Raw genomic sequence first — 57671 nt, 5'->3', positions numbered from 1 at the left:
CCCTGCCGCCCCTCCCGTCCCGCCCCCGCCGGCAGACCTGCAAGCGCGGTCGGTGGTCCCCGGATTGTGGGTGATTGACGAGACGCCAGCCCACGGCGGCTCGATCACGATCCTGGCCGGCCCCGAGGGCCTTCTGCTGGTCGATACCGGGGTCGAAAGCTGGGCACCGGCCGTTGCCGCGACTGTCAGCCGCCTTGGGCCCGGGCCGGTGCGCTACGTCATCAACACCCATGCCCATGTCGACGAGATCGCGGGCAACGGCTTCTTCGCCGGGAAGGGGGCGACGATCGTCGGGCAGGACGGGGTGCGCGAGTTCATGCTCACTCCGCGAGCCCCGCCCGCCGGGGCGGATGGACGAACGGCGCGGCAGGCGCGGGCTTTTCCGCGCGAAGCAGCGCCGACGATTACCTTTGACCGGGAGATGGGCCTTACCTTCGGCGGGCAGGAACTACGCCTGATCGCCGTGCCGCGCGCCCATACGGCGAGCGATATCCTGATCCGCTTTCCCGCACTTGACGTGATCGTGGTGGGCGACGTGCTGCGGGCCGGGGAGTTTCCAAGCATCAACCGGGCCGATGGCGGAACGCTGGACGGGATGCTGGCCGGGCTCGACCGGATTCTGGCGCTCGCCGGGCCGAATACATGGCTCATCACCAGCCACGGGCAAGTGGTGCACCGCGACGCCGCCGAGGCGCAGCGCCGCCTGCTGATCACCGCGCGCGACCATGCCGCCGCCATGATCGGACAGGGCAAGTCCCTCGATGAGGTGCAGGCTGCCGATATTACCCAAGGCCTTGGCGCCGAAGCGCTGCCCGGCCACGTTTCCGCGCAGCAATTCGTGCGCGATCTCTACAACGAACTGAAGGCGCGCGGCTGATCAGCGCCCATTGCGGAGGATACAATGGCCCTGAACGCGCGCGCATTGCTGGTTGCGGCCGGCGCACTGGCGATGAGCGCCGGTTGCACCGCGGCCGTGCCCGGCCCTAAGGTTCAGGGCATGACAGCAGCGAAGCCCGCCCCGCCCCCGAGCCGCGAGATCGTCAGCCAGCTCGCCCCATCGGGCAAGCTGCGCGCGGCGATCAATTTCGGCAATGTCGTGCTGGCCCGGGAAGGCGGACCGCGCGGGGCCACCGGCCCCTCGGTCGACATTGCCGGCGAAGTGGCGCGGCGACTGGGGGTGCCGCTCGAATTCGTGATCTACCGTGCCGCGGGCGACGTGGTCAGCCGGCTGGAACAGGACAAGTGGGACATTGGCTTCATGGCGGTTGACCCGCAGCGGGCCGATCAGATCACCTTCACCGCGCCCTATGTCTATATCGAGGGCACCTATCTGGTGCGCGCGGACGCACCGTTCCGATCGGTGGCCGATCTTGACCGCTCCGGGATCAGGATCGCGGTCGGCAAGGGCGCGGCCTATGACCTGTACCTGTCACGCGCGCTCAAGAATGCGGCACTGGTCCGCGCCTCGACTTCCAATGAGGCCATCGCCCTGTTCGAGCGCGATCCGGCTATCGATACGGTGGCGGGCGTGCGGCAAGCCCTTGAGGAGCAAACCGGCAGGACGCAGGGCTACCGGGTCCTGCCCGACGCCTTCACCCGGATCGAGCAGGCCGTGGCCATTCCGCGCGGGCGCGAGGCCGCCCTGGCCTGGGTGGCGCAGGTCATCGAGGAATTGAAGACGGACGGCTTTGTGCGCAAGGCGCTGGACAATGCCGGGCAGCAGGCCGCCCGTGTTGCCGATCCAGCGGTGCGGTAAGACTGGGTGAGCGCGACGAGCTTCGGCGCGACGACTTCGACAGGCTCAGGCTGAGCGGGCGCTGCGTGACGGATCAGTTACGTCAAACAATGCCCGCAGCACTGGGATCAGGCTCGTTCCGGACTGGGTGCCGAACCTTCCGGCGTCTCTGCGCCAGTATCGATGTCCGACAGTTCCCGTTCCCGCGTATCGTCGAGCGCGAGGCTGGCCACGACGACGAGGGCATAGGCGCAGGCCGCGCCAATGCTGATCGCCGCGGTCAGGCTCATCTGCGCCGCCGCGACGCCGACCAGCATCGGGAACAGCGCACCGACCCCGCGCCCGGCATTGTAGCAGAACCCCTGCCCCGTGGCGCGCAGCCGGGTGGGATAGAGTTCCGACAAGAGCGGGGCCACGCCGGCATTCATGCCGGACTGGGCAAAGCCCAACGGGAAGCCCAGCAAAAGGATCGCAATCGAGCTGGAACCGAACAGCAGATAGGAAGCAACGCTGCCCGTGCCGAGCAGGGCGAAGAGCCGCAGCGCATTCTTGCGCCCGAACCGGTCGGATGCCCCGCCGCCGACCATGTAGCCGACGAAGCTGCCGAGGATATTGACCAGCAGGAACAGGCCGGTGTTTGAATAGGACAGCCCGCGCTCGCTCTGGAGGAAGGCGGGGAGCCAGGTCAGGACCGTGTAGTTGCCGCCGAGCACGCCGAGGCAGATCAGCCAGGCGGTCAGGGTGCGCAAGGCCAGCCGTCCCTCGAATATCTCCGCAAAGCGGGGCGCCGCGCCCGCCGGGGCCTGCTTGCGGGCGGCGGTGTACATGTCCGGCTCATGCACGTGGCGCCGCACGAAGAGGATGAGCAGGGCCGGTAGGACGCCGAGGAAGAACATCACCCGCCAGGCCGTTTCCGCCGGTACGAAGTTGAAAATGATCGCGAAGAGGATCGCCGCCGCACCGTAGCCGACCGACCATCCACTCGATACGGCGGCGATGGTCTGCCCGCGATGCTTGGGCGCAATCAGTTCGGCGATCAGCACGGCGCCGGCCGCCCATTCTCCGCCGAAGCCCAGCCCTTGCAGGGTGCGTGCCGCCAGCAGTTGCCCATAGTTCTGGGCAAAGCCACTGAGGAAAGTAAAGGCGGAAAACCACAGGATGCTGATCTGGAGCACCCGGACACGGCCGATCCGGTCAGCCAGGTTGCCCGCGATCGCACCGCCCACCGACGAGGCCAGCAGGGCGACCGTGCCGAGCGTGCCCGCCTCGGCCTTGGTCAGCCCCCAGACGGCCATGATCGTGGGCAGCAGCAGGGCGTAGATCTGAACGTCCATCGCGTCGAGCGCCCAGCCGCCGAAGCAGGCCCAGAAAGCCTTGCGCTGCTTGCCGTCGAGAACCTTGTACCATTCCACGCGCAGTCCCTTTCGCCGCGAGGGTTCACCGGTCCGACATTTCGGTCAGGTCGCGGTCAGCCCGATCTCGCCCGTTTATCTTCGTGCCGCGCATGGCGGATCATGCCGATCAAGGAGCCGGACGGCGGGGCATGCCCCGCCGTCCGTGCAGGGTGATTCAGGCGACGGTGATCACGCCGACGTTGCCGCGAATTTCCATCGGAGTGCCCCGGCGGGCGTTGACCGCCTTGAGCTTCTGAAGGATCGCCTGGCCGTTGGCGCCGGTGGCAAGGCGCGGATCACCAGCGACATATTCGGCCTGGCCGACGCCGACGGTGCGATACTTGCGCGGCGGGTTGAACGAATAGTCCCATCCGCATTCCACCGGGTAGAACAGCACTTCCTTGAGCTTCGAATTCCCGTCGAGCGCGTCGGTGTCGTAGTTGAGCTGGTAGAGCGCCGACCAGCCCCATTCCGGCCCGCCGCCGGGGTGGAGGTTGTCGCTCGCCATGTTGTACGTCGGCAGCATGTCCATGTCGAAGCCGTAGGATTCGTACTGGTCCGCCGGCACGCGCTGCATGAAGTTGCTCTGCACGAACATCGAGCCCATGCCGTAGACGATCGGCTTGCCCTTGTAGATCTCCACCCCGAGGAAGGTGTGCCAGCCGTGGCCGAAATAGACGTCGGCACCGGCGTCGATCGAGGCGCGGGCGAAGTCGACCACGAAGTCGCTCGGGTCTTGCGAGCGGGTGCCTTCCGAGGTCGAGTTGTGGTGCGCGACGATGACGTATTCGGCGATGCGGCGGGCCTCGGTGACCGAGGCGAGGTTGCCCTTGAGGTCGGCCGGATGACTCGAGCTGTGAATGGCGAACTTGTCGCCCTCACGGTAGGTCGAGCCGGAGAAGCCGTTGGAGCCGGAAACGGCGCCGGGGGTCATCGAGAAGTCGGGCTTCGCCGCGGCGGCCGCGTTCATGATGCCCAGTTTCTGGGCGGCATCCTTCATCTGCCCGGCCACGTCCCGGGGCACTTCATAGGTGGTCAGGACGCGCAGCGGATTGACGCCGGGGCGGCCGGGAATGGCGCCCTTGGGGCGGCCGGCCCATTCATAGGGCGAGTTGCCCGAGGCGACCGAGACCATGGCCATGCGGCCCTTGGCGTTCTGCCAATAGCCCGGCGCGCGGGCGACCTCGAGGTTCTTGCCGGTGCCGGCGTGCGCGATGCCGGCGGCCTGACAGTGGCGGATGGTCGAGGCGATGCCCGCCGTGCCCCAGTCGAAGCTGTGGTTCATGCCGAGCGACATGGCGTCGATCCCGGCCCAGGCGAAATCCTTGGCCGTATCGCCGTCGGTGATCAGGTAGCCCGAGGCACCGGCCGAGCCGCGCGCGGCCCATTCCAGCTCGTCATCATCGCCGAGGTTGGTCTCGAGGTGGCAGTAGCCGATGTCAGCATCGCGCAGAAGCTTGACCAGGGCGAGGAAGTTGGGGTCGCCCTCGTTGCCGAAGCGGCGGCCGACCATCGCCTCGCCCATCGCTGCCACGCTGAAGCCGGGCTTGGCCCCGCCCTTGACCGGCCTGGGCTGCGCCATGGCCGTGCGGGGCAGCAGGCTGGCCGCCGCGGCGACGGCGCCCACCGTGGTCGCCCCCTTGCCGAGCAGCGAGCGGCGATCGAGCTTGGGCGCGTTTCTTCCTTCGGAATTATCCGTCATCTCATCCCATCCTTTTGCTTGCAGGTTTCAGGACCTCCCCCCGAGGGGAGGCCCAATTCAGGTCACATCTTGAACCGGACGCCGACGACGAAACGGCGGCCGAGAAGATCGTAGAGCGCGGGGTTGGAGGCCTCGACCCAGGAGCGGACTGCCGTCGTGGTCGGAGGGGGGGCCTGGTTGAACACGTTGGTCACGTTGAAATAGACCTCCGCGTCGCCCGCCCAGGTGTTGCCGATCTTCGCACTGAGGTTGAGATCGGTGTACCAGACGTTGGGCACGCTGTTGGAGCTGATGGTCACGCCTTCGGTCTGGCTGCCATCGGCGACGCCGCCCTGGATGAAGCGTTCCTGCAGGAAAACGGAGAACGGCCCGTTGCTGTAGTTGGCGGACAGGTTGCCGCGCAGGCGCGGGTAGGAGCAGTTTAGGCCGTGGCTGCCGACCTCGTTGCGCCCGCCGCCAAGGCAGCCGCCCGGATCTCGCACGTCGAGCAGCAGCGTGCCGGTGGCGCGCAGGCGCAGGTCGCCGCTGCCAAGCCGCGTGCGATAGAGCAGTTCGGCATCGATGCCCGAATTGCGGGCGGAGCCAAAGTTGAGCATCGGCACGGTCACGAACACCGGATCGTCGGCCCGAAGGCCATCCAGGATCGCCGGGGTGACCGTCGTGTTATTGAAGACGATCAGGTTGCAGTAGGACATCACGCCGGCATGGCACTGGTCGATGACCTGCTGCGACCCGGGGGTATCGATCGACCCCTTCACGCTGATGCGGTAGTAGTCGACCGAGAGCTGCAGGCCCGGCACGAAGGGCGGCGAGATGATCGCGCCGACGGTCAGGGTCTTGGCGCGTTCGGTCTCCAGTTTGGGGTTGCCGACAGTGATCGCCTGCCCGCCGAGCTTGTACTGGGTCGGCGCGGTCGAATAGGGCGCGACCGAGTTCAGCGTGGTCACCTGAGCGCTGTTGAACAGCTCGAGGATGTTGGGCGCGCGGCTGTCCTGCGAATAGGTGGCGCGCAGGCGGAATGCGGAGCTGACGGTCCAGTTGAGGCCCAGCTTCCAGGTCGGCTCCCAGCCGCTGGTGCTGTAGTGGGTGTAGCGCCCGGCCACGGTGGCGGCGAGGGATTCGAACAGCGGCTTGTCCGCGATCAGCGGGATGCCGAGTTCGCCGTAGAACTCGTAAACCTTGACCTCGCCCGAAAGCGGGCTCGGGTTGTAGAACGCGTAGGAGCCGTAGCGCCCCTGCAGCGAGGCCGGGAAGCCGCGAATGCCGGTGCCGTCGATGAAGTCGTCAGACAGCGCATCGACCGTGCGCTTGGCGGTGAGCTTGCGGGCCGCGCCGCCGAATGCGGCCGAGATGTTTCCGGCCGGCAGGCCGAAGCCGAGCGAGCCGCGCACGTTGGCCTCGCCCGAGGTCTGGTTGAGGTCGATGTCGGCCGTGTTCCAGGCCATGATCCAATCTGTCGCCGCCTTGTTGGCCACGTTGTTGCCGAACAGGTTGATCGGTACGCAGCCCGGATAGAGGCCCGGATTGGTCAGGGTGACACGGCAGACGATATTGCCGGTCGACGGATCGATCACGGCATCGGCCGCGGCATATTTGCGGTTCTCGATCGAATTGAGGATGTCGAGATCCTGGTGGGCGTGCTGGTAGGCCGCCATGGCATCGTATGACCAGTCGCCGCCCAGGTTGCCCTTGATGCCCAGCGCGCCGCGCACGACCATGGTGTTGCCGCGCACGTCGGTCGTCGGCCAGTCGAGGCCGTACCGCGCGAGGCGGAAGGTCTGGGTCCCGGTCGCGCCGGCGAGTACGGATGACACGCTCGACGGCAGATAGGCGTTACCCTCGTAGATGGTGAAGGCAGTCGCCCCGTTCACGCGGGAGGGCTGCGCACCGGTATAGGTCTTGCTGTTGGAATAGAGCCCTTCGACCCACAGGGTATGGTCGGCAGCAAGGTCAAGTTCGGCATGGCCGAAGAACGCGTATCGCTCCTCGTCAGGCGTGATACCGTTGGTCGCGATCGGGCCGTTGCCGCCCGACATGAAGGCCGAGCCGACATTGGTGCCGTACTGGAATGGCTGGAGGATGCCGTTTCCGACAAACTCCTTGCCGACCAGTGCGCGGCAGGCATCGCCGGCCGTACCGGCCGGACAACTGCCCACGCTGGTGATCAGGCCGCCGTAGGAAGCGTTCGAGACACGCACGTCGGGCGCCATGATCGTCGCCACGCCGCCGGCGACGGGATTGGGGTAGCCGGCGGTGGGATGATCCATCCAGCCGCGGCCGTTCAGGCCATAGGGAATGCCCTTGGACTTGAAGTAGTCGGCACTGCCGACAATCCGCACCCTGTCGCCCAGCCCGGCGCCGAAGGCGGCGGAGAGGCTGGTGTTGGGATTGTCCCCGTAAGTGGTCACGCCCTTGGAGGCATTGAGCTTGAGGCCCTTGAACCGGGTGTCGAGCACGAAGTTGACGACGCCGGCCACGGCGTCGGAGCCGTAGGATGCCGATGCACCGCCGGTCACGACATCGACCTTCTGGATCAGCTCCTTGGGAATGATGTTGACGTCGACCGAGCCGACGACGTTGGTCGGCCCGAGGCGCGAGCCGTTGAACAGGACCAGCGTTCGCGCCGTGCCCATGCCCCGCAGGTTGAGGTTACTCTGCCCGTTGGTTTGCGAATTGCCCGAACCGCGACCGCTGCTCGACGACACCTGGGTGCCGCTCAGCGCCGGCAATTGCTGCAGCGATTCCGCAACGGTGGTCGGCGCGGTCTTCACCAGGTCTTCAGCGGCGATGGCCGTTACCGGCGTGGGCGTGCTGAAGCCGGTCTGGAGACGGCTGCCGGTGACCACGATGGCCTCGTCGCGCGCTTCCTCGGCGCTATCGTCCGCGGCAGGCGCAGTCTGGGCTGCGGCAGTGCCGGACAGGGCCAGCGCCATGACGCAGGCAATTGCGGAAACCCCACCCATGAATGCATCTTTCATGTCATTCGCTCCCATTTCATTTTTTGTCTCGAACGCTTGCTTGTTGCCGTCCGAATACATCAGGATGACCGGCTATCCCTCCACATGGTCAAAGACATGACCCCAAGATCGAAATCGCCGATACTTTCGGAATAACCAGAACGCGCGCCTCCGCCCCGCGCACCGGCACGGCGCGCAGCACCCAGGCGCCACCGAGCACCTGACGCAGGCCAGCCTCCGGAACCGCCGCTCAGCGCGAACCGGATTGAACTGACACAACAAATATGCGGACTGTCATCGCACTGCGATACCCAAGCTCATCCGCCCCCTTTCACGCCCCGGTCGTCGCCGGTGACTGTGGGGCCATCTTAGCCGGACTTGCGGCAAATTCGCCTATACTTACGTCTAGCGCTGCGGCATTCCCTTGCCTCACCCCTCAAATCGCGCATTCTGCACGATAGGGAGAGCACAGATGAAACGGGTTTTGCTCGTTGATGACCACCCGTTGTTCCGGCAGGCGCTGGCCGCAACGGTGCAACGGATCAACAAGGACATCACGGTCGAACAATATGGTTCACTGGCCAGCGTCCGGGTAGCACTGGAAGAACACCCCGCGCCGGACCTGATCCTGCTCGACCTCAATCTTGCCGACTGCTCGGGCATGGTCGGGCTTCCCGCGCTCAAGGGCGCCTTCCCGGACATCCCGATCGCCATCGTCTCGGCCAACGACGATCCGGAGATGATCAACAACGCGATCATCTGCGGTGCGGCAGGCTATATCTCGAAGGCCGTGGCCGTGACCGAACTGTCGGCCGCGATCGAGTGCCTGCTAGAGGGCGAGGAATGGTTCGAGCAGGATGTGGCGCCGGGCGGACTGGAAACCCTGACCCCGACCCAGATGCGGATCCTCGACGCCGTCCAGCGCGGGCTGATGTACAAGCAGATCGCCTTCGAGGTGGGCATCTGCGAGGCCACGGTGAAGTATCACCTCGCCAATATCTTCAAGCGTCTTGGGGTAAAGTCCCGCGCTCAGTTGCTGGCGCTGTCCTGCAGGACCTGAACCCCGCGCCGGCCTGCGAAATCAACCAGCATGGTCTGCAGGGCCATCGGCGATAGCGGCTTTTCCATGATCCGCACGCCTTCGCGCAGCAGGGCTTCCTCGGGCAGGCTGCCGGCCGTGGCGGTGATCAGGATCCGCGCGCTGCACCGGGCCGCCATGCGGCGCAGCAATTCGAGCCCGTCCATCCCGTCACCCAGCAGGTAGTCGGCGATCACCACGTCCCATTGTTCCGCCAACTGGAGGGCCCGTTCCGCGCTGGGCGCCGTGGTCACCGCCCCGCCCCAGCGCGTGACGAGGGCCGCCGTTCCGGCAAGAACCTCGCGCTCGTCATCGACGCACAGGACCCGCAGGCCCTTGAGGTCGGCCGGCACGATCCGGGTGCGCACGCGGCGTTCGGGGCTGTCGGTTATCGGCACGGACACGGCGAAGGTGCTGCCCTTGTCCGGCATCGAGCGGACGGAGACCTTGTGCCCAAGCACTTCGGCAATGCGCGCGACGATCGAGAGGCCGAGCCCGGTGCCGTCGGCCATGCGCTGGCCCTCGTTGAGCCGTTCGAATTCGCGGAAGGCGCGCTCCATCGCCTCGGGCGCCATGCCCACGCCGGAATCGCGAATCTCGATCCGCACGTTTTCCCCGGCACGGCGCGCCATCAGCACCACCCGGCCCGTCTCAGTATAGCGGATCGCATTGGCGATCAGGTTCTGCAGCATGGAGCGCAGCAAGTCGCGGTCTGTGATGCAGCGCAGGCGGGTCGGCAGGCAGATCAGTTCGAGGCCGGCGGCATCGGCCTGGCCGCGGAATTCGTCCGCGATCGCCTCGAGGAAGGAGCCGAGATCGACCGGGGCCACCTTGGGCTTTGCCGCCCCCATTTCGAGCTTGGACAGGTTGAGCAGGGCGCGCATCAGCCGGTGCGCGCCCTCGATCGCGATGTCGGCGCGCTGGAGCAGCGGGGTCAGGCTGCCTTCGGGGCCGGATTCCGCCAGGGCCGTGCCGATGAACAGCCGCGCGGCGTGAAGCGGCTGGACGAGATCGTGGCTGGCGGCGGCAACGAAGCGGCGCTGGGCATGGGAGGCCTGTTCGGCCAGGACATTGGCCTTGAGCAGCTGGTCGTTGAGCGCGATCAACTCCTGCGTGCGATCACGCACCGAGCGCTCCAGTTCTTCATTGCTGCGCGAAAGAACCATGGCCGCGCGGCGCATGTCGGTCACGTCGGTGAAGGTCATCAGGTAGCCGTGGCCGGCGATGCGGGTGCCGAACAGGCGGTAGATCCGGCCATCGCCGAGCGGGATTTCCGCCTGCAGGGGCGTGCCCTCGGCGATGTGGTCCATCCGCTCGCGCAGCAGGGCGCGTACCGGGGAATTGCCGCCCTTCACGCCGCGGTCGGTCAGCAGGTGCTGCAACGACTGGCCGACGTGGACTTCCTCCAGCGAAAGATCGACGAGATTGAGGTAATTGCTGTTCCAGGCGACCAGCCGCAGCTCGTTGTCGACCACGCCGACCCCTTCCTCGAGCGATTCGAGGGTGCGCAGCAAGAGTTCCCGGCTGAATATGATGGCCAAGCCCGCCTCGTCGAGCAGGCGGCCAATCGATGCGGCGTCCTGCCGGTCCGCAGCGAGAGTCAGCGCAATCACGTTGCGGGCCGACGGGGCTCCGATCACCCCAGCAAGGATCCGTTCGGCGGTCAGGACCAGCGTGGGCGTGACCAGCGAATCGTCGCCGAGCCCGCCGATGTGCATACTGACCTCGAATTCCAGCAGGGCCCGGCGCGCCTCCTCGTCTCCCAGCAACTGGGTGAGCAGGCGGCGCATGTCTCCCACAGTGGCATGGGTGAGCGAGGAGAGGTGAACCGGGCTCTCGCGCGAATGGCCGACGAAGCCTTCGGCCTGGATGGAATCGATCAGGCGGGGCCGGGCGTGCAGCGACACCACGACGAAGACGAGCGCGTTGATGACAAGGCTGGCAAGCGCGGAAAACGAAAAGGTCAGCTCCCGGTGGTGCGGCCAGATCGTGTCGATCAGCGGAAGGTGCAGGAGCGGCCCCGACGAGGCGATCAGCACCCAGGCGAACAGGCCCGCCAGGATCCCGGCGATCGCCCCGAGTTCGTTGGCCCGGCGCCAGTAGAGCCCGGCAAGCAGGGCGGGCGCGAGCTGCGCGCTGAGCGTCAGGGCAATGATCGCGAGATTGAAGGGATGCAGCGGCGTACCGAGCCGGAGATAGACCAGCCATGCCGCGAGGCCGAATGCCACCATCGAAGCGCGGCGAATGCGCGTGACGTCCTGGCTGGCATTGCGCCGGTCGCGCGTCTGGCTCCAGAACCGGGTCATGATCGGCAGGATCAGCTCGTTGGAGATCATCGAGGAAATGGCCGTCAGCTCGACAATGACCATGCCCGCGCCCGCCGAGACGCCGCCGAGCACGATGATCACCGTCGCCAGCAACCACCCGTGCATATAGGGAATGGCCAGGACCTGCATCCGCGCATCGACGCCCGGCATCGCCAGTCCACCGCGAATGGCCTCGGAAATCAGGTAGATACACAGTATCCAGACCACGAAATAGACCGGGTAGATCCAGAGACTGCGAATGTCCTCCAGCCGTTCGACCATGACGAAGCTGAGGTGGAACTGGCGCGGGAGGGTGAAGGTCGCCGTGATGCAGAGCAGGGTAAAGACGATGAAGGTGAAGTCGAAGCGCTGGGAGGTAATCAGCGGGTCGAGGCTCATGGTCTCGGCGAAATTGGCAAAGCCCAGCAACCAGATCAGCGTCGCGGCGGCGGTGACCAACCCGACCAGCTTGATGATCGAATCGATGGCGATCATGTGAACAAAGCCGCGGTTGTACTCGGTCAGGTTCGGCTTGCGGGCACCCACCAGGATCGCCATCGCCACCAGCGCGGCCATCATCACGAAAGAGGCGGAAGCCCCCCAGCGCGGACTGCCCGAAAAGTAGACGATGACCTCGGTCAGGAGCTTCAGCTGGAGAGCAAGGTACAGCAAGGCGCTGGCGATCGAGACCAGCGTAGCGAGCACGCCGACGGCAAGGCTCTTGCCATAGCGCACGGCCAGGAAATCGGACAGCGAGCCGGTGTTTTCCTGCTTCACCCGGCGCGCGATGCGGTACCACACCGGCAGCCCGATGGTGGAGGCCACGACCGGCCCGATCGCATTGGCGATGCCCGACCAGTTGCCAAGCGTGGCGTTGCCGATGCCGGCAAAATAGGTCCAGGCAGTGCCGAAAGTCGCCAGTGACAGGCCATAGGCGGCCGAGCGGATGCCCGGCCCCGGGCGATGGCGATTGGCCCACCACGCAACCAGCGACAGGCCCACGAAATAGACCGCGATCCCGAGCAGAACGGTAAGCCCCACGTCCATCGGCTTACCATGCGTTCCAATCGCGCCTTTCTCAAGTCAAACAAGCGCGGTCTCCCGGCCCTTTGGCCGCCGAAAAATCGCTGCGCCGCACGACCTCCACCGTGACACCCGCCCAGCAGGGCCCGTGCGCCGACATTCAGATATCGTGAACGTGAGGGTCAGAAAATACCGCTTTTGCAAGACAGACGTGAGTGGCAGCTTGTAGTATCGACAAGAAGATCAGGGCGGCAAAACGCGTTGATCAATGGCCGTTCCGGAAAAAATCCGGCCAAGTGAGAGAAGCGGACAATTCGGATCATTCGTCGCGGAAAGTGATTGGTCCCTGACGGCAATGACCAGAGGATACCCGGCACGGAAAGGAGCAAGCGCTCGCCCGCGCCGCGCAAGGACGAATTGGGAGCAGGTATGAGAACCAAGTTGTTCGCGGCGCTGCTCGTCAGCGCGAGCACTGCCGCAATCCAGCCCGCCACGGCCCAGGACGCGAAGGCGGCTTCGGACATCCTCGTCACCGGCTCGCGCGTCATCATCAACAGCGAAGCGAGGATGCGATGAGGAAAGTGGGACTGGCTCTGCTGATGGCGGGCCTCGCTGGCGGGGTCCAGGCTGCCGGGCCGCCGGCCCTGCCCGTGGTCAAGCCAGTCCTCGCCTGCCAACGGCTGGCGTCGGCAAGGCTCGGCCGGGGCGAGCTGACCGACGTGACCCTCGACACGGCTGCCGTGATCGCCAGCGCGCAGGGGCCGTTCTGCAAGGTGACCGGCGGGATCGGCCCCGGCACGGTGAAGTTCGAGGTCTGGCTGCCGATCGAGCGCTGGACCCAGCGCTTTGCCCAGGCCGCCCAGAACGTGCTGACCATCCCGCGCGCCGGTGCCAATCGTCCGGCGCTGAACGGCGAACTGGCCCTGGCCATCAACGACAAGGGGGGGCCCGGCATATCGCGCGGCACCTTGTGGACCAGCGAAAACCAGCAGAAACGGATCGACTGGGCCTACCGGGCGAACCACATCACCTCGCTCGCAGCCAAGGCCCTGATCAAGGCGTTTTACGGACAGACGCAGCGGTTTGCCTATTTCCTTGGCTGTTCGATGGGTGGGCGCGAGGCGCTGGCCGAGGTCCAACGCTATCCGCAGGACTTCGACGGGGTCGTTGCCGGGGCGCCGGTGGTGGTCGATAGCGTCCACAATGCGTTCTATCCCGGATGGGAATGGGCGGCCAACCGGCGAATGGACGGCTCGATCATCCTCACTGCGGACCGCCTCCCGATCCTCCATGCCGCGGCGATCCGGCACTGCGCGGCGCGCTCCGGCCTGATCGACGGGATGTTGCAGCACGCCGCAGCCTGCACCTTCGATCCGGCATGGGTGACCTGCGCCAAGGGGCAGACCGATCGCACCACCTGCCTGACGTCCGAGGAAGCGCGGGTCGCGCAGAAGCTGTACACCGGCCCGACCGACCGTGAGGGGCGCCTGCTCGATGCCGGCGGGTTCCCGCTCGGCTCGGAACTGTCGTGGCGCCTGAGCACGCCGGCCGGGCCAGCCAACGAGGCGACCGATCCCGGCAATGCGCTTGTGCGCCTGCTTGCGCCGACCGATCGGGCCCAAGATCAGGCCATGATGAGCCGGACCTTTGCCTTCGACAATGCCTGGTTCCGCCGCACCGCCGCGATGGCGCCGCTCTGGAACACGGCCAATACCAACCTGCGCCCATTCCAGCGCGGCGGCGGCAAGCTGATCCTGTGGATCGGGGGATCGGACCAGACAGTCCAGCCCGCCAGTACGATCGCCTATTACCGGGGCATCCAGCAGACCATGGGCGCGGCGGCGACCGACCGTTTCGCGCGGTTCTTCCTGCTGCCCGGGGTCAATCACTGCGGCGGCGGCGAAGGACCCAACCAGATCGACGTCGTTAGCGCGATCATGAACTGGACCGAGCAGGGCAAGGCTCCGGCCATGCTGGTGGCGGACAAGGTTGAAAGGCGGCGTTCGGACCCGGCCCTGCCCTATTCCGAGGCGGCAGCTCCGGCGCTCTACAGCCGCCCGATCTATCCCTGGCCGCAGGTGGCGCGATATGGCGGAAAGGGAGACCCCCGCAGCGCCGCCAGCTACCGCCAGGCACCGCCGACAGGACCGACGGGGCAGCCCCTCCCCCCTGAGATGGCGCAGTTCTTCGGACCCGACAACCAGCGCTGGTACGAGGTAATCGATAGCCGGCTCCAGCCGGTGGCGCGCCGAGTAGACCGATGACACCGCTGCTCCGCCTTGCGGCCATGCCGCTGATGATCGCGCTCGCCGCTCCCGCGGTCCATGCAGCCGCGCCCTCTGAAATGGCCGCACTGGCCAAGGCCGAGGACGCCTATGCGCGGGCCGTGAGTGGCGGCGATCTTGCGGCGCTTGCCCAGACCCTGTCGGACGACCTCGTCTATGTTCACGCCTCCGGGCAGGTGCAGGACAAGTCCCAATACCTGCAAGGGACGGCCGACGCGGGGTTTCCGGTGCGCTCGGCGCGGGTGATCGAGCGGAACGTGGAAATTGCTGGCCGGATCGGGGTCATCGTGGGCATAATCGGCTACGACGTCGGCAAGGGAGAGAACCCGGCGCGCTACCTGGCCGTCTATCGCAAGGAGCACGGCAGGTGGCTGCTGCTGCGGTGGCAGAATACCCGGCTGGCACAGGCTGGGCGATGAGGCAGCATTGCCGACCGGGGCGCGAATCGAGGATCGGCAATGCTGGATGAGTTCAGGACCTTCGTTGCCATCGCCCGGTGGGGGACATTTGCCCTCGCCGCCGAACGAGTGGGGCTGAGCCCGGCAGCGGTGAGCGGACACATCAAACGGCTTGAGGATCATCTCCGGATGCCGCTGTTCGACCGGACGGGCCGCTCGGCCACGGTCAACGCCGCGGGGGCACGGCTCCTGCCCCGAGTCCAGGCAATCCTCGATTCGGTCGACAACCTGCTGGAACCGGATGCCGATCCGGGGGCCGGTACATTGCGAGTGGGCTCGATCGGCTCCCTGCAGTCGGCCACTCTATCCCAAGCCCTGAGCAAATTTCGCGAGACCTATCCCCATCACGGCGTCCACGTGGCTCCGGGCCTTTCGCTCCACCTGATCGAGCAGGTCGATTCCGGGGAGATGGACCTCGCCTTGGTCACTCATCCGCCCTTCCCGCTGCCGCCGGAATTCACCTGGTATCCGCTGCACCGCGAATCCTACTTCCTGCTCGCCCACGCCGATCATCCGGGGGAGACCTGGGAGGATGTGATCCGCACCCAGCCCTTCATCGGCTATCACCGGCTGTCCTCGGGTGGGCGGCGAGTGAACCGGTTCCTGCGGCGCCTGCCCTTCATAATCAAGCCGGCGATGGAAATGCCGATGCAGGCGATGATCAACGCGGTGCGCAGCGGTCTCGGCGTGGCGCTGGTGCCGCTCTCGCCCGGAGCCGACCTGCCGGGCCTGCGCATCCTTCCGCTCGACAACGACGACCTGTTCCGCGAAATCGGGATCATTCGCTCGCAGATCGACCTTGCCGAGCCGGCGGTCGATCACCTGACCGCCTGCCTGATCGAGGCTTCGCAGCAAGCCTGAAGCGGAGGTGCCTAGTGCCCCTCGCCGAGCATCGAGACATGCGCCGAGACGACGCGCCAGCCGTCCCCGAAGCGGGCCCAGGTCTGACTCTGCCGCCCCGGCACGGCGCCGCCGACGCGCTGGAATTCAGCATTGGCCGTAGCGAAATCGCTGCCGAACGTCGTGATCACCACCTTGAGCAGGCTGCGCTGCGGCGAGCCGCCCGGGCGGGCGGCTCGGAATGCCTGGATCGCCTCGATCCCGTACAGGTTCTGGCCCGGCCCGATCCGCACGGTGAGCGGAGACTGCCAGAACAGCGCATCGAGTGCATCGAGGTCGTTGGCCATCAGCGCCGCCTCATAGGCATCGAAGGCGGCCTCGACCTCGGCCAGGGTCTGGGGATCGTTGATCTGCAGTTCATTTGCCATCTTGGGGGGCTTACTCCGGTCCGGTGACGATGCCCGCCCGTTCGAGCAGGGCGGCGGCGCTGAAGGCGATATCCTCGCGCCATGGGGGCGCGACGAGCTGGACCCCGATCGGCATCGGCCCATTGCGCACCGGCACGGTCACCACCGGCAGGCCGATGAAGCTGAGCGGTTGGGTAAGCAGGCCGATGTTGGGGCGGGCCGGCAGTTCCCGTCCGCCGACGGTGATGGTCGGCTGGCCGAGCAGCGGCGCGCTGCACGGCGTGGCCGGGGCGATCAGCAAATCGTGGTGTCGGAACACTTCGAGCACTTCCTCGCGGTAAAGCGTGCGCACCCGCTGGGCCTGAAGCACGGCATTGGCCGGGATCAACAGACCGGCGAGCAAACGGTCTCGCGTGGCGGGATCGAACTCGTCCGCCGCGGCCTTGAGCTTTTCCGCGTGGAGATTGCCGCCCGAGGCGCAGGTCAGGACAAAGCCACCGGCCCGCGCCCGCGCCGTGCCTGGCAGCGTAACCCGCGCCGCCGCGCCGAGCACCTTGGCAACCAGGGCAGCCGCCTCGCGTCCCTGCGCGTCAGCCAGTTCTTCGAACCAGCCGCCCAGCACGGCGGCACTGCCGGAAAACGGCGTTCCCAGCCCCGGCCCCACCGGGCTAGCCGGCAAGTCCGCGCAGGCGAGGTCTCCCGCATCGTGGCCCTGCAGGACATCGTAGACCAGCGCGAGGTCGGTCAGATTGCGGGCGAAGGGCCCGAGGTGGTCGATATCGTGAACGAAGGGGAAGGTGCCGGTTCGCGGCAGGCGGCCATAGGTGGGCTTGAGCCCGAACAGGCCGCAGAACGAGGACGGCACGCGGATCGACCCGTTGGTATCAGTGCCGAGCGCGAAAGAAACCAGCCCCGCCGCGACCCCAGCCGCCGAACCGCCAGAGGACCCCCCGGCACTGCGCATCTGATCGAGCGGGTTGCGAACCGCGCCGTAATGCGCGTTTTCAGAGGTGAAGCCGTAGGCCAGCTCGTCCATGTTCTGGGTGCCGAGCAGCACGGCCCCGGCCGCCGTGAGCCGGCGCAGCAGGACCGCATCGGCGGTGGCAGGTGGAAGGTCGCGGTTGATGATCGACCCGGCAAGGGTGACCCGGCCGGCCACGTCGTAATTGTCCTTCACCCCGAACGGCACGCCGGCAAGCGGGCCCGGATCCCGCCCGGCAGCGACCATGGCATCGACCGCCACAGCCTCGCGCAGGGCGCGTTCGGCCATGACCTCGGTGAAGGTATTCAGCTCTCCGTCGCGCGCGGCGATACGGGCGAGGTGCGCCTCGATCAGGGCCACGGCGGAGAGCCTTCCGGCGCGGACCTGAGCGGCAATGGCGACGGCGCTGGGCAGCGCGGCGGTTTCGGCCTGCATCACGGACGATAGACCGCGGCAGGCTCGATCACCGGATCGACCGGATCCGCGAACAACAGGGCGATCTGTTGCTGCAGGACTTCGAGATTGCGGATCACGCCCGGCAGATGGCCGGGCGCGATCTCCAGTCCGCTCAGGGCGGCGAGTTGCCGGACCTGTTCTTCGGTTAATGGCATCAGGGATTCATTCCGCCGGCTGGGTGATGGGATGCTCGTGATGATGCACGACTTCGTCGATTTCCGCCACGATCTGGTCCTTGCGCGACAGCACTGCAAGGAATGCGGCCACCACGAGGTAGGCAGCGGCCACGGCCGGGGCCTTCATCACCCCGATCGCCTCGGAATGAATGAGACCGAAGAAGGTCAGCACCCCGCCCGCTGCGGCAAAGGCAGCGGCCTTCATCAACTTGTTGTCGATGATCATCACCGCGACCGAGCCAAGGATGATTCCCGCAAGCGTCGCCCCGCTGCCGAGGGTGACGAGCCCGTCATAGAGTACGCCGTTGTTGGCGAGCGCCTCCATCCCGACCTTGGCCGCGTCGGTTCCGGCCGCGCCGAGGGCATTGTTGATCTGGTTGGTGCCCCAGGCCGCGATGTTGGGGATCAGCGCCAGCACGATGGCGGGAGCATGGCGATGCGGGCTTTCCTGGAAGGCCTGTGCGCCGATCAGCATGCCGATGTAGAGCAGGATTGGCAGCAGGGCGACCGCCGGGATCACCGCCATCATCAGGGCGACGACGCCGAACCAGGTTAGCACCAGCATCATCACGCCGGTCGCCGCCGAGTAGCCGGTGCGCCCGCCCATGGCCTTCCAGCCGGGATGGCCGATGTAGACCGCGTTGATGAAGGGGTTACCCATCATGCAGCCGATCAGGCTGACCACGCCGTCGGCGGTCAGTACGCGGGTGGTGGGGAAGTGATCGCCCGCAGCCTCGGCGCTCTCGACGTTGTCCATCGCCTCGACGAGGTCATAGATCCCGAAGGGGATCGCGGTGACCAGGATCACCCCGATGTACTTGAAGCCGCTGAACACCTCGTCGATGGCCGGCATCGGCACGTGGAAGCCGAAATCGGCCATAGCCCCGGTCACCTTGACCGGGCCGATGCCGCCGATGTCAAAGCCCATCATTTGACCGCCCCAGGCGATCAGCGAGCCGATCAGCATCGCGGCAAGGCCACCGGGAATGCCGCCCGGATAGCGGTATCCGCCAAGCCACGAGGCGAGGATCACCGCGAGGCAGACCACGCCGATCACCGGCGTCATGTAGAGCTGTGAGGCGGGGCTGAGCGAAATGAAGGTGACCGAGATCCCCGCCAGCGAGCCTAGCAAGGCCGCGCGCGGCGTGATCCGGCGGATCACCGGGGCAATGAAGCCGCCGATCATCAGCACGAAGCTCTGCACGAAGACCCAGGTGAGCCCTGCCCCCCAGGCGTCGATCGGATTTCCGGTCTTGATCAGGATCGGCAGCATGACCACGAATGTGACCACGAACATGTGCGGCACCGAGATGCCCGATGGCAGGGCGCAGACATCGTCCCGCCCTTCCTTCAGCGCGAGACGCCGGGCGAGCCAGGCGTAGTATCCGGTCGAGAGGAACATCATCAGCCCGGTCGCGGGCAGGATCCGGCCGAAGACGATCTCGTCCGGCAGCTTGAGCACGAAGCGCAGCAGCCCGGTGAGGACCAGCACATTGACGAGGATGTTGGTTCCAAATCCGAAAAAGGCGTTCCAGTCGCCCGGTGTCCACATGGGTAGGTTGATGGCCGGCTTGGCGGCGCTTTTGGTGGTCGCAATCATCTGGTGACCTCCTTCTGTCAGCTTGGCCTTGCTGTCGGCTCGGCCTTGCCACGCTTACGATGTTGCCGGTTCCGCCGGTGCGGCGAGCGCGGCGATCACGCTCTCGGAATCGCTGACCCAGCCGAAGATCCCGCCTTGGGCGGCGACCATCTTCAGCGCGGCTTCGTGGAATTCGGGGAAGTAGCTGGCCGTGCAGTCCGACAGGACGAGGCACTCGATCCCCCGGTCGTTGGCCTCGCGCACCGTGGTGTGGACGCAGACCTCGGTGGTCACCCCGCAAACGATCAGCTGGGCAATGCCCTGCCACGCCACGATGTCGGCGAGGTCGGTGTTGTAGAATGCACCCTTGCCCGGCTTGTCGATCACCGGTTCCCCGGCAATGGGGTAAAGCTCGGGGATGATGTCGTGCCCCGGCTCGCCGATGATCAGGATGCGGCCCATCGGGCCCTCGTCGCCGATCGTCACCTTGCCTTTGCCTCGCACCCGCTTGGTCTCGTGCAGGTCGGACAGGTCAGGCTTGTGGCCCTCGCGCGTGTGCATGATGAAAAGCCCCGCCTGCCGCGCCGCGGCCAGCAGGGCCCTCAGCGGCTCGATCGAGCCGCGCAACAGGTTCACGTCGTTGCCAAGCGCCTCGCCGAAGCCCCCCGGCTCGACGAAATCGCGCTGCATGTCGATGATCAGCAGCGCGGCCCTTTCGGGTTTCAGCGCGAAATCATAGGGCTTCGCTGGAATGGAGACCATGCGGATGCTCCTTCAAGAACCGGCGCGCCGCGCGGGCGGCGGCGCGCCGGTTTGCCGTTCAGAACCCGAAGCTGATGCCGACTGCCCCGACGAACTTGTCCCGGCCGCCGCGTCCGCTGTTGAGCAGCTTCTGCGAGGTGACGAGGTTGTCGTTGATCAAGTGGTAGTACTGCCCCTGGACATAGACCGAGGCCCCGGCCGCGCCCTTGATGAAGGTAAGCGGCATGGCGGCCTTGAGCCCGATCGAGACGACGCCGAAGTTCTGCCCCTCGACCGCGAGCGGATTGCCCTTGGCGCCCCAGTAGGTCTTGGGGCCGACCGTGATCCAGGTCGGCGCGGAGAGGGTGAAGCCCTTGCCTGCGTAGGTCGGCACAGCGCCCAGCTCGATGTCGAAGGTATCGCCCTTCTTGCCCAGCACCACGGTCGAATCCCCGTCAACCGCCCAGAAGAACTTGGCATAGGGGTTGATGGTGACAGGGGCGCCCTTGGCCCCGTCCTTGTATTTCAGGCTGAATTCGATGTTGCGTTCATCCTTGAACGCCACCGATGGCTGACCGCTGACGAACTGGACATATTGCACCCCCGCTTCGAGCCGGGACGTGATCGGGGCGCTGACGCCCACGAAGAAGTCGAACTCGTTGAGCGAGGTGATGTTGCCGTCGCGATAGCCGGGATTGAGGTCGGTCCAGGTCCCCGCCGTGACGGCGACACCGCCCGGTGAGACCAAGACCAGCCCGTTCAGAACCTGGATGGTCGTGCCCTTAGTGGTCACGACCAGCCCGCGCGGTGTGATGTAGTCGTTCTTCACCGAAACGTCGCCGAAGCCGTGCAGGCTCCAGCTTGCGTCGTCAGCCAGCGCGGCCTGGCTCCAGCCCAGCGCGCCGACAGCTGCGAATGCGATTGTGCACTTCCTCATATCTGGTCGCTCCCTTTGAAAGATCGCGTCCAGACATCCCCCCGGAAAATTGTGCTCGGTTCTTGTAGGCCATTATTGGGCCGTGGCGCTTCTTTTGTATGCGCGATAGTGAAGTTTGCATGCAATTAACGATTCGGCAATACTCATTGTCGCGATTTCGTGACGCTTGTATGCAATATGGCCTGTGCAAAGCCGGCAGTGGGGCCGGACGAGGCGAGCGAAGCGGAGTGCGAACTTGAGCGGTACGGCGGTAGACATGCTTGCTGATGATCTGGCCAAGGCGATCATCGACGGGGAATTCGCCCCCGGCGCGCGGCTTGACGAACAGCAACTTGCGCAGCGCTATGCCGTCTCGCGCACTCCCGTGCGCGAGGCCCTGCGCCAGCTCGCCACGACAGGGCTGATCGAGATCCGGCCCCGGCGCGGGGCGATCGTAGCGCAGGTCACCCCAGCCCAGCTCGAGGAACTGTTCGTCGCCATGGGCGAGCTGGAGGCGACCTGCGCGCGGCTCGCCGCGTTGTCCATGGCGCCGACCGAACGCCGCCGCCTGCAGGATCTGCACGAGCGGATGGGCGCCCTTGCCGCGGCCAACGACGTCAGTGCCTTCGCCGACGCCAACCATGCCCTGCACACGATGATCTATGCCGGGGCGCACAACATCGTGCTGGCCGACATGGCGGCGGCGATGCGGCGGCGGCTGTCGCCGTTCCGCCGCGCCCAATTCCGACTGGAAGGCCGCCTGCCCCGTTCGCACGACGAACATGGCCAGGTCGTCCGCGCCATCCTGCGGGCGGACGCCCCCGCCGCCCATGCCGCCATGCTGCAGCACGTGATGCGGGTCGAACAGAGCTTCGAGGATCTCTGCGCGATCAACCAGCCCGCCATGGCGGAGGAAAAGTGAATTTCCTCCGCCCGTGAACGATCAGGTCAGTGCCGGATCGATTATTTCAACGATTGCCGCCGATCCCGCGGATCATCAGGTTTTCCCCGTTCGAGAGCAGCCCGGGATGACGGGTGTATTTCTCGGCATAGGGCGCGCAGGCCTGTTCGCGGATCGCGCTGCGCGCAATCGGTCCGTCCTGGGCCAGTTCGATCGACGCCTTCTTCGCCGGCTCGAAGCTACCCCATTGCGGCACGCCGGGCCCGTTCGGATTGCCGGTTTTCGCGAAATTGGTCCAGTAGGTCTGGATAATGTCGGATTGCTTGCGCGCGGCATCATCCTCAAGGTCGGTGAAGCCGAAGACGTAGCGCAGTTCCGAACTGTGCGAGGGCAGATGGCCTGGTGTGCTGCGCGAGAACTCATAGACCCAGGTGGGAGCGATGGCGCTGTGCAGCGCGGCGGACATCAGCGCGGAACAGCGGTGATTGAGGTCCGTCGTCTGCTGCTGCAGCGGCGAGCCGTATGGCGCGTAGGTCGAGACGCCGTTTGGCCCCGGGACGAGGCCATAGGCCTGCATCGCGCGCTGGGCGAGATCGGCGTCCTCGCGATAGAACACTTCGACGAGTTGGCGCTGATAGGCGCTCACCGCGTCCGGCGCCCCATGCTGATCGGGCGGCACGATGCCGGCGACGGCGGCCATGGTATCCTGCGAGGTCGAGCCGATCATCAGCGGGATACGCAGTTCCTGATGCGCGGCCCAGACCTCGTTCGGCGCGCGCGGCACGATGTAACCATCCGCACCCTGATCATAGGCCGCGCCGCCGTTCTTGAGCAGGCGCGTGCGCACCTCGGCCATGGCCGGCACGACCTTTGCCGCCGGCAGCGAGCGCAGGTAGTCGATCGTGCCGGTCTTCGGCGCGCCCAGCACATCGGCGGTGACTTCGCCGATGCGTTCCAGTTCCCGCTTGGTGAGATAGGGACGGACCGATTGCATCGGCGCGCCCGAATGGATGATCGCCTTGTGGATCAGGCCCTTGGTCTGCGGCGAGGCCAGCAGCATCGAGATCATGTGTGCGCCGCCCGACTGGCCGAAGACGGTCACATTGCTCGGATCGCCACCGAATCTGGCGATATTGGCCCGGATCCAGTGAAGCGCTGCCAACTGGTCGAAAGAGCCGTATCCGGCGGCCGCCTTGTGCGGGGATTCGGCGGTCAGTTCGGGATGGCCCATCATGCCAAGCAGAGTGCCGCGATAGTTCAGGCTGACGAGGATCACCCCGTGGCGTGCGAGGCTTTCCACCCCCGCGCGAAGCGAACCCGATCCACCCGCCAATTCGCCACCATTGATCCAAAGCATCACGGGCTGTTTCGTCCGGGCGGGCCACTGCGGCGCCCAGACGTTGAGGTAGAGGCAATCCTCGACCCCGCCGGCAGGATTGTCCCCGCCAGTCGGCGCCTGTCCGCAGCCGGGGCGATAGTCACCGGCCTGGACGATGCCTTTCCACGGCTTGACCGGCTGGGTTTCCCGCCAGCGCAGCTTGCCGACCGGCGGCGCGGCATAGGGGATGCCCTTGAACACCGCCCCGCCCGGTCCCGCCAGCCAGCGCCCCTGCACCTTGCCGCCGGTCACGGCGACAACGGGACCGGGCTTGGCCGCAGCGGAGGCCGATTGGGCTGTGACAGGCGAGGCAAGCCCCAGCGGAAGCGCCGCCATCAACGCAGGCAGGATCGCAGCCCCCATCAGACCCGTCCGGCGGTGCTTGTCGAACAGGCTGCGGAACAGGTCTGGTGTTTGCATGGCGTCTCTCCTTGTGCCGGCGCCCGGCCGGGCCGTTTCGGCCTCGTCGTCAAAAATCGTCCGGGCCGGCGCGCAGGGCGGCCGGCCCGGAGCGGGTATCATCGCTTCATCAGAACTTCGAGCGGAAGCCCACGATGAAGTACCGGCCGATCGCGTCGTCCGCCGGGTAGTAGCCCACGCCACCGACGCCCGCGCCGCTGGCGAAGGGGCTGCCGCTGGCAAGCGGGGTATAGACCGGCGGGCGCTGGTTGAACACGTTCTGGACGTTCAGGTAGGTCTCGAACGCCGGCGTGACCTTCCACGAAAGGTTGAGGTTCGAGTAGGACACCGCCTTCACGTAGTTGTAGCCGTCCTTTACGTTCAGACCGAGCAGTGGATCGACATTGAGCAGATGGCTGCGCCAGCGGGTCGTCCAGTCAATGCGGAAGGTATCGGTCAGGTTGTACCGGATCGAGGCTTGGATGCGCAGCTTGGGGATGGAGACACCGGCAGCGTCGGTGTCCTTGGTGCCAGGCTGGATCGATCGCAGATGCGGCTGATAGGTCGCCAAGGCGCGGATCGAGAGCGGCTGTCCGCCGAGCTCGGTGCGGAAGTTGGCTTCCACGTCGACGCCGTGGGTGCGCAGTTCACCGATGTTGAGCGGGGTCGCGGTGTAGAATTTGGTGGCGGCGTTGGTCAGCGGATCCTTGTTGGCGAAGCCGAGCGGACGTTCCTGCAGTGAGCAGTAGGGCGAGGCGCCGCCGCTGGCATAGCAGGATTGCTGGATGTCCACCTGCGATCCATCGACCGTGGTAATCGCGTTCTTGATCTTGATGTTGTAGTAGTCAATCGCAAGGCTGAACGCCGGCGACGGGGTCAGGACCACGCCCACGGTGGTGGTATAGCCCACTTCCGGCTTGACATTGGGGTTGCCGCCGATGGTCTGGCTCATCGTCACGATCGGCGCGTTGGGGGCGGGGCTCTGGCCGGAAATGGCGCCGGTCAGATAGTCGGTCGTCCCGGTCAGCGCCTGGGTGCGACCGGGCAGGAACAGTTCCGAAAGGTTCGGCGCACGGAAGTCGCGCGAACGGGTGGCGCGGATCTTGATCGCGTCGCTCACCTGCCAGTTCAGGCCAACCTTCCAGGTGGTGGCGTTGAACTTGCGGGTCACGTTCGGGTCGGTGATCACGACGTTGCCGGTCGAGGTATAGCGCGCGTGGCGAGCCGCAAGGTTGAAGCGCACGTCCTGCGCCAGCGGCACATCCTTGAGCACCGGAACGTCGGCCTCGATCGCGCCCTCGACCACCCGCTGGCTGACCGGCGGACGGCTGGCCGAGCCATTCGGCCAGATCGAGGTGGTGCCGCCATTCACGCATGACGTGGTGGTGTTGGGAATGCCAAGGCCGGCGCAGTCCAGCGCCGTGACGTTGGCCACCTCGGCTTCGCTGTACAACGAGTAGCCAAGGCGACGCCATTCACCCGAGAGCGCCACGTTGAGCGGACCGGCCCAGGTTTCGAATGGCGAACCGGAGATGCCGCCGGAAACCGAGTCCTGGGTCGTGCGCCCGATGTAAGTGGTTGGCTGGCGGATGTAGTCCCACTGCGCCTTGGTCGTCGCGGTCGGGCCGAACGGGTTGAGCGGAATACAGCCCGCATATTGCGCGGCGAACTGCGGCTGGGTCAGGACGCGGCAGGTCGGGGTGCCGTTGACCAGCACCGAATCCAGCGCGGCGAGCAGACGGCTGGTGTTGAACGTGTTGTTGGACACGTTCTTCTGCTTGTTGAAGCTGTGGCTGTAGCCGATGTCCCAGTTGAACGTGCCCAGCTTTCCTTCCAGCCCGGTGCTCACGTTGATGTTGTCGTTGACATACGACGTGTTCATCGGATCGACGTTGGCGCCGGTGAAGATCTTGCCGAGCCGGAACGTGGTGACCCCGGCGCCTTGCAAGGCGGCGCGGATGTCATCCGGCAGGAACGCGTTCTGGGTGGTCAGGAGGACACCGCCGGTCGAGCCCGAGGTCGCCCCGGCGTTATAAAGGCGGGTGTTCGACAGGTAGTTGAACTGATTCTCCCGGTTCCAGTAACCGGTGAGATAGAAATGAACGTCGTCGGTCAGGTCATAATCGAACCGGCCGAAGGTCTGCAGGAAATTGTCCTTGGCCCCGAGCGAGACGATTTCCGTCTGCTGGCCACCATTGCCACCGAGCTCGGTGGACCCGGTCACGAGCGTGCCGTTGACGAACTGCGTCGCCACCCCGTTTTGCCTGAAGTCGAGCTTGTAGATGTCGACCCCGTTGAGGAACACCGAGCTTGGACCGCTGACGCGGTTGATCCGGCCACCATAGGTCGCCTGGTTGTTGAAACCGATGTTCGAATAGAAATAGGGCACGCTCGTGCCGTTGCCGAGCAACTGCCACGGGGTCTTACCGAACTCCTGGATGTAGTCACGATCCGTGCGCAGCAGGCCCGGATCGTTGCGGTACTGGACGCTGGCTTCGAAGTGTCCGCGCCCTTCGAACAGGTCATGACCATAGGCGGCGCCGAAATCGTATGTCGCGTAGTCACCGTAAGTCGAAACGCCGAACGACCCGTCGAAGCGGATGCCGTTGAACTTGCGGTTGGTGATAAAGTTCACCGCGCCGGCGATCGCGTCCGAACCGTAGACCGCCGAAGAGCCGCCGGTCTGCAGGTCGACGCGCTGCAACAGCATCTGCGGGATCTGGGCAAGGTCGACTTCACCGTTGAGGTTCTGTGGCGCCACGCGCTTGCCGTCGAACAGCACCAGACCACGGACGCCGCCGAGGCCGCGCAGGTTGAGTGAGGAAATCGAGTTGTTGTTGCCGCCCTGCCCGGTCGAACCGGCAAGCTTGCCGCCCTTGGCGCCCGCGATCAGCGGCTGCTCGAGCAGCGCCTGGTACACGGTGGTCGGCTTGGAGGCCTGGAGAGCATCGGTGGTCAGCGTGGTGACCGGGGTCGGGCTTTCGTTACCGTTGGTGATGACGCGGGAGCCGGTGACGATGATGTCCGCCGTATTTTCCGCATCGGCCGCCTTGTCCTGGGCCAGAGCCGGGTCGACGGCGATTATGCTGGCACTGGCCAGCAGGGTAACAGCCAAAAGGCGCTTCATGGCAAGATCCCTCCCATTTATATGTTTGCCTTATGCCCTGCAGGGTAACGCGCCTTGCCGGACCAGCGATAATCAGATTGCTTATTTCGCAGGTGCCCCGAACCTTCGGCCCGCAGACCCATCGCGGCACCCCTTGCCCCGTGAGGCGCCGGACCACCCGCCGCGCCGCGCCGCAAGGGCCTTTGTTGCGTAAGGACTTGCGGATTTCGGGGCCACGGCACCCGCCCCCCAGCCGATCGCCGCGCGGCCCGCACCGTGATCAGAATTCGTATTGCCGCCAACAAGCTCGTTTCCCGACCAGCCGACCGGCGCGCCCCGTCAGATCCGGCACAACTGAGTGAACACGCCCCGGCCAGACGACGGATAACAGTTGTTATATCCGCCCGGCACTCGCCGCAGGCTAGCCATCCGCCAACGACGATTCGCCATGCCATGACAGGCCAGGGCGGGCGCGAAGGGAGCCACGGGGATGGCCGCTGCGGTAACAAGGCGGCGGATCGGGACCAGGCATTCAGGCTCTTCAACGCCCTCCGGCCCTCGCGCGGCGTCGATGATACCCAGCCCGTCCGCGCGTCCCGGCGCCGGACCACCCGAGGAGACGATCGCCGATGCGCCCTGCAACCACCCTGACAGGATTGGCATCGATCGCCGCGGCCATGGCCATGCCGGCGGCGGCATCGGGCCAGCAGGGCGCCCCGTCGCCGATCGCCCCGCCGCAGACCGTCGCCGGAGGACCGGTGGCGACCGATGCCTTCCGGGTCAGCTTCGTGCGGCTGGGTAGCCAGAGCAGCAATGCCCTGCTCTATGAACCGGTCGGCCGCGCCGCCGATCCGCGTGTGCTACTCGTCTATACCTATCCCCGCGCGCGCTATGATGCCTCGCCCGCCGAAGGGCTTGCCGCGCGCGGATACAGGGTCCTGATGGTGCGCAATTACCTCGGCTCGCGCCGGGGCGAGGTGGAAAGCCCGCTCGACGGTATCGCGGGCACTTCGCTGGCGATCAAATTTGGCCGCACCCTGCCGGGAGTGGAAAAGGTTGTAGTGATGGGCTGGGGCACTGGTGCGCGGATGGCCGCCTTCTATGCCGGCGCGGCCGAGCGCGGCCCCGCAGTCTGCCAGCGTCCCGAACTGCTCTACAAGTGCGATGCCCAGACCGTGACGGGCCTCGCCAAAACCGACGGGGTGATCCTGTTCGACCCCGGCCTCGGTGCGCCGACCAAGGCCTACAACGTCGATCCGGCCTATAGCGACGGCCCCGCCGGGGCGAGGCGCGACCGCGCGGCGCTCGACATGTATGCCCCCGCCAACGGCTACGACCCCAAGACCGGCCTTGCCGCCTATTCGCCCGCGTTCCGCCAGCGCTATTTCGCCGCGCAGGGCGCGCGCAACAATGCCCTGATCGACCGCGCGCTGGCCCGCCTCGCCGCGCTCAACGCCGGCAAAGGCAACCTCGCCGACGACGAGCCCTTTACCGTGGCCGGCGCCTTCAACGTCCGCAGCCCTGCCAGCCTCCACCGCAACGACCTCTCGCTGCTCTCGCGCACCAAGAAGCCCTACCTGCTGCTCAAGGCCGACGGGACCAGCAGCACGCAAATGATCCGCTCGATCCGGCCCGCCACCGGCTTGCAGGACGTAAAGGTGGTTGGCGCCTGCTGCGAGAACGGCAACTACGGCGTGCGCCGCTTCCTCGCCAACGACGCCGTGCGCACCGCGCCCGACTACGCCCTGACGGAGGATGACGTGAAGGGCGTGGACTGGGCAACCTCAGCCACTTCCACCCCCACCGCCGCCGAGGGGATCGTGGTTCCCACCCTGATCATGACCACGACCTGTTTCCAGTTCGTCGTGCCGAGCGAGATCGTGCTCGACCATATTCCGGCCAAGGACAAGACCCTGGTCGCGGTCGAAGGTTCGGAACACTTCTTCCGCGCCTGCAAGCCGGAATACGGCGATACGAAGAAGCGCAATTTCGATTTCGTCGCCAGCTGGCTGGCCCAGCCCGGCCGGTTCTGAGACCTCGGACACCGCCCCGCCGCTCTCCCCCGACTTCCCCAAGGACCGCGCCATGACGCTTCGCCTTCGCTCCGCCGCCCTCTCCCTAGCGCTCGCCGCCCTGACCTCGGCCGCACCCACGCTGGTACGCGCGCAGGAGGCCGAGGAGCCGCGCGCGGCCAGCGCCGCCCCGACCGGACCGATCGTCACCGACCACTATCACGCCACCTTCGTCCGGCTCGGCTCCGACCGCGCGGATGGGCTGCTGTTCGAGCCCAATGCGCCGGGCGCGAAATCGCGCATCGCCGTGGTCTTCACCTTTCCCCGTGCCACCTTCGGCGCCCCGGCCGGACCGGATCTGGCCACGCGCGGATACCGCGTCCTGCTCGTGACGCCCTATACCGAGGATGAGAGCCCGTTCGACGGGATCGCAGAAACTTCGGCCGCCGTGCGTTATGCCCGCAGCCTGCCGGGGGTGGAGAAAGTCGTCGTCATGTCGCACAGCGGCGGCGGGCGGATGATGGCCTTCTATGCCGCGCTGGCCGAAAAGGGCCCGGCGGCCTGCCAGGGCCCCACCATGATCCACCCCTGCAAGACCGAGCAGACCACCGGCATCGCCAAGGCCGACGGGCTGGTCCTGCTCGATCCGGCGCCGGGCGGGTTCAACACGGCAAGTGCGATGGACCCGGCCTACCTCGGGGTCACCGGCAAACGCAGCCGCGCCGCGCTCGACATGTATGCCGCCGCGAACGGATTCAACGCGAAGACCGGTGCGGCAACCTATTCCTCCGCCTTCCTCAAGCGCTTCTATGCCGCACAGAGCGCGCGCAACAACGCGGCCGTGGCGGAAGCGTTGGCCAAGCTCAAAGCGGCGGAGAGCGGTAAGGGTTCGTTCAAGGGCGACGAGCCCTTCCTGGTGCCTGGCGCGGTCAACGGCGGCAACGGGGCAAGCCCCTATCACGCCGACCTCAGCCTGCTTTCCCACACCAAGCGGCCGCATATCCTCGTGCGCGGTGACGGCAGCCAGACCGAAACTATCCTTCGCTCGGTCCGTCCGACCACCAGCGCGGCCGACGTCAAGAACCTCGATACCCTGTGCTGCGCCACGCTGAACTACTCGGTGCGCCACTTCCTCGAGAACGACGCGATCCGCACTACGCCGCAATTTGCCGTGACCGCCGACGATATCGTCGGGATCGACTGGCGCTCGGGCATGCGTACCACCCCCGGCAGCGCCGAGAGCATCACCGTGCCGAGCCTGATCCTGACCATGACCTGCTTCCACTTCGTCGTGCCCGGCGAGATCGTGTTCGATCACCTCGCCGCCAAGGACAAGACCTATGCCGCGGTCGAGGGGGCAACGCACAACTTCACCCCCTGCAAGCCGCAATATGGCAATACCCGGAAGGCGACCTTCGACTTTGTCGATGCCTGGCTGAGCAAGCCCGGCCGGTTCTGAGCCGCCCCCAACAACCGCCGCGCCCCGTCGCCGACCAGATCAGGAGTATGTCCATGAATTTTCGCCTCGCGGTATCGCTTGCCGCCCTTGCCGCCTGCGCGGGGCCCGACCTTGCGCTCGGCCAGGCCGCAGCACCGTCACCGCTCCCGGTCGCAGGCGCTGGCCGCCAGACCTTCAAGACCACTGAAGTCCTGCCGGACCGCAGCGTGGTCTTCAAGATTGCCGCGCCCGAAGCCCCTTCCGCCTCGGTGATCGTCGAGGGCGAGGAATTCGCCATGACGAAGGATGCCGCCGGGGTCTGGTCGGTGACCACCCACCCTATGGTGCCACAGCTCTATGCCTACCTGTTCAAGGTGGCCGGGGGCCGGGTCAATCCGGGCGATGTCACCGTGCCCGGCACGCCGCCTGGGCTGCACGAGCCGCAGAACGTGCCGCATGGCACGCTGACCATCGTCAGTTACTATTCCAGGATCCAGAACCGCGCCCGCAAGATGCGCGTTTACCTGCCGCCTGAATACTATTCCCAGCCGAAGCGCCGCTTCCCGGTGCTCTATCTCGTCAACCCGCAGGACGAGACCGAGTGGACAGAAATCGGCCGCGCCAACGTGGTGCTGGACAACCTGATCGCCACGAAAAAGGCCGTGCCGATGATCGTGGTCATGCCCAACAACACGATCCGCGATGGCCTGGCCTCCAGCGCCGAGACCGTGGCTGTGCTCGAGCGCGAGATTCCGCAGGAAATCATGCCCTGGATTGAAGGCAATTACCGGACGCTGGGCGATCGCGCGAACCGCGCCATCGCCGGGCTATCGTTCGGCGGCGGCACGGCCTTCGGCGTGGGCATGCGCAACCTACCGCTGTTCGACTATGTCGGCGAATTCGGCACCGGCACGTTCGGCGGCCTCGCCAACCCGAGCGGCTACACCTCCTACCTCGTGCCCTATGACCCGGAAAAGATCGCCCCGGGGATCTACAAGAACCTCGTCGATCCCAAGACCAAGCCTAAGCTATTCTACATGTCGTGTGGGCAGGACGATCCGCGCCTGCCGTTCCAGAAGCAGGCCCTCGCCGATTTTCGGGCGCACGGCGTTCAGCCGGTCTGGGCGGACTATCCGGGCGGGCACGACTACCGCTTCTTCCGCGCCGGACTTGCCGATTTCGCCAGCCGCCTCTTCCGGCCCTGATCCCAAGCAAGGGAGGTTCAATCATGCTGCGCTGGCACCGCCTCTGTGCACTCCTGACGGCGCTCCTCGTCGTCCACATCATCTGGACCGGAACCGGCATCCAGCTCGCCGACATGCGTGCGCTGGTGACTCACGCCCCGGCTACCGATCCGGACATGGAAAAGATGTGGCAGCACCATGCCGGGCCGCCAAACTTCCTCGTGCGGCAGGCGCCGGATTTTGCGGCCGCCCCCCTGCCCGGCGGGATCGACTACGCAAGCGAACTCGAGAAGACAGCGGCCCTCGGACGCAAAGCCGCGCCCGGCGCGCCGATGAAGCTGGTCGAACTGCGCATGGCCGGCACGGTTCCGGCCGGCCATGTGCAGATGGGCGACAAACACCTCATTTTCGATCTCGCCAGTGGCACGCCGCTGCCCGAAAAGTTCCTGCCGCCGCCGCCACTGCCCTATGAATTCGCCGCGCCCCGGCAGACCTTCAAGCGGCTGCACCGCTTCGCCTTCATCCCGATCGGATCGTGGTCGACCACTTTCGACCTCATCAGCGGGATCGCGCTGGCGATCCTGACAGTGACCGGTTTCATCCACTACTACCGCGTCTACCGGGCGCGGGCCAAGATGAAGCGCAACGACCTGTTCTGGAAAGGCGGCTCTTGGTGGCGGCAACTGCACCGCTGGCTGTCGCTCGGCTCGGCCGCCCTGCTCGTCTGGCTGCTGGTGACGGGGCTGCTGCTCTCGATCAACAATGTCGGGCAGAACATCCACTGGCTGATCGTCGGCCACCCCGGCAAGAGCCCGGAGCAGAAGGACATGTCATCGCCGCTCAGTGACGGCGAACTGGCGTCGATGGCAAGCACCTCGATCGATGCCTTCCACCGCGCCGAGCCGGACACGGCGCTGAAGGTGCTGCGCCTGCGCTACTTCGCCGGCTATGCCCAAGGCGTGATCGTCGCAGCAGACGCGGACACGACCCAGCTCGTGTTCAACGCCAAGACCGGCGCGCGGATGACCATGTCGGAACCGGGTTATCCCGACGTCGGCTACGTCTTCGAATGGGAAGGCAATCAGGTGCTCAAGCGCCTGCATCGCGGCGATTCCCTTGGCATGGCTGGCCGCTGGCTGATCACGCTCGGCGCGCTCGCCATGTGCTACCTCGCGATTTCGGGCCTCGTAATGTACTATCAGGATTGGACCCGGCGGCGGCGTACGGGCCGCGGCGCCCTGATCTGGAAATGACCGCTTTTGCCGTGGAGATGAAACCGATGCGTCCCTTGCTGCTCGCCGCCCTGCTGCTGGCTCCCGTCACCCTCGCAGCACCGGCCCTTGCCGCCCCAGCCAAGCCCGCCAAGATCGGTATTTTCGACGGCCAATCGGATGTCGGCAATCCCAAGCTGGCCGGCGGCGTGACCTTTTCGCGGGGGCGCTATGCGATCAAGTCCGGTGGCTACAACGTGGCGCGCACGCGCGACGAGTTCCACTTCGTCTGGCGCAAGGTGAAGGGGGATTTCGCCATGGATGCGCGGGTGGCCTTCACCGGACCGGGCATTACGCCGCACCGCAAGGGCGGCATCATGGCCCGCGCCAGCCTTGGCGAAGGTGCAGCTCACATCGACGCGACAGTGATGGGAGACGGGCCGCGCTCTGCGGTCGTGCGGCAGGCCGATGGCGGGCCCACAACAATTTCCGAGCTTGAGCCGCGCGGGCCTGAAGCGGCTGGTACGCCCGCCCCCGCCCCGGCGCCGACCGTTCCGCAGTCGGTGCATCTCGAGCGCCGCGGCAACCTTTTCACGATCGTGCTTCGCGCCCCAGGCAAGCCCGACCTGACCCGTACAACCGAACTGGCCCTGCCGGAGGAAATCTACCTCGGCCTGTTCCTTTCGGCCCACAATCCCGAGGTGGTCGAGAGCGCGACGATCGACCAGGTCCGCCTGACCGCGCGCTGAGGCGCGGCCGGGCGGCCGGCCCGGATCACTCCGGCCGGCGCGGGGTCGCAGCTTCCGTGTTGACCGTGATCGCAGGGCCACGGATCCACGTCCCCAACCCACCGGTTAACGGCCGCGGATCGCGGGCCAGCTTCGCCTCGTAGGGGGCGCAGGCCGCAACCCGCATTCCCTTGCGCACCACGGGCCCTTCATTGGCGAACTCGATGGAGGCCCGGCTTGTGGGCTCGTATCCCGGCCATTGCGGCAGCCCCGGCCCGTTGGGATTGCCGCTCCGCGCGAAATTGACCCAGTAGCGCTGCATCATTCCGGAATAGGCCCGCGCCGCGGCATCGGGCAGGTCATCATGCCCAAAGAGATAAGGCAGCTCTGAACTGTGGACCGGCAGCTTGCCCGGCGTCGTGCGCGAGAACTCAAACAGCCAGGTCGGCGCCACCTTGCTGTGCAGCGCGGCCGAGTAGATCGTGCCGCAGCGGTGGTTGAGATCGGTGCCGAGTTGCTGGACCTGCGTGCCATAGGGCGCATAGTCCGTCTGCTCGTCCGGCTTGCCGCGCAGACCGTAAATCCGCGTCGCCGCCTCGAGCAGATCCGCGTCCTTGCCGTAGAACAGTTCGAGCGCCTCCTTCTTCCACGCCGCCACGGCCTCGATCGACGCGCCCGGGCCGGGCACGGCCACGCCACGGATCGTGCCCGCCGTATCCTGCGAGGTGCTGCCAATGATCAACGGCACGTGGTGTTCGTTATGGGCGGCCCAGACCTCGCCCGGCGGAACCGGGATCACATAGCCGTCCGTGCCCTCGTCGTAGGCCTCGCCGCCCATGGCCAGCAAGCGCGCGCGAACCTCGGGCATGGCAGCAACGACCTGCGCCGCCGGAAGCGCGCGAAGATACCTGATCGTATCGGTCTTCGGCGCATGGAGCACCTCGGCGGTGACCGTGCCGATCTGTTCAAGCTCCTGCCGCGTCACATAGGGCCGCGGCACCTGCATCGGCGCCCCGCTGTCGATGATCGCGCGGTGGACGAGGCCCTTGGTCAGCGGCGAGGCAAGCAGCATCGAGACCGAATGCCCTCCGCCCGACTGACCGAAGATCGTCACGTTGTCCGGATCGCCGCCGAAGCGGGCGATGTTGCGGTGGATCCAGTTAAGCACGGCAACCTGGTCGTGCAGCATGTAGTTGGCCGAGGAGCGATGCGGCGATTCCGCGGCCAGTTCAGCATGCCCCATCATGCCCAGCAGGGTTCCCCGGTAATTGGCGCTGACCAGCACAACCCCTTGGCGGGCGAGGCTTTCCGAACCGGGCTTCAGCGCGCCCGACCCCCCGAACAGTTCCCCGCCGTTGATCCAGAAGATTACCGGCTTCTTGGTCCTGGCCGGCCACTCGGGCGACCAGACGTTGAGAAACAGGCAATCCTCCCCAGCCTGCTTGGTGGCGGGGTCCATCTGCCCACAACCGGGACGATAGACCCCGGCCGCCAGTACTCCGCGCCACGGCTTGAGTGGCCGTGTCTCACGCCAGCGCAGGTCGCCCATCGGCGGGGCGGCATAGGGGATCCCCTTGAAGGCGGCGCCTCCCGGCCCCGGCATGAAGTCACCCCGGACCTGCCCGCCGGTCACGGCGACGACCGGGCCAGCGCGCTCCTGCGCGCCGAGCGGCAGGGACTGTAACGCAGCCACCCCGGCAAACAGCAACAAGTGGTCCCGATATTTCGACATGCCCTCTCCCTCGCTGGCCGTGATCGGCCTTCTCCCCGAGCTGTAGACCCGGCCGGCGCCGACCGGGTGATAAATTGAATGAGCGGCAAGCTTCGGGCGAATGGCACACTCGCGTGCCTGATGCATCACATTTTAAAGTTGTGCCGCTGCCGCCTCGCGCGTTATCCAGCACAGATCCGGCGGCGAAAGGCCGGCACGCCAAGCAAATGGCACCGGGGGGCAAGCAATGGACAAGGGCATCATATCCCGTGGGAAAGGGCCAAGGCCCGAACCTATCGCCCAGCGCAGCCTTGCGGAGTCCGTCGGCGAGGCCCTGCTTCGGGAGATCTTCTCGGCCCGGCTCCTGCCCGGCGCCCGGGTCGATCTCGCCGCCTATGCCGCGCTCTGGGACGTCAGCATCACGCCGGTGCGTGATGCCGCCAAGAACCTGGAAACCCAGGGTTTCCTCAAGGTCCGCGCGCGGCGCGGCGTATTCGTGGCCGAACTGGGACCCAAGGAAGTGAGGGATATCTTCGATGTCCGCATAGCGCTCGAATGTGCCGCGATCCGCCTTGCCACCCCGGACATTCCCGAGCACGAGATCGTCCGCGCGATCGGCCTCTATACTGACGCCGGCACGACCACCGACCCGCGCGAGCGGGAGCGGCTGCTGCGCAAGGTCGATGCGCTGATCCATTCGATCGCGCAGAAATGGTGTGGCAATGCCCGGCTGGCAAAGCTGCTGGAGGAACTGGGCGAGCTCGTCCACTGGTGCCAGAACACGATCATCGCCCAACTCGACGAACCGCTGTTCGTCACCTTGCCGGAGCATCTCGGCATTTGCGAGGCAGTGCGCGCGCGCGACCCCGAACGCGCGGAACAGGCAATGCGCGTTCATCTGACCAACACGCTGGAGCGAATCCAGACCTTCCTTTCGGCGCGGCAAATGCGCCCCGCGGCCTGATCCCGGCAGAAGCCAAGTGCATGCTGCCGTACAGAAATGTTTTGTGATATTGCCGTGCGACATTCGCAACGCATTGAGGCGATGAGCAACATGCAGGATTCGGGGAGACCCGGCCAGCCGCAACGGCCGCAAGAGGCGGACCGTCCGTTCTGCGAGGAAAACTTGTACGACAGCCCGGTAACCGCATCCCGTATCCTTCTCGTTGAGGATGACGGCCCCTTGCGCACTCTGACCACGCGCAACCTGCGTGAACACGGATTCGAGGTCTCGGCCGTCGCCACCGGAGCGGAAATGTGGGTCACGCTCGAGAATGAAGCCTTCGACGTCATCCTGCTCGACATCATGCTGCCCGGCTCCAGCGGGTTCGACATCCTGCGCCGCTTGCGCCAGACCCAGGACGTGCCGGTGATCTTCGTTTCCGCGCGCGGCGGACAGGAGGACCGCATCATCGGCCTCGAACTGGGGGCCGACGATTTCCTGCCCAAGCCGTTCAACACGCGCGAACTGGTGGCGCGGATCGGCGCCGTGCTGCGCCGCCACAAGGGCGAGGTCCGCCACCAGCCCGAACCGGCCGACCGGAACGTCACTTTCGAAGGCTGGACCCTTTCCCGCTCGCGGCGCGAAGTGCGCGCGCCTTCCGGCCTGCAGGTCGAACTGACCAGTGCCGAATTCGACCTGCTGAGCGCCTTCGTCAGCCAGCCCCAACGGGTAATCGGGCGCGAGCGGCTGATCGAGCTGTCGCGCGCGCGGCTTGGAGAATCGTCCGATCGCAGCGTCGACGTGCTGGTCAGCCGCCTGCGCGCCAAGCTTGGCGCGGCCCACGATACGCCGCTAATTCGCACAGTGCGCGGCGTGGGCTACATGTTCACCGCCAAGGTCGACCGATCTTGACCCTGCGCTCGGCCCTCGTGGCCCTGCGTGACCGGATCAGCCTTGCAGGGCGGCTTTTCGCGATCGTGGCGGCGCTGCTGGTGGTCGATTTCGCGGCCAACACCGCGCTGTTCGTGCGCACAAACAATTTCACCGTCAACAACGAGGAAGCCTCGCGCCTTGGCGAGCACCTCGTCATCGCCCGCCGGCTGACCGCCGCCGCCGGCCCCGCCCAGCGCGGTGAGGTTGCCCGCCAGCTCAGCACCGAGCATTTCGAAATCGTCTGGCCGGGCGGGCGGCGAGGCGCCGACAATGCGCTGCGCCTGCCCAACCTGCGCGACCAGATCGTAGCCGTAGAGCCCGAGCTTTCCGCAGCCAGCCTGCGCATCACCCTCCAGCCGCTCGCCAGCGGCGGCGGGATCGGCGGCTCCATGGTCCTGCCCGACGGTACTACTCTCGGTTTCCGCTCGTCCAGCCCGGTCAACTGGACGCTCAATGCCGGGCAGTTGCTGCGCTTCTCGCTACCGCTCATCTTCCTGCTGGCCCTCGCCTGGTGGCTTGTGCGGACAAGCTTCCGCCCGCTGACCCGGCTGGTCGTCGCCACGCGGCAGGTCGGTACCGACGATTTCGATCCCCTGCCACTCGCCGGGTCGAGCGAAGTGCGCCAGCTGGTCGACGCCTTCCACCGGATGCACGAACGCATCCAGCACCTGCTGGCCAGCCGCACCCAGAACCTGCTGGCGATCGGCCATGACCTGCGCACGCCGCTTTCCCGGCTGCAGCTTCGGCTGGACGGCGCAAAGATGGATGAGGGCTCGCGGTCCGAGATGGCCTCCGACATTGCCGAGATGGCCGAACTGCTGGCCTCACTCCAGTCCTTCGTCGAGACTGGGCAGGACCAAGGCGAGCCGGAGCTGATGGACATTGCCGCCCTCGCCCGCAACCAGATCGACGAGGCTCACGACTTCGGCGGCGATGCGTCCTATGCCGGGCCGCAATCGCTGCTGATCAAGGCGCGCCCGGTCAGCCTGCGCCGCGCGGTTGCCAACCTCGTCAGCAACGCGCTCCATTATGGCGGCAATGCCGAAGTCGTGCTGAGCCGGGCCGGAGAGGGCATCGAGCTGACCGTCCTCGATCGCGGCCCCGGGATTCCGACAGACCAGCTAGAGGCCGTCACCCGCCCCTTTGCCCGGCTTGACGAGACCCGCGCCCGCAATACGGCCGGTATGGGCCTCGGCCTTGCCATCGTCGACCGCGCGGTGCGGGCCGAAGGCGGGCAGCTGGTGCTGGCCAACCGCTCCGGCGGCGGCCTGGCCGCAACCCTGGTTCTCCCCGGCAACGTCATCGCCGCTCAGTCCGCCGCCTGATACGATCGGCTCGCCGCAGCCTGCTGCAAAGCAACAATTCGTAACGTCGCCGCACAACGCACGACAGGTCCACCTCGCACATTGGCACCATCGATCCGGGTCATGCCCGGATTCTCCATTTGCCCAGAGGTGCAACCGTGAACGAACTGATCGGACGTGTTTTCAGCTTCGAGAAGACCGTGTTCCCCAATAGCGGCGAACTGTTTCACAAGCTGTCGAGCGAGGGCCAGGCGCCCAAGGCCTTGATGATCTCCTGCGCGGATTCGCGGATCGTGCCCGAGCAGATCCTGCAGGCCGAGCCGGGCGAGCTGTTCGTCTGCCGCAATGCCGGCAACATAGTCCCGCCTTTTGCCACGATGAACGGCGGCGTTTCCTCCACCGTCGAATATGCCGTGGCGGCGCTGGGCGTGCGCGACATCATCGTTTGCGGCCATTCCGATTGTGGCGCGATGAAGGGGCTGTCCGACCTTTCCAAGCTCGGCGGCATGCCTAATGTTGCCGCGTGGCTGCGCCACGGCACGGCCGCTGCCCATGTGGTAGACACCTGCCACGGCCATCTCGAGGGCAGCCAGCGCATCCGCCAGCTCAGCCTTGAAAACGTGATCGCCCAGCTCAACCACCTGCGCACTCATCCCTCGGTTGCCGCCGCGATCGCGGAAGGTGCCATGTCGCTTCACGGCTGGTTCGTCGATATTGGCGCCGGACAGGTGCTGGGGCTCGACGGGATGACCGGGCGCTTCGAGCCGCTGCGCGAGGACGCGCCGCTGCCGGTGGCCGTGCCCGCCAGCCGGCGCGGCTGGGGAAATGACCACCAGGCGGAGGCGGCCGAATGAGCGGGACCGCCAACACCATGAACGCCGCCGGCGCCGTCCAAAGGGGGCCTTTCGCTCACCTCGCCCGCGATTTCACCGCCTCGGTCGTCGTATTCCTCGTCGCCATGCCGCTGTGCATGGGCATTGCCATCGCCTCGGGCGTGCCGGCCGAAATGGGCCTGGTAACCGGGATCATCGGCGGGCTCGTGGTCGGTTCTCTCGCCGGATCGCCGCTGCAGGTCAGCGGCCCGGCGGCGGGCCTTGCCGTGATCGTCTTCGAATTCGTCAACCAATACGGCCTTGCCGCCCTGTTTCCGGTTCTGGTCCTGGTCGGCGCGATCCAGTTCGCCGCCGGGGCGCTCAAGCTCGGCGGCGTTTTCCGGGTGATCTCGCCGGCCGTGGTCCACGGCATGCTCGCCGGGATCGGCGCGCTGATCGTGCTCGGGCAGTTCCACATCCTGTTCGACGCGCGCCCGCTCTCCAGCGGCCTGCAGAACCTCGCCGCCATTCCGGGCCGCATCACCGGAATCTCGCTCGACAACCCCAGCCAGTCCGAACTCGCGATCGTGCTCGGCCTGATCACCATGGTCGTCATGGTCGGCTGGGAAAAGTTGCGCCCCGCTCGCCTTGCGCTGGTTCCCGGCGCCCTCCTCGGCGTGGCCGCGGCCACCCTGCTGGCCTTTGCCCTCAAGCTCGACGTGACCCGCGTCGCGGTTCCCGAATCGATCGCCGCCGCCTTCCGCATGCCGGGGGCAGACCTGTTCGCGCCTCTGGCCGATACGGCCCTCCTGCCGGGCCTGCTGATCTCGGCCGTGGCGATGGCATTCATCGCCAGCGCCGAGACCCTGCTCTCGGCTGCGGCAGTCGACCGAATGCATGACGGGGAGCGGACGGAGTACAACAAGGAGCTGCGCGCCCAGGGCGTGGGCAACCTGTTGTGCGGCCTGTTTGGCGGCCTGCCGATGACCGGGGTGATCGTGCGCTCCTCGGCCAACGTCCAGGCCGGTGCCCGCACCCGCATCTCGACCATCCTCCACGGCGCGTGGATTCTCGGCTTCGTCGCCCTGCTGCCCTGGCTGCTGCGCGAGATTCCGATGGCCGCTCTCGGCGGCGTGCTGGTTGTGACCGGTTGGCGCCTCGTCAAGATCGACGACGTGAAGCACCTGCTGCACCAGTACGGTCCGCTTCCGGCGGCGATCTGGGCCATCACCTTCGCGCTCGTGGTTTCCACCGATCTGCTGACCGGGGTCCTTGCCGGCCTCGCCCTCTCGCTGGTCGAACTCGTGCCGCACCGGCGCGGGCTCAACCTCAAGGTCGCGCGCGAGCACGAAGGCGAGGCGACCGAACTCAAGCTGGAGGGCGCTGCGACGTTCCTCGGCTTGGTCCGCCTCAACTCGGCGCTCGACACGATCCCCGATCACCACGACGTGAAGCTCGACCTCAGGTCGGTCCACGGGATCGACCATACGACTGCCCAGACCCTGCGCGAATGGCTGTCGCGGCGCCGCTCGAACGGCCGGCAGGTCGAACTGGCCGGCCACTCGGACGTGCTCAAGCCGCTTCACGCCTGAGCGCCCAACATCCCGTCCGGGGCCCCGGTTTCCCCCCAGCCCTCTGGGCGGGAGACCGGGGCTTCAGGCGTTCAGCAATGATTTGAAATATCGCCGCAACGCAGCATACGCGCCGCGCGGTTAGACCGGCAATGTTCCGGGGTACGCAGCCCGGCGCGCCGGTGCCCTCACACCTGCTGCGCAAGTGCATGCTGCGGCCCCGGAATGCTGGAGGGGCAAGAGCAAACCATGAGGGAAAAACCATGAACAAGCTGATCACCGTTGCCACCAGCGCGCTCGCGCTCGGCCTCGCCGCTCCCGCCTTCGCTCAGGAAGAGCCCAAGGAAATCGAGATCTCCGGCTCGGCCACGATCGCCAGCGACTATCGCTTCCGCGGCGTTTCGCAGAGCAACAAGGGCATGGCCGTCCAGGCCGGCTTCACCGCCAAGCACCAGAGCGGTCTCTACGCGGGCGTCTGGGCCTCGAACCTCGCCGGTTGGGGCACCTTCGGCGGCAGCAACACCGAACTCGACATCTACGGCGGCTACACCCTGCCGGTGGGCGGCGCGACGCTCGACGCCGGCCTGACCTGGTACATGTATCCGGGCGGCTCGGACAAGACCGACTTCGCCGAACCCTTCGTCAAGCTGAGCGGCGCCGTCGGCCCGGCCAACCTGCTCGTCGGCGTGGCCTATGCCCCCAAGCAGGAAGCCCTGGGTCCGTGGTCGCTGACCGGCGCCAATGCCCAGGCCGTTCTGGCCGGCGGCAACTACAACAAGCCGGGCGCCAAGGATGACAACCTCTACATCTGGGCCGATGCCAACACCGCCCTTCCCTCGACCCCGGTGACCCTGAAGGCCCACCTGGGCTATTCGGACGGTAACCCCGGCCTCGGCCCGAACGGCACCAGCGTTGCGCCGACCGGCAAGTACTGGGACTGGTCGCTTGGCGCCGATGTCGCCGTCGGCCCGCTGACGCTGAACGTGTCGTACATCGACACCGATATCACCAATGCGCAGGGCGCCTACCTCCAGCCGAACTTCTCCTCGACCAAGGACGGCTCGACCATCGCCGGCAGCACGGTCGTGGTTTCGGTGACCGGCTCGTTCTGATCTGAGCGAACCATCCCGACGGAGGCGGGGAATGCACGGCATTCCCCGCCTTTTTCGCGTCTGCGGCGGGCAAAAAAAGAGGAGCCGCAAAGCGGCTCCCGAGGGGGGATGGAATTGGGTGGCGGGGCTATCAGCCCTCGGTCTGTTCCTTGGCCGGAGCCTGCTTTGCCTTGACCTGGAGATTCTCCACGCAGCCCAGCGAACGGGTCGGGTCAGGATGGCAGCGCTTGCCGGCAGGCAGTTCGTAAGCGGCCTTCTTTTTGGCCGACGAACGGGCCGCGATGCAGGCCAGGTGCTTGTCGGGATGGCACGGATAGAACCCGGCGGCGGGGACGGCGGCAGGGGCAGTTGCAAGGCCGAGGGCCATGGCAATGGTCAGCATGATTTTCTCCACTCGATGTCAGAGCATCGAGGGTGATCTAGCTCTTGTCCTGTTGCTTCACGCGCACCTGACTGTGACGATTTGTTGCCGCCGTCCTTGCTGCCGCGTCGTGTCACACAACTGTCATTTAACAGACGCAGGCGGGTCACATCAGTGACACGAAAGGGATTGACGGTGCAGACAATGACGGGGCGGCGGACGGCCGGGCATGGCCGGATTTCGCGCAGCCTGAAGGGGCTTCTGCTGGCCGGCGCCATCGGCTTCGCACCGCTTCCCGCGAAGGCGGGAGAGCAGGACGAGGCCATCGCCGCGCTGCGCAGCGAACTGGCCGTCCTGCGCGCGGAAATGGAAAGCCTGCGCGCCCGGTTGCCGGCTTCCGCAACACCGCCGAAGGCCAAATCGCCTGCCACCGAACCGGCGGGTAGGGTGCCCGCCGCCCCGCAATTAGCCCAGGCCCCTGCCAATCCGGTCCCCGCGCCAGCCGCCGCCGCGCCGAAGAAGGGCTGGTACGACCGGATCCAGGTTCGCGGCTATGTCCAGATGCGCGCCAACGAGGCCCTGTCCGGCCCGATCGACGCCCCCACCGGGCTGGCTCGCCTCCGCTCCGTCCACGACAGTTCGGTCGGCGAACGCGGCACCTTCAGCCTGCGCCGCGCCCGCATCGTGATCCAGGGCGACCTGTCCGACAAGGTCTCGCTCTACTTGCAGGGCGACCTCGCCTCGGCCGTCAACGCGCAGTCGAGCGGCGAGCGGCGCGAGCACTTCTTCCAGATGCGCGATGCCTATGCCGACCTTTTCCTGCTCGATCGCCGGCTCAAGCTGCGCTTCGGCCAGTCGAAAGTGCCGTTCGGCTGGGAAAACCTGCAATCGTCCTCCAATCGCATCGCGATCGACCGGGCCGACGCGGCCAACAGCGCGGTCCCCGGCGAGCGCGATCTTGGCGTTGTGGCCTACTTCACACCGCGCTCCGTGCAGGCGATCTGGGATCGGCTGGGCCGCGACGGACAGAAGCTTTTCGGAAATTACGGCGCCATCGGCCTCGGCGTGTTCAACGGCCAGGGCATCAACCGTACTGAAAAGAACGACAGCCTGATGCAGGTCGCCATGGTCTCCTGGCCCTTCGCGCTGGACGGACTGGGCGAGGCCTTTGCCGGGCAGGTGATCGAGATCGGCGCGCAGGGGATGCTCAACCGGGTCCAGCCCGAACTGCGCAGCGGCGGGGTCAACCCCGTCTCCATCGCCGAACGCCGGGTCAACCTCCATGCCGTGCTCTATCCCGCCCCGTTTGGCCTGCAAGCCGAATGGTCGTGGGGGCGCGGGCCGGAGTGGGATCCCTCGACCCAGTCGATCGCGTCCCGTCCGCTCAGCGGTGGCTATATCCAGGCCATGGCACGGGTGACGAATTCCCCGCTGGGCGCCCTGATGCCCTATGCCCGCTGGCAGCACTACCGCGGCGGGTGGAAGGCGGCGATCAATGCCCCGCGCCTCGAAACCAACGAGATCGAACTGGGCGTTGAGTTCCAGCCGCTCAAGGAACTTGAGCTGACCCTTGCCTATGCCCGGATGAAGCGGGCCGAGGCCGACGAGCGCCGCGCGGGCCGCGCCGTCGGAGATCTGCTGCGCGCGCAGCTCCAGTGGAACTATTGAGCGTCGGGGCGCGGGTCTCCACCATTTCCCGCTCCGATGTCATGGAGCCGCACACGTTTTGTAACAATCCCGATCCATCGCGGCAAAGCGCGTCGCTTACCCCGGAAACACAGGGCAGGCGGCGCCTTTGCCGCCCGCCCTTTGCTTTGCTCCGGGGAACAGATTGCCGATGATCCGCTGGTCCTGCGCCGTTGCCGCCGCCGCCCTCCTTACCATGCCCGCCGCCGCCGAACGCCCGCTTCCCGCCGGGCTCGCACGGCTCGCCCCGGCCGACTTCACCATGCGCACCACGGTTCATGATGATCCGCTGGACAGCGCCATCGTATTCTCCACGGCTTGGGCCCATCGCCGCGGCCAGGCCATGGATGGCGCTTTTGCCGACGACGTCCACCTGCGCGCAAAGGTCGATCGCGTCACGGGTCAGGTCACTTGGCAGGTCTGGCACGACCTCATCAACTTCCGCCACAAGGCCCGGATCGCCGCGGTCGACTACGCAGCCGGCGGAAATGTGCGGACCGCCCAGGCCGTGCAGGTCGAGCAATGGCAGGACGCCTGCCAGATGGCCGACGTCAACGCCCCCTGCTTCGTCCACCAGCGCGTCGTGTTCGACCTGCCGGAAAGCGTGGTGCGCGAGATCGCCGCCTCGTGGCAGTCCGGCTCGCGCAGCGCCTGGCCGCTGCGCTTCGCCGTCGACGGCGGCGATGCAATCCGCGGCGGCCTTGCGCCTGCCGAGGCCGCCGGCCTGCTCAGCGCCGTCGCGAACTGGCGCAAGGGCGGCGTCTAGCCGTCCTGCGCCGCCGCGCCGAGCATTTCGCAGAACGCGGCCGTCGTCGGCGAGGGATTCTGGGCGCGGATCATCAGCAGGCGGCTGACCACGTCGAGCTCGAATGGCCGGTACGTCAGCGTATCGACGTTGAGCCGAGCCAGCGTCCCCGACAGCACGGTTACCCCAAAGCCCGCCGCGGTTAGGCCGAGCAGCGTTGCGAAGCTGCTCGCCTCCATCGCGATCTTCGGCCGGAAGCCCAGCCGCTCGCACCGCGCATATAGGTGCTCGTTGAACCCTGCGCCGTTGATCGTGCCGAACAGGATCAGCGGCTCGTCCCTCAGGTCGTTCGGACCAAGCTCCCGATTTTCGCGCGCGAGCGGGTGATCGTGGCGCATGGCCAGCATCAGCGTGTCCTTCTGGACGCAGGTTGAGACGACATGCGGCGCCAGTGGCGGATCGTCGAACGTACGCAGGATACCGAGGTCCAGCGTGCCCCGTTCGACATGCTCGACCTGCTCGTCGCGCGCCAGCTCATCGATCGAGATCTCGACCGCGGGATAGGTCCGGCGGAACCGCGCCAGCGTGTCCATGATGTGCGGCACGAACGGCACCGAGACCGAGAAGCCCAGCCGCAGGCTGCCAATCTCTCCGCGATGCGCGCGCTGGGCAGTGCGCGCGGCCCGCTCCGCCTGGGCCAGGGTTTCGCGCGCCTCGGGCAGGAAGCGCGTTCCTGCTTCGGTCAGTCGGACGCGCCGGCTCGTCCGCTCGAACAGCGTGACCCCAAGGGAATCTTCCAGTCCCCGGATCTGCTGGCTGAGCGGCGGCTGCGAAATGCCGAGCCGCTCAGCCGCCCGCCCGAAATGCATCTCCTCGGCAACACAGATGAAGTATCGCAGGTGCCGAAGGTCCATTATTGATATCCAAATCGTCTCAATTTGGCTAATTTATATATTGGACAGGCAGGGGGCAAGCGCGCATTCGGCTCCCCGCAGGCAAAAGACCTGCAACGGATCGACCGGCGCCCGGTGCCGCCCCCCAGCCCCCCCAATGCGGCACGGGGCCCGGTCGATCACAAGCATCTCGCCACGGCAGAAGGCGGACAGGGCGATGGAACGCGATCCATTCACGCCAGCCCCGCACCGCGCCGGACGACAGAACGCACGGAGAGTGAAACGTGAATGGCGCCGGGCATTCCTGCCCGAGCTGATTGCCGTGCGGAGCATTAAATGATCGATATCGTCAAGGTTGCGCTGCATCGTCCGCTGACCTTCATCGTCATGGCGATCCTGATCGCGATCGGCGGGATCATCGCCGCGCTGCGCACCCCTGTCGACATCTTTCCCGACATCAAGATTCCGGTCATCGCGGTCGCCTGGCAATATTCTGGCCTGCCGCCCGAAGACATGGCGAACCGGATCATCACACCTTACCAGCGCACCCTGACCACCACGGTCAACGACATCAGCCATATCGAGGCGCAGTCGTTCCAGGGCATCGGGGTCGTCAAGATCTACTTCCAGCCCACGGTCGACATCCGCACGGCCACGGCGCAGGTCACGGCGGTATCGCAGACCATTCTCAAGCAGATGCCGCCCGGAACGACCCCGCCGCTGGTGCTCAACTATTCGGCCTCGACCGTGCCGATCCTCCAGCTTGCCCTGTCGGGCAAGGGCCTGTCGGAACAGCAATTGTTCGACCTTGGCCAGAACGTGGTGCGCACGCGGATGGTGACGATCCCCGGCCTTGGCATGCCCTATCCCTCGGGCGGGCGGCAGCGCCAGATACAGATCGACCTCGATCCCGGCGCGCTCCAGGCGCTCGGCCTCTCGGCGCAGGACGTGGGCAATGCCCTTGCCGCGCAGAACCAGATCAATCCCGCCGGTTTCGCCCGGATCGGGCCGACCGAATATTCGGTGCGCCTCAACAATTCGCCTGACAGCGTGGAGGGCCTCAACAACCTCCCGGTCAAGGTGGTCAACGGCGCAACGATCTATATGCGCGACGTCGCCCACGTGCGCGACGGCAGCGCCCAGCAGCAGAACGTGGTCCATGTCGAGGGCCGGCGCTCGGTGATTCTCACGGTGCTCAAGAACGGTGCCGCATCGACCCTCGCCGTGGTCGATGGGGTCAAGCAGGCCCTGCCCCAGCTCCAGACCTCCCTGCCCGAAACGCTGAAGGTCCTGCAAGTCGGCGACCAGTCGATGTTCGTCAAGGCGGCCGTTTCGGGCGTGGTCCACGAGGGCGCCATCGCGGCGGCCCTGACCAGCCTGATGATCCTGCTGTTCCTCGGCTCCTGGCGCTCGACCGTGATCATCGCCCTGTCGATCCCGCTGGCAATCCTCGCCGCGATCGCCACGCTCGCCCTGTTCGGCCAGACCCTCAACGTGATGACGCTCGGCGGTCTCGCCCTCGCCGTCGGCATCCTCGTCGACGATGCGACCGTCACGATCGAGAACATCAACTGGCACCTCGAGCAAGGCAAGGGCGTGATTGAATCGATCCTCGACGGGGCGGCCCAGATCGTCACCCCGGCCTTCGTCTCGCTGCTGTGCATCTGCATCGTATTCGTGCCGATGTTCTTCCTGCCAGGAGTGGCGGGCTACCTGTTCGTGCCGATGGCCCTCTCGGTGGTCTTCGCAATGATCGCCTCATTCGTCCTGTCGCGCACCCTGGTGCCGACCATGGCGATGTACCTGCTGAAGCCGCACACCCACGGCACCCCGACGGAGATCGACAGCGAACTGCACCAGGCCGGCAGCCCCGCCTCGCGCAACCCGCTGGTCCGCTTCCAGCGCGGCTTCGAGGAACGCTTCGAGCGCGTCCGCTCGAACTATATCGGCCTGCTGCGCCGGGCGCTGGCCAGCCGAAAGGGCTTCATGACGGGCTTCATGGTCGTGGTCCTCCTTTCTTTCGCCCTTGTCCCCCTGCTCGGCAGTAACTTCTTTCCCGATGTCGATTCCGGCCAGATCGCCATGCACGTCCGCTTGCCCGTCGGCACCCGGATCGAGGCTTCGGCCACCCAGTTCGACCGCGTCGGCAAGGCGGTGCGCGCGATCATTCCCGCCGACCAGCTGGGGACGATCACCGACAACATCGGCCTGCCGATTTCCGCGATCAATACGGTCTACAACAATTCCGGCACGGTCGGCCCGCAAGACGGCGACGTGCTGATCACGCTCACGGAAGGCCACGCGCCAACCGCCGGGTTCGTTGACCGGCTGCGCCACGAACTGCCGCGCCGCTTCCCCGGCGCGACCTTTTCCTTCCTGCCGGCCGACATCACCAGCCAGATCCTGAACTTCGGCACGCCTTCGCCGATCGACGTCCAGATCACGGCCAAGGACCCCGAGGCCGCCCGCGCCTATGCCCACAAGCTGATGGCCCGGCTGAAGGCAATCCCGGGCCTCGCCGACCTGCGCATCCAGCAGCCGGCCCATGCCCCGCAGCTCGATGTCGAGGTCGACCGCTCGCGCGTCGGGCAATATGGCCTCGCCGAACGCGACGTCACCAACGGCCTCGCCAGCGCGCTGGCCGGCACCCAGCAGACCGCGCCGGTGTTCTTCGTTAGCCCGGACAACGGCGTGTCCTACCCGGTCGTCGCCCAGACCCCGCTCTACAACGTCGGGACGATGAGCCAGCTGTCCGGCATTCCCATTGCCGGCAGCGCCGGGGCGAGCCAGCCGCTGGGCGCCTTTGCCGAGATCACGCGCTCGAACACGGTCCCGGTCGTCTCGCAGTACAACATCCAGCCCGTTCTCGACATCTACGCCACCCCGCAGGGGCGCGACCTCGGCAGCGTGTCCAAGGCGATCCAGAAGGCGATCAACGCACTCGAAGCCGAGCAGCCCAAGGGCACCACGGTCACCATCCGCGGCCAGTTCGAAACCATGAACACCGCCTTTTCCGGCCTCGGCTGGGGCATCGTCGCCGCGATCTTCCTCGTTTACCTGCTGATCGTGGTCAACTTCCAGTCTTGGCTCGATCCCTTCGTGATCATCACGGCCCTGCCCGCGGCGCTCGCCGGGATCGTCTGGACGCTCTTTGCCACCGGCACCACGCTCTCGGTGCCAGCGCTGACCGGGGCGATCATGTGCATGGGCGTGGCCACGGCCAATTCGATCCTCGTGGTCAGCTTCGCCCGCGACCAGCTGGCCGAGACCGGCGACGCATTCGAGGCTGCCCTGCGCGCCGGCTTCGTCCGCTTCCGCCCGGTGCTGATGACCGCACTGGCCATGATCATCGGCATGGCCCCGATGGCGCTGGGCCTTGGTGACGGCGGCGAGCAGAATGCCCCGCTCGGCCGGGCCGTGATCGGCGGACTGATCTTCGCCACCACGGCCACCCTGTTCTTTGTTCCCACCGTCTTCGCCTTCGCGCACCGCCGCCACGCCAAGACCTCCGAACTGACCCCGAACCCGGACCTGAAGCCCAGCCATGCCTGATCTTGAAATCCCAGAATCCACCGGCCCTTCGGCCAGAACCCTGAAGCGCACTGGCCTGGTCGTCGCCGTCGCCGCGCTAGGCGTGGTGGCCTTCGGCGTCGCCAGCCGCCTGCAGGCGACCGGCGCGCTGGAAGCCTCGGCCGCCGACGCCGGTGTCACCACGGTTTCCGTCGTCCATCCCGCCAAGCCCGGCGACAGCGACGGACTCGTCCTGCCTGGCCAGGTCCAGGCCTTCAACAGCGCGGCGATCTTCGCCCGCACGAACGGCTATGTCCGCTCATGGCAGGCCGACATCGGCCAGCGCGTCGCCGCGGGCCAGACCCTCGCCGTGCTTGACGCGCCCGAGCTTGACCAGCAGCTCGCGTCGGCCCGAGCCGACTACCAGACAGCCCTTGCCAACCAGCGCCTCGCCGCGACGACCGCCACACGCTGGAAATCCATGCTGGGACAGGACGCCGTCTCGCAGCAGGAAGCCGACGAGAAGGCGGGCGACTATGCCGCGAAGACCGCACTTGCCAATGCCGCCCTCGCCAATGTCCGCCAGCTCGCCGCCATGCATGGCTTCACCCACCTTTCGGCGCCCTTCGCCGGGGTGGTCACGAGCCGCTCGGCCCAGATCGGCGCGCTGGTCGTGGCCAACAATGCCGCCGCCCTGCCGCTGTTCACCGTGTCTGACGTCCACCGCATGCGGATCTACGTCCAGGTTCCGCAGTCCTACGCGGCTCAGGTCCGCGGCCGCCTCTCCGCCACGCTGACCTTGCCTGAATATCCGGGACGCAGCTTCAACGCCGTGCTGATCCGCAGCTCGGGCGCGGTCGACCCCAAATCCGGCGCCCAGTTGGTCGAACTGCAGGCGGACAATCCCGATGGCGCCCTGATGCCCGGCGCCTTCGCTCAGGTCCATTTCGCCATTCCCGGCGCGGCGGGCGGCCTCGCCATTCCCGGCAGCGCCATCCTGACGGGCGACAAGGGGTCAAGCGTGGTCGTGGTCGGCAGCGATGGCCGCGTGACGATCCGCCCGGTCACCATTGCGCGCGATCTCGGCGCCACGGTGGTAGTCGCCGGCGGCCTCTCGCCCACTGACAACGTGGTGGATACCCCGCCGGATTCGATCCAGAGCGGAGACCGCGTCAAGGTGGCCACTCCCGCTCCATCGAAGGCCAAGGGAGCCGCGTCCTGATGCGCCTGCGCCCGGCCGTAGCCCCGCTGGTCGCCGCCATGACCTCGCTGGCGCTCGCTGCCTGCTCCTCCGCCCCGGCCTACAACCCGCCGAAGATCGCCGCCCCGGCCCGGTTCAAGGAAGTGGCCGGCTGGACCGAGGCCGCCCCGCACGACGATGCCCCGCGCGGAGACTGGTGGTCGGTCTACCAAGACCCCGCGCTCGACGCGCTCGAGCAGCAGGCCCTCACCGCCAGTCCGACCCTCGCCGCCGCCCTCGCCCGCTACGATCAGGCCCGCGCCGCCGCGCGCGAGAGCGAGGCTGCGCTTTACCCCACCGTCGGGATCGAGGGCGCCGCCGCGCGCGCGCGCGTTTCCAGGAACCGCCCGCTGACCAACGGCAGTGCCGTGACCTATGACAATTACGTCGGCGGCGGCGGCGTGGACTACGAGATCGACCTCTGGGGCCGGGTCCGCGCCTCGGTCGCCGCCGGCAAGGCCGATGCCCAGGCAAGTCAGGCCGACCTCGCCTCGGCCCGGCTGAGCCTGCAGGCTGCCGTGGCCGATGCCTATTTCCGCCTGCGCGGGCTTGATGCCCAAGCCAGCCTGCTCGCCAGCTCGGTCGATGCCTTCGGCCGGGCCTACGACCTCACCCAGCGCCGCCACGGCGGCGGGATCGCCTCGGGGATCGACGTCAACCGCGCCGCCACCGTGCTCGGCAATGCGCGGGCGCTGGTCTCGGCCATCGCTAGCCAGCGCGCGGCAACCGAACACGAACTCGCGGCACTGACCGGTGCCGTGGCCAGCCAGTTCGCGCTCTCTCCCGCGCCGGGCGACATGATCGTCCCCGCGATCCCGGCGGCTACCCCGTCGCAGCTGCTCGAACGGCGGCCCGACATCGCGGCGGCCGAACGCCGCATGTTCGCCGCCAATGTCCGGATCGGCGTGGCCCGCGCCGCCTTCTACCCCTCACTGAACCTCGGCGCGGCCGGGGGCTGGCAGAGCACGGGTGCGGCCCTGCTCTCGGCCCCCAGCACCTTCTGGGCACTCGGCCCCCTCTCCGCCGCGCTGACCCTGTTCGACGGCGGCAAGCGCAAGGCGCAGGTTCGCCTCAGCCACGCCCAATACGAGGAAGAGGCCGCCAATTACCGCGAGACCGTGCTAGCCGCCTTCCGTCAGGTGGAGGATGCCGCCGCCTCGATCCGCCACCTTGCCCAGCAGGCCGAGGCCCAGCAGGACGCCGCCCGCGCCGCCGAACGCACCAGCGACATTGCCCTTTCGCGCTACCGCGATGGTGCCTCGGACTATCTCGAGGTCGTCACTGCCCAGACCGACGCCCTGACCGCGCAGCGCAGCCTGATCTCGGTCCAGACGCAGCGAATGCAGGCCTCGATCGCACTGGTCAAGGCGATGGGCGGACCTGCTTGAAACCTTGGGCCTGAAACCTTGAGCCTGAATGCCCGCATCACCCCGGCGACAGGACCGCTCCCGCCGCCCTGATCACCGCTTCCGACAGCGGCTGGATGTGATCGGCGGCAAGCCGGTTTACCTGCCAGAACAACGGCACGTCGAACGGACGCCCCGGCACGAGCTCGACCAGCTTTCCGGCCGCAAGGTGCTCCTCGACCATGGCGAGCGGGTTCATCCCCCAGCCCATTCCGGTCAGGCTGGCGTCGAGAAAGCCCTGCGTGGTCGGCAACCAGTGGCTGGGGCAGGCCGGCGCATCGTCCAGCACGCCCGCCAGCCAGCGTGACTGGAGTTGGTCATGCCGGCTGAAGGTCAGCGCCGGGGCAGCAGAAAAAGCCTCGGCGCTCGGCCCATCAGGGAAATAGCGCGCCTTGAAGGCCGGGCTTGCCACCGCGAAATAGCGCATCGTTCCCAGCGCGAAGCGGCGGCAACCCGGGATTGGCGTTTCCCGGCTGGTTACGGCCGCCGAGACGCGGCCGTGCGCCAGCCATTCGGCCGTCTGGCTCTCCTCGTCCACTTCAAGGTGAAGCAGGTGCCCGCTCGCCTCGGCATAGGCGGCTGCGGCGGGCATGAACCATGTGGCAAGGCTATCGGAATTGACAGCGACATGAAGGGTCAGCCGCTGGGCGCCCGTCGCCGGTTGAAGGATCGGCAAGCGGCTCAACAGGTCGCTTTCGAGCAGGCCGACCTGCTCGACATGGCGGCACAGCCAATCCCCCTTGGGCGTCGCCACGCAGGGATTGCCTCGCTCGATCACGTAAAACCCCAGCCGCGTCTCGAGATTCTTGATACGCTGCGAAATCGCCGAGGGGGTCACGTTGAGCTGGCGCGCGGCTGCCTCGAACGACCCGGTCTGGGCCACCGCGGCCACGGCGCGAAGCGCGGGATAGTCCAGCATGAGATTAGCCGTCCTTATTTGAACTAAGATGACTTAATTGGACTGAATTTGAACGCCTGACTAGGCCGGCCCTGAATTTTCCGCAGGAGCGCCCCCTTGTCCCCGTCCGTCTTCGCCACCGGTTTCGCCATGTGCGCGAGCCTGATCTTCGCGATCGGCGCGCAGAATGCCTTCGTCCTGCGCCAGGCGCTGCGCCGCGAGCATGTCCTGCCGATCATCCTGACCTGTGCCCTGTCCGACGCGGTGCTGATCGTCACCGGGGTCCTGCTGTTTCGCCAGATAAGCACCCTGCTGCCGCCAATCCTGCCAGTCATGCGCTACGGCGGTGCGGTGTTCCTGGTCCTTTACGGCCTGCGCAGCCTCAAGGCGGCCTTCACCGATCCCGGCGCGCTGGCCGCCTGCGAGGCTCCGGCCCAGCCGCTCGGGTCCGTCATGGCCACCTGCCTCGCCCTGACCTGGCTCAACCCCCACGTCTACCTCGACACAGTGGTCCTGCTCGGCTCGATCGCCGCCCAGTTCCCGCATGACCGCACGAGCTTCGCCCTCGGCGCGATCACTGCCTCGTTCGGATTCTTCTTCGCACTTGGCTACGGCGCGGTCTGGCTGCGCCCGATTCTCGCCCGGCCTTCATCATGGCGCGTGGTCGAAATGGTCATCGCCGCGACCATGGGCGTGACCGCACTAAGGCTGGTCGCCGGCAACTAACGCCGGCCCCAGCGCCTCGCGCAAGGGTCCGAGCCACTGGTCGTAGGCCTGCCAGTTCTCGGTCCCCTGCCGGAAGATGGGCGAGCGGACCTGCTCCGAACTCGGCGTGCGCACCGGCCGCTCGGTCTTGTGGAACTCGAGACAGTCCCGCTCGAAGGGCAGGCCGAGCCCATCCAGCAGGGCGCGGATCTCGCCCTCGCTGTCGTCCACCATCCGTTCATAGGTCACCCGGTAAACCGCGCCGGGACAGACGCGCTCGAAGGCGTCCATCAGCCGCACGTAATCGCGATAGTAATGGCCCAGATCGGCAAGGTCATAGGCGAAGTGCTGCCCCCGCGCGAAGTGCTGGCGGAAATTGGCGACCCCGGCCGAGAGCGGGTGGCGCCGCGCGTCGACAATCCGGGCATTCGGCAGGATGGCCCTGATGAAGCCGACGTAGAGCCAGTTGTTGGGCAGCTTGTCGATGAACAACGGCCGGTCGGTCTTGCGCTGGGGCGAGACGCGGCGCAGGTACTCCTCGCCGATCGCGCGCAGTTCGTCTGCCGACAACCCTGCAAATCGCTCATGCGGGTTACCCTTGCCGTCGGCCCCGCCGAGCTTGCTCCACAGCTCTGGAATATCCGGCAGTTCCGCAATCGCTTCGACTTGGCTGTGACTGGCAAGGATCTGTTCGACCAGCGTCGAGCCCGCGCGCGGCAGGCCGACGATGAATATCGGATCTGCCGCCGGGCAGCCGCCCGCCGGGCCGCGCGCGAACCGCTGCGTAAAGCCGGCGATCATGCGGTCCACCCGCCCGGTCGTTTCCGCCGCGTCATAGTGGATCAGCGCCCGGCGATGCGCATTGGCCGCGCTGTAGCTGGCAAAGGCGCGGGCAGGATAGCCGGCATCCTCCCACGCCTTGGCAGCTGCGAATTCTAGGTGAAACCGGTCTTCCGGCGTGTTCCCCTTCCCCGCCAGCGCCTGTTCCATCGCCGCGATGTCAGCTTCGTCCAGCCGCACGGTCTTGAGATTGGCCAGCGACCACCAGGCCTCGCCGAACCCCGGCTGCAGCGCGGTCGCCCGGCGATAGGCCGCCACCGCCTCGCCCAGCCGCCCCACGGTCTTGAGTACGTGGCCGTAGGACATCCACACCCGCGGTTGGTCCGACCGCCGCTCCAACGTATCCTCGTAGAGCGCCAAAGCCTGCTCGAATTCCCCCAGCCGGTTGAGCACGGCGGCGCGCAGGTTGGGATTATCGTCCTCCTCGCTCTCCAGCACCAGCCGATCGAGTTCCGCCAGCGCCTCTGCCGCGCGGTTGCTGCGGTAAAGCACCGTGGCAAGGTTGACCCGCGCCGCGCCGAAATCGGGCGCCAGTTCAAGCGCGCGGCGCAGCAGTGTCTCCGCATCGCGGGTCCGGCCGATCCTTGCGGCCAGTTCGGCCAGCATACGGATCGCCGCCACGTCGAAGGGGTCGGCCTTGAGGTGGTTCTTGAGCAGCGGCTCGGCCTCCGCCAGCCGGTTCTGATGCAGCGCCAGCGCGGCGCGGAGCAATTGCGGATCGCGCGTGGCGGCGGCGAGCCGGGCGGAGATGGGGGCAGCGCTCATCGCCACGACCTATGCGGCCTCGCCCGAAGCTTGGCAAATCCCGGTGCACCAACAACACATCCGCTCATGATTACTTATTGCACCGCAATATCGCGCTTGCAATTTCTGCGCCCGCGTGATCACCCTGCACCGCACAAAACGAAACAGCCAGGGTTGGAACGATATGCGGGCCAAGTTTTCCTGTCTTTCTCCGCGCACCGTGAAGGGCGCCGGCATCGCCGCCCTGCTCGGCGGCACGATCCTCGCCACGACCTCGGCCCTTGCGCAGAGTGCCCCGCCTACGACCTTTGACGCGCCGGAGGAAATCGTCGTCACCGCGCAAAAGCGCGAGGAAAACCTGCAGGATGTGCCGATCTCGATCCAGGCGCTTGGCAGCCAGAAACTGGCCCAGCACCAGGTCGCCAGCTTCGACGACTATGCCAAGCTGCTGCCCAGCGTCTCCTACCAGTCCTACGGCCCCGGCCAGTCGCAGATCTACTTCCGCGGCGTGACTTCAGGCAGCAATTTCAACGGTTCGTTCGGCGGCTCGCTGCCGACCAGCGCGCTTTATCTCGACGAAGTGCCGCTGACCACGATCGGCGGCGCGGTCGATCTTCACGTATATGACATGCAGCGGGTCGAGGCCCTGTCCGGCCCGCAGGGCACGCTGTTCGGGTCCAGCTCGCTCTCGGGCACCCTGCGCCTGATTACCAACAAGCCCTCGCACAAGTTCGAGGCCGGGTTCGACATCAGCGGCACGACCTTCGGCAAGGGCGCCAATTCCAGCGGCGGCAGTTTCGACGGCTTCATCAACGTGCCGGTGACCGAGACGATCGCCTTGCGGGCTTCGGCCTTTTATCAGCGCGACGGCGGCTACATCAGCAACATCCCCGGCGTCCGGAACTATCCGGTCGAGGATGTGAACGGCAACCCGGCGATCAAGTCGGTCAGCAACGCGCCTTATGCCAAGAAGAACTTCAACGACGTCGAGACCTTCGGCGGGCGCGCCGCGCTCGGCATCGACCTTGACGAGGACTGGACCGTCACCCCCGCGGTGATATACCAGAACCAGCGCGCCCACGGCACCTTCCTTTACGGCCCGCTGACGGGGAGCGACCCGCTGATCCCCGCCACCGGCGACCTGCAAGTGCAGGACTACACGCCCGAGCTCAACAAGGACGAATGGCTCCAGGCGGCGCTGACCATCCACGGCAAGCTGGGCAACTGGGACATCACTTATGCCGGCGGCTATTTCAGCCGCCATGTCGATACGCTGGCCGACTATTCGGGCTATACCGTGTCGTACTACGAGGCGGGCGGCCCCTATTACACCAGCTTCATCGGCGCCAATGGGCAGAACCTCGATCCGAGCCAGCTCTACCACGTCAACCATCACTACACGAAACAGACCCACGAACTGCGCATGGCCTCGCCGGGGACCGAGCCGGTCCGCGTGATCGCGGGCCTGTTCCTGCAGCGCCAGACCGACCGGATCGTGGCCGACTACATCATTCCCGGCCTTGCCGCCGGGCCCAATTCACCGGCCGTTCCGCGCTGCGGAGACGATATCTTCTGCTCGCGCATCAACCGCGTGGACCGGGACTACGCCGCCTTCACCGACGTTGCCTGGGACATCCTGCCGGGTGTCACGATCGATGCGGGCCTGCGCCTGTTCATCGCCCGCAATTCGGCCGGGGGCTTCTCCGGCACGGCCAGCCGGGTCGGCACTGCGGTCTGCCCGGTCACGTCGAACGCCTTCCTGCCCTGCGAGATGTACAACAAGACCGCGAACGAAAGCGGGGAAACCCACCGCGTCACGGTCAACTGGAAGGTGACCGGCGATCACCTCCTCTATGCCACCTATTCCACCGGCTACCGCCCGGGCGGGATCAACCGCCTTGCCCAGGTCGCGCCCTATACGGCGGACCGGCTGACCAATTACGAGGTCGGCCTCAAGACCTCGTGGCTCGACCGGCGCCTCACCGTCAACCTCTCCGCCTTTTACGAGGATTGGAGCAAGGTCCAGATCGGGCTGACCACGCCCAATTCCAACGGGGTGCTGTCGATCTACAACGTCGGCAGCGCGCGGGTGAAGGGGATCGAGGGCGACTTCAACCTCCGGCTCGGCCAGCTCACCCTGTCCGGCTCGGGTGCTTACACCGACGGCAAGACCAAGGCCGATTTCTGCAACATCGGTGCCTCCGGCAACCCGGATTGCAGCCTCGGGATCTACATCGCGAGCGGCACCCGCCTGCCGGTCCAGCCGCAGTTCAAGGCCAATGCCACGGCCCGCTACGCGTTCGACTGGGGCGAGTACCGGCCCTATCTCCAGGCATCGGCCAACCACCAGTCCGGCACCGATGCCTATTTCGTCCAGCCGGTGCCCGGCGCCCTGTGGCAGACGGCTGGCTTCACCACGTTCGACTTTTCGATCGGCGCAAAGATTGGCCGATGGTCGTGGGAGGCCTTCGCCCTCAACGCCTTCGACAAGCGCGGCATCCTCAGCCTCAACACGGTCTGCATCCCGTCCACCTGCGCCCAGTTTGCACGGGCTTATGCCACCAAGCCGCAGCAGTTCGGGATCAAGCTCGGGATGAAGTACTAGGACCGCAAGCGATCAAGCATGCGCGAGAGGGGGCCGGAGAAATCCGGCTCTCTTTTTTTGTGCCCGAAGCGAGGAGCGAGGGCGCAGGGTGACACGAGTGTCACCCTGTCCGGGCGTTATCCGGGGGTTAAACCGCTGTTATTCAAGGCCTCACCGGGCGAGTGCATGGGTGACACTTGTCCTACACGGTTCGTCCGCGCGGCCGATTTCAAAGACCGGGCGGAGGATGACAGGGGCGGACGATGTAGGAAAATGGTTTG

The 57671-nt window shown here is 66.6% G+C and carries 43 protein-coding genes (1 of these 43 running past the window's edge); 26 read left to right on the top strand and 17 right to left on the bottom strand.

From position 1 onward, the window contains the following. Both H7F51_RS11400 and H7F51_RS11395 read left to right on the top strand, forming a co-directional pair. Nucleotides 1-877 carry the 3' portion of an MBL fold metallo-hydrolase gene (locus H7F51_RS11400; protein ID WP_185664426.1) on the top strand. The gene continues 53 nt to the left of window position 1, outside the view, so only the last 877 of its 930 coding nucleotides appear in the window; its start codon lies off the left edge, out of view; the stop codon is at nucleotides 875-877. A gap of 120 nt (nucleotides 878-997) precedes the next feature. After that, complete coding sequence (locus H7F51_RS11395; RefSeq protein ID WP_185664425.1) at nucleotides 998-1756, top strand: ABC transporter substrate-binding protein; 759 nt, start codon at nucleotides 998-1000, stop codon at nucleotides 1754-1756. A 107-nt stretch (nucleotides 1757-1863) separates the two neighbouring features. On the opposite strand, the gene H7F51_RS11390 is transcribed toward H7F51_RS11395, so the two are convergent. From H7F51_RS11390 to H7F51_RS11380, 3 genes are all read right to left on the bottom strand, one after another. Then, nucleotides 1864-3147: an MFS transporter gene (locus H7F51_RS11390; protein WP_185664424.1), complete on the bottom strand. Its 1284-nt coding sequence runs from the start codon at nucleotides 3145-3147 to the stop codon at nucleotides 1864-1866. A 157-nt stretch (nucleotides 3148-3304) separates the two neighbouring features. Then, a complete protein-coding gene (locus tag H7F51_RS11385; protein WP_185664423.1) occupies nucleotides 3305-4831 on the bottom strand; it encodes a CapA family protein in 1527 nt (508 codons plus the stop codon). Between the two features lie 62 nt (nucleotides 4832-4893). Continuing rightward, the gene (locus H7F51_RS11380) at nucleotides 4894-7809 is read right to left on the bottom strand and encodes a TonB-dependent receptor domain-containing protein (protein WP_185664422.1); all 2916 of its coding nucleotides are present in this window, start codon (nucleotides 7807-7809) and stop codon (nucleotides 4894-4896) included. Nucleotides 7810-8260: 451 nt separating this feature from the next. On the opposite strand from H7F51_RS11380, the gene H7F51_RS11375 reads away from it, so the two are divergent. After that, entirely contained in the window at nucleotides 8261-8848 is a 588-nt protein-coding gene (locus H7F51_RS11375) for a response regulator (RefSeq protein WP_185664421.1), read from the top strand. On the opposite strand, the gene H7F51_RS11370 is transcribed toward H7F51_RS11375, so the two are convergent. Then, a complete protein-coding gene (locus H7F51_RS11370; RefSeq protein WP_185664420.1) occupies nucleotides 8818-12219 on the bottom strand; it encodes a hybrid sensor histidine kinase/response regulator in 3402 nt (1133 codons plus the stop codon). The genes H7F51_RS11375 and H7F51_RS11370 overlap by 31 nt on opposite strands. A 405-nt stretch (nucleotides 12220-12624) precedes the next feature. Here H7F51_RS11370 and H7F51_RS11365 point away from each other — a divergent pair, with 405 nt between their 5' ends. Genes H7F51_RS11365 through H7F51_RS11350 form a run of 4 tightly spaced genes read left to right on the top strand, consistent with a single transcriptional unit; the run spans nucleotide 12625 to nucleotide 15799 of the window. Next, a complete protein-coding gene (locus tag H7F51_RS11365) occupies nucleotides 12625-12771 on the top strand; it encodes a hypothetical protein (RefSeq protein WP_185664419.1) in 147 nt (48 codons plus the stop codon). After that, nucleotides 12768-14459 (top strand): tannase/feruloyl esterase family alpha/beta hydrolase, encoded by a 1692-nt coding sequence (locus tag H7F51_RS11360; RefSeq protein WP_185664418.1) that lies wholly within the window; start codon nucleotides 12768-12770, stop codon nucleotides 14457-14459. The genes H7F51_RS11365 and H7F51_RS11360 overlap by 4 nt, the downstream gene beginning before the upstream one ends. Continuing rightward, nucleotides 14456-14899, top strand: coding sequence for a nuclear transport factor 2 family protein (locus H7F51_RS11355; protein ID WP_185664417.1), 444 nt, complete (start codon nucleotides 14456-14458; stop codon nucleotides 14897-14899). Before H7F51_RS11360 ends, H7F51_RS11355 begins: the two co-directional genes overlap by 4 nt. A 39-nt stretch (nucleotides 14900-14938) precedes the next feature. After that, nucleotides 14939-15799, top strand: coding sequence for a LysR family transcriptional regulator (locus tag H7F51_RS11350; protein ID WP_185664416.1), 861 nt, complete (start codon nucleotides 14939-14941; stop codon nucleotides 15797-15799). Nucleotides 15800-15810: 11 nt separating this feature from the next. On the opposite strand, the gene hpxZ is transcribed toward H7F51_RS11350, so the two are convergent. From hpxZ to H7F51_RS11320, 6 genes are read right to left on the bottom strand one after another with little or no spacing between them, the layout of a single operon-like run. Continuing rightward, complete coding sequence (gene hpxZ, locus H7F51_RS11345) at nucleotides 15811-16206, bottom strand: oxalurate catabolism protein HpxZ (RefSeq protein WP_343061274.1); 396 nt, start codon at nucleotides 16204-16206, stop codon at nucleotides 15811-15813. A 10-nt stretch (nucleotides 16207-16216) separates the two neighbouring features. Then, nucleotides 16217-17602, bottom strand: coding sequence for an AtzE family amidohydrolase (locus H7F51_RS11340; RefSeq protein WP_185664596.1), 1386 nt, complete (start codon nucleotides 17600-17602; stop codon nucleotides 16217-16219). After that, nucleotides 17602-17778 (bottom strand): DUF4089 domain-containing protein, encoded by a 177-nt coding sequence (locus H7F51_RS11335; protein WP_185664415.1) that lies wholly within the window; start codon nucleotides 17776-17778, stop codon nucleotides 17602-17604. The genes H7F51_RS11340 and H7F51_RS11335 overlap by 1 nt, the downstream gene beginning before the upstream one ends. Before the next feature lie 7 nt (nucleotides 17779-17785). Beyond that, entirely contained in the window at nucleotides 17786-19399 is a 1614-nt protein-coding gene (locus H7F51_RS11330) for a regulator (protein ID WP_185664414.1), read from the bottom strand. 54 nt (nucleotides 19400-19453) lie between these two features. After that, nucleotides 19454-20140, bottom strand: a complete 687-nt coding sequence (locus H7F51_RS11325) for a cysteine hydrolase family protein (RefSeq protein ID WP_185664413.1) — start codon at nucleotides 20138-20140, stop codon at nucleotides 19454-19456. Between the two features lie 58 nt (nucleotides 20141-20198). Then, nucleotides 20199-21056 carry a hypothetical protein gene (locus tag H7F51_RS11320; RefSeq protein ID WP_185664412.1) on the bottom strand — a complete coding sequence of 286 codons (858 nt, stop codon included), beginning with the start codon at nucleotides 21054-21056 and terminating at the stop codon, nucleotides 20199-20201. Nucleotides 21057-21312: 256 nt separating this feature from the next. Here H7F51_RS11320 and H7F51_RS11315 point away from each other — a divergent pair, with 256 nt between their 5' ends. Continuing rightward, nucleotides 21313-21957, top strand: a complete 645-nt coding sequence (locus H7F51_RS11315) for a GntR family transcriptional regulator (protein WP_185664411.1) — start codon at nucleotides 21313-21315, stop codon at nucleotides 21955-21957. A 46-nt stretch (nucleotides 21958-22003) separates the two neighbouring features. On the opposite strand, the gene H7F51_RS11310 is transcribed toward H7F51_RS11315, so the two are convergent. Both H7F51_RS11310 and H7F51_RS11305 read right to left on the bottom strand, forming a co-directional pair. Further along, complete coding sequence (locus H7F51_RS11310) at nucleotides 22004-23734, bottom strand: carboxylesterase/lipase family protein (protein WP_185664410.1); 1731 nt, start codon at nucleotides 23732-23734, stop codon at nucleotides 22004-22006. Between the two features lie 109 nt (nucleotides 23735-23843). Further along, nucleotides 23844-26840, bottom strand: a complete 2997-nt coding sequence (locus H7F51_RS11305) for a TonB-dependent receptor domain-containing protein (RefSeq protein WP_185664409.1) — start codon at nucleotides 26838-26840, stop codon at nucleotides 23844-23846. A 608-nt stretch (nucleotides 26841-27448) separates the two neighbouring features. On the opposite strand from H7F51_RS11305, the gene H7F51_RS11300 reads away from it, so the two are divergent. Genes H7F51_RS11300 through H7F51_RS11280 form a run of 5 tightly spaced genes read left to right on the top strand, consistent with a single transcriptional unit; the run spans nucleotide 27449 to nucleotide 33413 of the window. Further along, complete coding sequence (locus H7F51_RS11300; protein ID WP_185664408.1) at nucleotides 27449-28852, top strand: alpha/beta hydrolase family protein; 1404 nt, start codon at nucleotides 27449-27451, stop codon at nucleotides 28850-28852. Between the two features lie 52 nt (nucleotides 28853-28904). Then, nucleotides 28905-30290 carry an alpha/beta hydrolase family protein gene (locus H7F51_RS11295; RefSeq protein ID WP_185664407.1) on the top strand — a complete coding sequence of 462 codons (1386 nt, stop codon included), beginning with the start codon at nucleotides 28905-28907 and terminating at the stop codon, nucleotides 30288-30290. Nucleotides 30291-30343: 53 nt separating this feature from the next. Continuing rightward, nucleotides 30344-31474 (top strand): alpha/beta hydrolase-fold protein, encoded by a 1131-nt coding sequence (locus H7F51_RS11290; protein WP_185664406.1) that lies wholly within the window; start codon nucleotides 30344-30346, stop codon nucleotides 31472-31474. A 23-nt stretch (nucleotides 31475-31497) separates the two neighbouring features. Continuing rightward, nucleotides 31498-32706, top strand: a complete 1209-nt coding sequence (locus tag H7F51_RS11285) for a PepSY-associated TM helix domain-containing protein (RefSeq protein ID WP_185664405.1) — start codon at nucleotides 31498-31500, stop codon at nucleotides 32704-32706. Then, nucleotides 32703-33413 (top strand): hypothetical protein, encoded by a 711-nt coding sequence (locus H7F51_RS11280; protein ID WP_185664404.1) that lies wholly within the window; start codon nucleotides 32703-32705, stop codon nucleotides 33411-33413. Before H7F51_RS11285 ends, H7F51_RS11280 begins: the two co-directional genes overlap by 4 nt. A gap of 25 nt (nucleotides 33414-33438) precedes the next feature. Here H7F51_RS11280 and H7F51_RS11275 read toward each other — a convergent pair whose 3' ends face one another. Continuing rightward, nucleotides 33439-35124: a carboxylesterase/lipase family protein gene (locus H7F51_RS11275; protein WP_185664403.1), complete on the bottom strand. Its 1686-nt coding sequence runs from the start codon at nucleotides 35122-35124 to the stop codon at nucleotides 33439-33441. Between the two features lie 226 nt (nucleotides 35125-35350). On the opposite strand from H7F51_RS11275, the gene H7F51_RS11270 reads away from it, so the two are divergent. The 6 genes from H7F51_RS11270 (at nucleotide 35351) to H7F51_RS11245 (ending at nucleotide 41778) form a co-directional block, all read left to right on the top strand. After that, the gene (locus H7F51_RS11270; protein WP_185664402.1) at nucleotides 35351-36067 is read left to right on the top strand and encodes a GntR family transcriptional regulator; all 717 of its coding nucleotides are present in this window, start codon (nucleotides 35351-35353) and stop codon (nucleotides 36065-36067) included. An 81-nt stretch (nucleotides 36068-36148) separates the two neighbouring features. Beyond that, on the top strand, nucleotides 36149-36958 hold the full coding sequence (locus H7F51_RS11265; RefSeq protein ID WP_425491024.1) for a response regulator: 810 nt from the start codon (nucleotides 36149-36151) through the stop codon (nucleotides 36956-36958). Beyond that, nucleotides 36955-38304, top strand: coding sequence for an ATP-binding protein (locus H7F51_RS11260; RefSeq protein ID WP_185664401.1), 1350 nt, complete (start codon nucleotides 36955-36957; stop codon nucleotides 38302-38304). Before H7F51_RS11265 ends, H7F51_RS11260 begins: the two co-directional genes overlap by 4 nt. Before the next feature lie 137 nt (nucleotides 38305-38441). Further along, nucleotides 38442-39137 carry a carbonic anhydrase gene (locus tag H7F51_RS11255; RefSeq protein ID WP_185664400.1) on the top strand — a complete coding sequence of 232 codons (696 nt, stop codon included), beginning with the start codon at nucleotides 38442-38444 and terminating at the stop codon, nucleotides 39135-39137. Then, entirely contained in the window at nucleotides 39134-40687 is a 1554-nt protein-coding gene (locus tag H7F51_RS11250) for a SulP family inorganic anion transporter (RefSeq protein ID WP_425491023.1), read from the top strand. Before H7F51_RS11255 ends, H7F51_RS11250 begins: the two co-directional genes overlap by 4 nt. 242 nt (nucleotides 40688-40929) lie before the next feature. Beyond that, nucleotides 40930-41778 (top strand): TorF family putative porin, encoded by an 849-nt coding sequence (locus H7F51_RS11245; protein ID WP_185664399.1) that lies wholly within the window; start codon nucleotides 40930-40932, stop codon nucleotides 41776-41778. Nucleotides 41779-41908: 130 nt separating this feature from the next. On the opposite strand, the gene H7F51_RS11240 is transcribed toward H7F51_RS11245, so the two are convergent. Then, nucleotides 41909-42160 carry a hypothetical protein gene (locus H7F51_RS11240; RefSeq protein WP_185664398.1) on the bottom strand — a complete coding sequence of 84 codons (252 nt, stop codon included), beginning with the start codon at nucleotides 42158-42160 and terminating at the stop codon, nucleotides 41909-41911. 183 nt (nucleotides 42161-42343) lie between these two features. On the opposite strand from H7F51_RS11240, the gene H7F51_RS11235 reads away from it, so the two are divergent. Together H7F51_RS11235 and H7F51_RS11230 are read left to right on the top strand one after the other, a co-directional pair. After that, entirely contained in the window at nucleotides 42344-43807 is a 1464-nt protein-coding gene (locus H7F51_RS11235; protein ID WP_185664593.1) for a porin, read from the top strand. A 169-nt stretch (nucleotides 43808-43976) separates the two neighbouring features. Next, the gene (locus tag H7F51_RS11230; RefSeq protein ID WP_185664397.1) at nucleotides 43977-44591 is read left to right on the top strand and encodes a hypothetical protein; all 615 of its coding nucleotides are present in this window, start codon (nucleotides 43977-43979) and stop codon (nucleotides 44589-44591) included. On the opposite strand, the gene H7F51_RS11225 is transcribed toward H7F51_RS11230, so the two are convergent. Next, on the bottom strand, nucleotides 44588-45484 hold the full coding sequence (locus H7F51_RS11225) for a LysR substrate-binding domain-containing protein (RefSeq protein WP_185664396.1): 897 nt from the start codon (nucleotides 45482-45484) through the stop codon (nucleotides 44588-44590). The genes H7F51_RS11230 and H7F51_RS11225 overlap by 4 nt on opposite strands. Before the next feature lie 315 nt (nucleotides 45485-45799). Between H7F51_RS11225 and H7F51_RS11220 the strand changes: the two genes are divergently transcribed. The 3 genes from H7F51_RS11220 to H7F51_RS11210 are packed head-to-tail and all read left to right on the top strand — an operon-like array spanning nucleotide 45800 to nucleotide 51601. After that, the gene (locus H7F51_RS11220) at nucleotides 45800-49015 is read left to right on the top strand and encodes an efflux RND transporter permease subunit (RefSeq protein WP_185664395.1); all 3216 of its coding nucleotides are present in this window, start codon (nucleotides 45800-45802) and stop codon (nucleotides 49013-49015) included. Beyond that, complete coding sequence (locus H7F51_RS11215) at nucleotides 49008-50195, top strand: efflux RND transporter periplasmic adaptor subunit (protein ID WP_185664394.1); 1188 nt, start codon at nucleotides 49008-49010, stop codon at nucleotides 50193-50195. The genes H7F51_RS11220 and H7F51_RS11215 overlap by 8 nt, the downstream gene beginning before the upstream one ends. After that, complete coding sequence (locus H7F51_RS11210) at nucleotides 50195-51601, top strand: efflux transporter outer membrane subunit (RefSeq protein ID WP_185664393.1); 1407 nt, start codon at nucleotides 50195-50197, stop codon at nucleotides 51599-51601. Before H7F51_RS11215 ends, H7F51_RS11210 begins: the two co-directional genes overlap by 1 nt. Before the next feature lie 37 nt (nucleotides 51602-51638). Here the strand turns inward: H7F51_RS11210 and H7F51_RS11205 are convergent, their stop codons facing one another. Next, nucleotides 51639-52538, bottom strand: a complete 900-nt coding sequence (locus tag H7F51_RS11205) for a LysR family transcriptional regulator ArgP (protein WP_185664392.1) — start codon at nucleotides 52536-52538, stop codon at nucleotides 51639-51641. A 96-nt stretch (nucleotides 52539-52634) separates the two neighbouring features. Between H7F51_RS11205 and H7F51_RS11200 the strand changes: the two genes are divergently transcribed. Beyond that, on the top strand, nucleotides 52635-53243 hold the full coding sequence (locus tag H7F51_RS11200) for a LysE/ArgO family amino acid transporter (RefSeq protein ID WP_185664391.1): 609 nt from the start codon (nucleotides 52635-52637) through the stop codon (nucleotides 53241-53243). On the opposite strand, the gene H7F51_RS11195 is transcribed toward H7F51_RS11200, so the two are convergent. Continuing rightward, nucleotides 53220-54827 carry a tetratricopeptide repeat-containing sulfotransferase family protein gene (locus H7F51_RS11195; RefSeq protein ID WP_185664390.1) on the bottom strand — a complete coding sequence of 536 codons (1608 nt, stop codon included), beginning with the start codon at nucleotides 54825-54827 and terminating at the stop codon, nucleotides 53220-53222. The genes H7F51_RS11200 and H7F51_RS11195 overlap by 24 nt on opposite strands. A gap of 163 nt (nucleotides 54828-54990) precedes the next feature. On the opposite strand from H7F51_RS11195, the gene H7F51_RS11190 reads away from it, so the two are divergent. Then, on the top strand, nucleotides 54991-57411 hold the full coding sequence (locus tag H7F51_RS11190; RefSeq protein ID WP_246448234.1) for a TonB-dependent receptor: 2421 nt from the start codon (nucleotides 54991-54993) through the stop codon (nucleotides 57409-57411). The last annotated feature ends 260 nt before the right edge of the window (nucleotides 57412-57671 follow it).

Origin of the sequence: Novosphingobium flavum (assembly GCF_014230315.1) — a bacterium.
GTDB classification, from domain to species: Bacteria; Pseudomonadota; Alphaproteobacteria; order Sphingomonadales; family Sphingomonadaceae; genus Novosphingobium; species Novosphingobium flavum.
This window is presented reverse-complemented; position numbering and strand designations above follow the sequence as displayed.

What these genes read in the sequence shown, in the direction of transcription:
- H7F51_RS11320 (WP_185664412.1), bottom strand. Translation starts at nt 21,056, where the DNA reads ATGAGGAAGTGCACAATCGCATTCGCAGCTGTCGGCGCGCTGGGCTGG.
- H7F51_RS11330 (WP_185664414.1), bottom strand. Translation starts at nt 19,399, where the DNA reads ATGATTGCGACCACCAAAAGCGCCGCCAAGCCGGCCATCAACCTACCC.
- H7F51_RS11365 (WP_185664419.1), top strand. Translation starts at nt 12,625, where the DNA reads ATGAGAACCAAGTTGTTCGCGGCGCTGCTCGTCAGCGCGAGCACTGCC.
- H7F51_RS11210 (WP_185664393.1), top strand. Translation starts at nt 50,195, where the DNA reads ATGCGCCTGCGCCCGGCCGTAGCCCCGCTGGTCGCCGCCATGACCTCG.
- H7F51_RS11295 (WP_185664407.1), top strand. Translation starts at nt 28,905, where the DNA reads ATGACGCTTCGCCTTCGCTCCGCCGCCCTCTCCCTAGCGCTCGCCGCC.
- H7F51_RS11220 (WP_185664395.1), top strand. Translation starts at nt 45,800, where the DNA reads ATGATCGATATCGTCAAGGTTGCGCTGCATCGTCCGCTGACCTTCATC.
- H7F51_RS11190 (WP_246448234.1), top strand. Translation starts at nt 54,991, where the DNA reads ATGCGGGCCAAGTTTTCCTGTCTTTCTCCGCGCACCGTGAAGGGCGCC.
- H7F51_RS11285 (WP_185664405.1), top strand. Translation starts at nt 31,498, where the DNA reads ATGCTGCGCTGGCACCGCCTCTGTGCACTCCTGACGGCGCTCCTCGTC.
- H7F51_RS11230 (WP_185664397.1), top strand. Translation starts at nt 43,977, where the DNA reads ATGATCCGCTGGTCCTGCGCCGTTGCCGCCGCCGCCCTCCTTACCATG.
- H7F51_RS11225 (WP_185664396.1), bottom strand. Translation starts at nt 45,484, where the DNA reads ATGGACCTTCGGCACCTGCGATACTTCATCTGTGTTGCCGAGGAGATG.
- H7F51_RS11290 (WP_185664406.1), top strand. Translation starts at nt 30,344, where the DNA reads ATGAATTTTCGCCTCGCGGTATCGCTTGCCGCCCTTGCCGCCTGCGCG.
- H7F51_RS11275 (WP_185664403.1), bottom strand. Translation starts at nt 35,124, where the DNA reads ATGTCGAAATATCGGGACCACTTGTTGCTGTTTGCCGGGGTGGCTGCG.
- H7F51_RS11310 (WP_185664410.1), bottom strand. Translation starts at nt 23,734, where the DNA reads ATGCAAACACCAGACCTGTTCCGCAGCCTGTTCGACAAGCACCGCCGG.
- H7F51_RS11240 (WP_185664398.1), bottom strand. Translation starts at nt 42,160, where the DNA reads ATGCTGACCATTGCCATGGCCCTCGGCCTTGCAACTGCCCCTGCCGCC.
- H7F51_RS11205 (WP_185664392.1), bottom strand. Translation starts at nt 52,538, where the DNA reads ATGCTGGACTATCCCGCGCTTCGCGCCGTGGCCGCGGTGGCCCAGACC.
- H7F51_RS11250 (WP_425491023.1), top strand. Translation starts at nt 39,134, where the DNA reads ATGAGCGGGACCGCCAACACCATGAACGCCGCCGGCGCCGTCCAAAGG.
- H7F51_RS11245 (WP_185664399.1), top strand. Translation starts at nt 40,930, where the DNA reads ATGAACAAGCTGATCACCGTTGCCACCAGCGCGCTCGCGCTCGGCCTC.
- H7F51_RS11370 (WP_185664420.1), bottom strand. Translation starts at nt 12,219, where the DNA reads ATGGACGTGGGGCTTACCGTTCTGCTCGGGATCGCGGTCTATTTCGTG.
- H7F51_RS11325 (WP_185664413.1), bottom strand. Translation starts at nt 20,140, where the DNA reads ATGGTCTCCATTCCAGCGAAGCCCTATGATTTCGCGCTGAAACCCGAA.
- H7F51_RS11270 (WP_185664402.1), top strand. Translation starts at nt 35,351, where the DNA reads ATGGACAAGGGCATCATATCCCGTGGGAAAGGGCCAAGGCCCGAACCT.
- hpxZ (WP_343061274.1), bottom strand. Translation starts at nt 16,206, where the DNA reads ATGGCAAATGAACTGCAGATCAACGATCCCCAGACCCTGGCCGAGGTC.
- H7F51_RS11355 (WP_185664417.1), top strand. Translation starts at nt 14,456, where the DNA reads ATGACACCGCTGCTCCGCCTTGCGGCCATGCCGCTGATGATCGCGCTC.
- H7F51_RS11340 (WP_185664596.1), bottom strand. Translation starts at nt 17,602, where the DNA reads ATGCAGGCCGAAACCGCCGCGCTGCCCAGCGCCGTCGCCATTGCCGCT.
- H7F51_RS11395 (WP_185664425.1), top strand. Translation starts at nt 998, where the DNA reads ATGACAGCAGCGAAGCCCGCCCCGCCCCCGAGCCGCGAGATCGTCAGC.
- H7F51_RS11360 (WP_185664418.1), top strand. Translation starts at nt 12,768, where the DNA reads ATGAGGAAAGTGGGACTGGCTCTGCTGATGGCGGGCCTCGCTGGCGGG.
- H7F51_RS11300 (WP_185664408.1), top strand. Translation starts at nt 27,449, where the DNA reads ATGCGCCCTGCAACCACCCTGACAGGATTGGCATCGATCGCCGCGGCC.
- H7F51_RS11280 (WP_185664404.1), top strand. Translation starts at nt 32,703, where the DNA reads ATGACCGCTTTTGCCGTGGAGATGAAACCGATGCGTCCCTTGCTGCTC.
- H7F51_RS11315 (WP_185664411.1), top strand. Translation starts at nt 21,313, where the DNA reads ATGCTTGCTGATGATCTGGCCAAGGCGATCATCGACGGGGAATTCGCC.
- H7F51_RS11215 (WP_185664394.1), top strand. Translation starts at nt 49,008, where the DNA reads ATGCCTGATCTTGAAATCCCAGAATCCACCGGCCCTTCGGCCAGAACC.
- H7F51_RS11335 (WP_185664415.1), bottom strand. Translation starts at nt 17,778, where the DNA reads ATGCCATTAACCGAAGAACAGGTCCGGCAACTCGCCGCCCTGAGCGGA.
- H7F51_RS11380 (WP_185664422.1), bottom strand. Translation starts at nt 7,809, where the DNA reads ATGAAAGATGCATTCATGGGTGGGGTTTCCGCAATTGCCTGCGTCATG.
- H7F51_RS11350 (WP_185664416.1), top strand. Translation starts at nt 14,939, where the DNA reads ATGCTGGATGAGTTCAGGACCTTCGTTGCCATCGCCCGGTGGGGGACA.
- H7F51_RS11385 (WP_185664423.1), bottom strand. Translation starts at nt 4,831, where the DNA reads ATGACGGATAATTCCGAAGGAAGAAACGCGCCCAAGCTCGATCGCCGC.
- H7F51_RS11235 (WP_185664593.1), top strand. Translation starts at nt 42,344, where the DNA reads ATGACGGGGCGGCGGACGGCCGGGCATGGCCGGATTTCGCGCAGCCTG.
- H7F51_RS11265 (WP_425491024.1), top strand. Translation starts at nt 36,149, where the DNA reads ATGAGCAACATGCAGGATTCGGGGAGACCCGGCCAGCCGCAACGGCCG.
- H7F51_RS11305 (WP_185664409.1), bottom strand. Translation starts at nt 26,840, where the DNA reads ATGAAGCGCCTTTTGGCTGTTACCCTGCTGGCCAGTGCCAGCATAATC.
- H7F51_RS11375 (WP_185664421.1), top strand. Translation starts at nt 8,261, where the DNA reads ATGAAACGGGTTTTGCTCGTTGATGACCACCCGTTGTTCCGGCAGGCG.
- H7F51_RS11195 (WP_185664390.1), bottom strand. Translation starts at nt 54,827, where the DNA reads ATGAGCGCTGCCCCCATCTCCGCCCGGCTCGCCGCCGCCACGCGCGAT.